Genomic DNA, 57,671 nt, shown 5'->3' on the forward strand with positions numbered 1-57,671 from the left:
AGAACTGTGCGATGCCATCGAGGACCTGTGGTTTCGCGCCGGTGCCTGGCCGATCAAGGGCATTGAACCGAATCGCCAGTCGTTCGATATCAACGGTTCGACATTCCATTGCCACGGCCACATCCCGTCCCTGGATGCCTGGGTGGTGCTGGGGTTCGATCCTCGGGAAAACCCGCAGGTTACGCGACCGAACGCCAAGCTGACGGTGCGCGCAGAGTGGGCAGTAAAGCGCACCCTGTTTCAAGCTTTCTGTCGTAAGCCTTTGATATGGCTAGATAGTTACGAATCATCCAGACGTGTTCTGGCCTCGCTTGCCGGCGATGCCAGCGCCGGGCCGGGCTTCGATTACAAGGTCAAGGGCGAGCTCGCTTCCGCGCCGCTGCTCGATTGCTTTGTCGCCGCCGCCGGGTTCATCGAAAACCTCGGGCTGGATGTGCCGAGCGCGGTAGGCCAGATGAGTTTCGCCAAGGACGATCCCGACCGGTTCTTCTTCGAAGCCTTGAGCCTTTATTGGCGGGCGCTGGAAGATCACTTGCTGGATCAGAAGCCGCCGATCATGACCTACAACCGGATGTTCGCCCTGTTCAGCGAGCATTCGCCGGAGAACCTCAAGCTGCTCGGCGATGAGCTGCTGCGGCCGCTGTCGCACCTGATGATCGATGAATTCCAGGATGTCTCGCCGCAGATCGTCTCCTGGATCAGGGCCAGCCTGGCAGAGATCCGCAGTCGCGGGCCGGCCATGCACGTCGGGCGCGGCGCCCAGCGCTCCTCGCTGCTGTGTGTGGGCGATGACTGGCAGTCCATCTACGGGTGGCGCGGCAGTTCGCCGAGCTACTTCATGGAGTTCAACAAGGAGTTTCCGTCGCCGAGCACCACCAAGGTCATGCTCAGCGACAACTACCGCAGCCACCAACACATCATCGATGCCGCCGAGCACATCGTGCGTGCAGCACCGGCGATTGCCGGGAAGAAAGCCAAGGCCAGCGGCGAACCCAAGGCGTTGCTGCCGGTGAACGTCCACGATCGTGATGACCAAGGCATGGCCCAACGCCTGATGGAGCATTACCGAAAGGGCGATTCGATCTTGATGCTTTATCGAAAAAGCAGCGATAAGTTATTGATAGAAGAGCATATTCAGTCTGTAGTTAATGTTGATTCTAGCTTGCCGTATGAGGCTCGCAGGCTCAAGCAACTGACCTATCACAGTGCCAAGGGCCTCCAGGCCGATGCGGTGTTTTTGCTGGGCGATTGCCAGCACCTGACCAGCTCGCCTTACAAGAATCAGGTTTACCGCATGGCGGGCCTGGGCAAGGCAGGTGACAGCGAACCCTACGACAACGCCCAGAAGGACGAGATCCTGCGGCTGGCCTATGTAGGGATTACCCGCGCCGTCAGCCATTGCTACTGGTACGTTGACGCACAAGACACCCAGGCCGCGAACATGCCCAAGGCTTCCGACCGGATCGGCAAGGGCAAGGCGTTCTTTGTCGACCATCGGCAGGGCAAAGCTTCTACTTGAGCGATTGTTCACCCACAAAAAAGCCCACCTGACGTGGGCTTTTTTGTGGGTGTTCAGCCTTCAGGCATAACTTCTGAGGGCTTGTGGTGGTACGAAAGCTTCAAGTTCATCCTCCACCGCTTCGATTATTCGCTCTACATCCGCGGCATTCATGACGGTGGCGCACGGAATGCCGGCAATGGCGATCATGGTCTCGCCAGTGGCACGATCAAACAGACGGGCAATCATGCTGCCCGGCGCGTCCATGCTCGCCTCGAAACCCATGGGATGAAAATGCCAGCGCATCAGCTGGCAGGCGTTTGGAAACGTGACTTTGCTGAACCCTTTATTCATGTGTTGCCCACCTTCATTATCGAGCGCTTCCTTTAGCTCATGGTAGGAGGGAAGAACCTTCATTGGTTCAACCAGTGACAGGTTTTAAAAGTAGCATCCGGTTGTGAAAATATTGTGGATTTTTCAGGTCGTTTGGCGATTGCCAACGTTTTTTTTGATCCAGCTCACGCTTGTCGGCCATTTGCGGGCGCCTGCCATCATCGGTTAGTCGTTGAACACAAAGCGCAAGTTGGGCAAGCTCGGTGTTTTTTCGTCGAGATGTTCAATGCACGCCGATGATGATGGCCCGCTGCAAACCCAGGCCACGGGCGAGACGGTCATGCGCTATCACTTGCGCTGGAAGCACCGGGATCTGGACGGCGTCATGGCGCTTTATCACCCTGAGGTCCAGTACAACGATTTCTTCCAGAACAAGCTCATGGGCCTGGCTGAATTGCGCGAGTACGTACGCAGCAGCATGCCCCGGGACCCGGATGAGGCGCTGGAGCATTCCGACCGCATTCGACTGGACGGCAATACCGCGTTCATTCAGTACCGCATCACCCTGCGCGGCGGTGAAGGGTTGGTGTCGTTCCGCGCCAGCGAAGCGATCACCGTCAAGGACGGGCTGATCTGGCGGGTCAATGAATATGCTTCATTGGTGCATGAACAACCCGGCAGTAAAACGTCCGGCAACCATCGCCCGGCGGTCAGCCGGCTCGGCCTGTCGCCGCGCCAGTTGAGCTTCATGGCCGATGACCTGCAGCAGTATTTCCAGGGTCAACAGCCATATCTGGACCCGGATCTCGATCTGCAACGGGTGGCGAAGGAGTGTGGCTACAGCCGCAACCAGATTTCCTACCTGTTGAACCAGGTGCTGGGCCAGAGCTTCTACCGCTACGTCAACCAGGCACGCCTGCAACATTTGCTTGCGGCGCTGGATGCCGCCACACCGCCAGTGCGCATCGATGAACTGGCCTTCGCTGCCGGATTCAATTCGCTGTCGGCGTTCTACAGCTGTTTCCGCCAGCATACCGGCCAGTCACCCAAGGCTTACGTCAAACAAATTTCTTTGCGTGCACGCGCGCAAGACAGCGCCTGAGCCCACGCACTAGGATCGACGCCATCGAAGTTTGAGTGGCGGAGTCTTGCATGCCGGCGTGGCGCACTATCAGTTTGTGGATGGACCAGCTCGACGAGCCGCTGTTGGCGCGTCCGGCGCTGGAGCGGGACCTGGATGTCGACGTCGCGATCATCGGCGCGGGCTACACCGGGCTCTGGACCGCGTACTACCTCAAGCAGCACAAACCAGACCTGAACATCGCCATTGTCGAAGCGCAAACCGCCGGTTTCGGCGCGTCGGGGCGCAATGGTGGCTGGCTGATGGGTAATTTGCTGGGGGAGGATCGCCTGCTGGCCAATCTCTCAGCCGAAGAACGACGTGCCTCCTACGATTTGCTGCACAGCATTCCGGATGAAGTGGAAATTGTCCTCGAACGAGAGGGGATCGACTGCGATTACCGTAAAGGCGGGGTGCTGTATTGCGCCGCACGCTATCCGGAGCAGGAGGCCAGCCTGCGTCATTACCTGGACGATCTCCACCGCCAGGGCCTCAACGACAGCCACTATCGCTGGTTGAGCCCGGAGCAACTGGCGCAACAGATCCGCGTCGCGAAACCTTACGGCGGCATCTACGCGCCGCACGTGGCGACCATCCACCCGGCCAGGCTGGTACGGGGGCTGGCCCGGGCGGTGGAGCGGCTGGGCGTCAGAATCTACGAAAACAGCCCGGTCACCCATTGGCAGTCCGGCAGCCTGCGCACGGCGAAAGCTTCGGTGCGCAGTCGCTGGGTGGTGCCGGCGGTGGAAGGCTACTCCGTGACGCTGCCGCCATTGGGGCGTTACCAGATGCCGGTGCAGAGCCTGATTGTCGCGACCGAGCCATTGCCCGCGGCCACCTGGGACGAAATCGGCCTGAGTCGCGGCCAGGCGTTCAGCGAGGCCAGTCGCCAGGTCACCTACGGTCAACGCACCGCTGACAACCGACTGATTTTTGGCGCCCGTGGCGGCTACCAGTTCGCCGGCAAGCTGCGCCACGACTTCGACCTGACCGCTGACGAAATACAGCTGCGGCGCTACCTGTTCGGCGAACTGTTCCCGCAGTTGAAGAACGTGCAGATCACCCATTCCTGGGGCGGCAACCTGGGCATGTCCCGGCATTTCCAGCCGCACATGCTTTGCGACCGGGCCAACGGCATTGCCCTGTCTGGCGGTTATGGCGGGGAGGGCGTTGGCGCCAGCAACCTGGGGGGCCGCACGCTGGCTGACCTGATCCTGGGGCGCGACACCGAACTGGTGCGCCAGCCGTGGGTCATCCCCCAGCGCGGCCTCGACGCACTGCGGGCCTGGGAGCCGGAGCCAATCCGCTGGCTCGGCTACAACGCGATCATCCGCAGCTTTGTCCATGAAGACCAGACCCTGGCCAACCCGGCCACTGCGCCCTGGCGGCGCAAGCTGGCCAGCGGGGTCGCCGGTTTCATGGAAGGTTTCATGCACTAAACGCGCTTCTACATCGACAGGTATTCCCATGAGCATCACGCAGTTCAAGAACACCGCAACCCTGAAACTGGACGAATCCAATCCGGTCGCCGTGCCCCTGGGCACCACCGTGGCCGTGGCGTCGACCACCAGCGTCGAACGCGACGACGGCGTCGAGACCGGCGTCTGGGAGTGCACCCCGGGGCGCTGGCGGCGGCAGATCGTCGCCCAGGAATTCTGTCACTTCATCCAGGGCCGCTGCACCTTCACCCCGGACGGCGGCGAGCCCCTGCACATAGAAGCCGGCGACGCACTGATGTTGCCGGCCAACAGCCTGGGCATCTGGGACATCCAGCAAACCGTGCGCAAGACCTACGTGCTGATTTTTTGAGTTTTCAATTCTTTGAAATTTGAAAGCTGATCCTTTGATTGCCTGCCAACAAAAAAAACTACAGGAATCGACCCATGATCCGAAAGACACTGACCCTGGCCCCGCTGATGCTCGTGGCATCGATCAGCCAGGCCGCCGAAACCGTCAAGATCTACAACTGGTCGGATTACATCGCGCCAGACACCACGAAAAACTTCCAGAAAGAAACCGGCATCGACGTCACCTATGACGTCTATGACAGCAACGAAACCCTCGATGGCAAGTTGATGACCGGCAAATCCGGCTACGACGTGGTGTTCCCGTCCAACCACTTCATGGCCCGGCAGATTGAAGGCGGCGCGCTGAAGAAACTCGACAAGAGTCAGCTGCCGAACTGGAAGAACCTCAACCCTGTGTTGCTCAAGGCGTTGCAGACCAACGATCCGGGCAACGAGCATGGCTTCCCGTACCTGTGGGGCAGCACCGGCATCGGTTACAACATCGCCAAGGTCAAGGCCGTGCTGGGGGACAACGCCCCGGTGGACTCCTGGGACCTGATTTTCAAGCCCGAGAACATGCAGAAGTTGCAGAAGTGCGGGGTGGCCATCCTCGACAACGGTCCGGAGCTGCTACCGGCGGCGTTGAACTACCTCGGGCTGCCCCATCACAGCAAGAACCCGGAAGACTACAAGAAGGCCGAAGCCCTGCTGATGAAGGTGCGGCCGTATGTCAGCTACTTCCACTCGTCCAAGTACACCAGCGACCTGGCCAATGGCGATATCTGCGTCGCGGTCGGCTTCTCCGGTGACATCCTGCAGGCGGAGAACCGCGCCAGGGAAGCCAGGAATGGTATCGACATCGGCTATTCGATTCCCAAGGAGGGCGCCGCGATCTGGTTCGACATGGTTGCCATGCCGGTCGATGCCCCGGATGAAAAGGCCGGTTACGCCTTCATGAACTACCTGCTGCGCCCGGACGTCATGGCCGGCATCAGTAACCATGTGCATTACGCCAATGGCAATGAACAGGCCGACAGCCTCATCGACCCGGCCATCAAGAACGACACCAAGGTGTACCCAAGTCCGGAAATGATGGGCAAGCTGTTTGCCCTGGAAGCCATGCCGTTAAATATCGACCGGATTCGCACACGAGTGTGGAACAAGATTCGCACCGGCAGCTGAAACCTGGTCAGGCATTCGGGACAGGACGTCCCGTTGCCACCCTTATCAGCTGACCGGCTCGGCTGCGCAACTCATCTGGCCTGAGCCGGGTATCTGGAAAAACACGTCATCGCCGAGTTGCCAGAAGCTGTAGCTGCCTTTGTAGTCCTTGCCCGTGTACTGGGTTCCGGAATTGTTCGGCACCTGGTTCAAGGTCACCGAGGTGTTGGCCCATTTAAGGAGCACCACGCCCGGTTCGACCGTAAAGAAGGTCGCGGCAACCAATGCGTTAAACCCCGCGCAACGATAAGCCAACGGCCCTTCGGTGAGCCTGCTGGGGTCCTTGGTTCGCGCAATGGCCGAACCCTGGCGCAGTTGGAACGCACGCTCGGCATAACTTCGGATGACGCACGCCTTGTCTTGCGGCCCGCCACCACACTGGTTGCGTGACTCAATCCAGAATCGCTGATCAATCTCGACTTTATTCGGGCGCGGCACTGAATGGTCGTCAGAGAGTGCCAGGAGATAAAGGCGATTGAGTTCCAGATCCATGCTCGCCAGTTGGGCGTCATGACAGATAAGCCTTTCGGCGGAGGCCTGGGGATTGGCGCAATCGAAACTGGTTTTGTACGTTGGCAAGGGCCTTGGCTTTGGTTTTGCCTTTGTGGCGGCATCACACAGGCTCGCCGTCACGCACGTGCTGACGGCGAGCACAGAGGCCAGAAGTGGCATGACCATTTTCATTTCGGCGTCACCTGAGTCTTTGCGTGAAGCCCGTATTGCAACGCCTGTGTCGAAGCGCTGCACAGTCATTCGGTCGCACGGGGTCTATCGAGTGTAAAGCAGTGCTCGAAACCTGCCACATCGTGCCAGGAGAAACGTCAGTCTTCCTCACGAATCGTCGCCACTTCATCGGCCCTGACTTTCACCATCGCTCCGGAAATGTCCTCAAACTCAAAGAACCCGTCCTTGGTTTTGGTCTTCGGCATGTCCTTGGTCAGGTATTGAGTGCCGTTCTGCAGCGTCACCACCGTTGGCGTCGAGCAACCGGCCAGCGCCAGCAGGGCCGCTGCAGCCAGGGGCAAGCCCAATGTCTTGATGTCCATGATCACCTCCCGTTCGTTTAAAGCAGCGCCATCAGCCCGAGGCTGTCACTGCATCTGTATGGCGGTTGGTGCCGCCAGGGGGCAGAAAGTTCTACTGCCCGGGGAAAATTCCGTACAGCGCCGCCATTTATCCTTTTCCGATTGCGCCACGCGGCGTGGAACTGGTATCTGTATGCATAACCAGTACCCCTCGACATGGCCCATTTTCCAGTGACCGCAAATCCCCTCGACGACCCGTTCTACTACTTGAACAACTTCATGCAAGTGCTTGATTGGCTTGAGCAGCGCTTTGCCGATGTGCTGAGCGTCGACGAACTGCGTTTCATTAATCAGTTTAAGCGGTTGCCCCGTGAATCGCAGGCACTGCTGGTCAGAATGGTCATGCGCAAGGGCGTTCATTTCAGGGTGAGCAAACTGCATTACGAGGAAATCGGCGATACCGGCAGCGCCGTCGGGCCGCTGTTAGCGCTCGGTTGGGTCGATGAGCGAATGCCGTTGACGGTCGAAGCACTGTTCGAGGTGCTGCTCAAGGGTGAAATCCTCCAGGCCTTTGGCCCGGCAATCGATCAACCCAAAGGCAAGAAAGCCGATTGGTTGCCAGCGCTGTGCGAGCAGTTTCCCCAGGTAAAAAGCTTCAACGACTGGTGCCCGACCCTGGACGAGCGCCTGTTCAGCCTGACCATCATGCAATTGTGCGATCGCCTGCGCCTGATGTTTTTCGGCAACCTGTATCAGGACTGGTCGGAGTTCGTGCTGGCGGACCTCGGTATCTACACCTACGAAAAAGTCGAATTCTGCGCCGAGTCCCGTGGCTTGCGCAGCCGCGAAGACGTGGATGCCTGCGTCCTCCTGCACGCGTACCAGCAACAATTCGAAGCCGGTGAAGCGCTGGAAGAGGTGGCCGAGCGAATCAAGGGCCTGGCGCTGGATAATCCGTGGTTGCAACGCCGGCGCGGCAAGCTGTTGTTCCAGATGGCCCAGTACTGCGAACGCATCGCGGATTTCTCCATGGCCCTGAGCCTGTACCGCGAATGCGCTTATCCGGGTGCGCGGGCGCGGATCATTCGCGTGCTGGAACGCAGCGGTCAGTTTGAGCAGGCCATGGACCTGGCCGAGCAGGCCGAACAGGCACCGGAAAGCGCAGCCGAACTCCAGCAGCTGCTGCGTGTGCTGCCACGCCTGCGGCGCAAGCTCGGCGGGCCGCCCATCAAGCGGGCAGCGCCTCGGGCAATGCAGCGTCTGGACCTGCAATTGCCCAGGACAGACCCGGCGTTATCGGTGGAGTTCTACGTTCAGGCGCATCTGGGGCAAGAGTCGGCACCGGTGCACTATGTGGAAAACAGCCTGGTCAATTCACTGTTTGGCCTGCTGTGTTGGCCAGCGATCTTCGCGCCGTTGCCGGGGGCGTTTTTTCACCCATTCCAGCGCGGGCCGGTGGATCTGCTCAGCGAAGACTTCCAGGTCCGCCGGGCCGAACTGTTTCAGGCGTGCCTGGCCGAACTTGACGACGGGCGCTACCGGCAGACCATTCGCGAACGTTATGCCGCCAAGTGGGGCGTGCAGTCGCCGTTCGTGTTCTGGAGCGTGCTCAGCGAAGAGTTGCTGGAACAAGCCCTCGATTGCCTCCCGGCCGAGCACCTCAAGCACTGGTTCAACCGCCTCTTGCTGGACATCAAGGCCAATCGCGCCGGCATGCCGGACCTGATCCAGTTCTGGCCGCAGCAAAAGACCTACCGCATGATCGAAGTCAAAGGCCCGGGCGATCGCCTGCAGGACAACCAGTTGCGCTGGCTGGAATTCTGTCACGAACACCAGATGCCCATTGCCGTGTGCCATGTGCAATGGACGGAGCAGGGCGATTGAGCTACAGCATTGCGGTGCGGGCGCTGTGCGAGTTCACCGCCAAGGTCGGCGACCTCGACCTGCGCTTCACTCCGTCACCGACCGCACAGGAAGGTATCGTCGGTCACCGTACGGTGGCCTCCCGGCGCAGCGAGGGCTACCAAAGCGAAGTCGCCCTTGAGGGCCAGTATCAGACCTTGACGGTCAAGGGCAGGGCGGATGGCTATGACCCCGGGCAAAATTGCCTGGAAGAGGTCAAGACCTACCGCGGCGACTTGAGCAAGCAACCGGCCAACCACCGTCAATTGCATTGGGCCCAGGTGAAAATCTATGGCTGGTTGATGTGCCGGAAACTGGATCTGGCTCGGATCAATCTGGCTCTGGTGTACTTCGACATCGTCAGCGAAAAGGAAACCTGCCTGGTCGAGCCTTTCGACGCCATCGAGCTGCAACAATTCTTCGAGCGGCATTGCGCGCTGTTCCTGCAATGGGCCGAACAGGAAGTCGCCCATCGTGAAGGGCGCAATCTGGCCGCCCAGGGCCTGGCCTTTCCCCATGCCGGTTTTCGACCAGGGCAGCGCCATCTGGCCGAATCGGTGTTCAAGGCCGTCAGCACCGGGCGCTGCCTGATGGCCCAGGCGCCTACGGGCATCGGCAAGACCCTGGGCACCTTGTTCCCCATGCTCAAGGCCCTGGCGCCGCAGCAACTGGACAAGGTGTTCTTCCTCACGGCGAAAACCCCGGGACGGAAACTGGCCCTGGACGCCGCGCAAGTGATTCTTTCCAGCGCCAATGCGCCCCCATTGCGGGTGCTGGAGATCATCGCCCGGGACAAGGCTTGCGAGCACCCGGACAAAGCCTGCCACGGCGAGTCCTGCCCACTGGCCCGGGGTTTCTACGATCGCCTGCCCGCCGCACGGCAGGTGGCCAGTCAACTGAGCCTGTTGAACCAGAGCGCCTTGCGCGAGGTTGCCCTGGCGCACGATGTCTGCCCGTATTACCTGAGCCAGGAAATGGCGCGTTGGGCCGACGTGGTGGTTGCCGACTACAACTATTACTTCGATTTCAGCGCGTTGCTGTTCGGCCTGGCCCAGGCCAACAACTGGAAGGTCGCTGTGCTGGTCGACGAAGCCCATAACCTGGTGGAGCGGGGCCGGCAGATGTACAGCGCCAGCCTCGATCAGGCGACCTTCAACGGCGTGCGCAAAACCGCGCCCGACGTGCTGAAAAAACCGCTGCAGCGGGTCAACCGCGAGTGGAATGCCCTGCATAACGCACAAACCGGCGCCTATCAGGCCTATGACAAGGGGCCGGAAAAGCTCCTTCAGGCACTGTCATCGTGCAGCGCCAGCATCGGTGACTACCTCAACGATCACCCTCAGGGCCTGGACAGCGCACTGCAGGGGTTTTACTTCGACATGCTGCATTTTTGCCGGGTCGGCGAACTGTTCGATGAGCAGTTCCTGTTCGACATCAGCAAGCGCGACCTCGAGCGCCAGCGCAGCCTCTCGCAACTGTGCCTGCGCAATGTGGTCCCCGCCGGGTTCATCCGCCCGCGCCTGACCGCCGCGCGCAGCACGGTGCTGTTTTCCGCGACCCTCAGCCCCCGGCACTATTACGCCGATCTGCTGGGAACACCGGCGGACACCGTGTGCATCGATGTCGAGTCGCCGTTTCACGCCGATCAACTGCAGGTGCACATCGTCGACCAGATCTCCACGCGGTTCGTACATCGCCAGGCGTCTCTGGAACCAATCGTGGACTTGATCGCCAGGCAGTTCTGCGAGCGCCCCGGCAACTACCTGGCGTTTTTCAGCAGTTTCGATTATTTGCAGCAGGTGGCGCAGTTGCTGGCCGAGAAACATCCGCACATCAGTCTGTGGTCGCAGTCCCGAGGCATGGGCGAAGCGCAGCGCCAGCAGTTTCTCGAGCAGTTCCACGCCGACGGCCAGGGCGTCGGCTTTGCGGTACTGGGTGGGGCCTTCGGTGAAGGCATCGATTTGCCCGGCGGCCGGTTGATCGGCGCGTTTATCGCCACGCTGGGGCTGGCGCAGCTCAATCCGGTGAACGAGCAACTGAAACGACGCATGGCCGCGATTTTCGGTGCCGGTCATGACTACACCTATCTTTATCCTGGTGTGCAGAAGGTGGTGCAGGCTGCTGGGCGGGTGATCCGTACGCAACAGGATCAAGGGGTGGTGATGTTGATCGACGACCGTTTTGGCGAGAGCAAGGTCAGGCAGTTGCTGCCGCGTTGGTGGGCTTTCCAAAATCCCGGTATGACCCATACTCCAGTGAAACCATGAGGCGGAGGGATCAATGAGCGAAGATCGGACCAGGGTCAGTGCCATCGAAGACGGTCGTTTTCGGCTATTGATCGATGCGGTGATCGACTATGCGATCTACATGCTTGATCCGGACGGCATCGTTACCAGCTGGAACGCCGGCGCCAGGCGTTTCAAGGGCTATGAGGAGGCGGAAATCCTCGGCCAGCATTTCTCGCGTTTCTACACCGATGACGATCGCCGTGCGGGCTTGCCCCAGCGGGCACTGGACACGGCGATTCGTGAAGGGCGTTTCGAGGGGGAAGGCTGGCGGGTGCGCAAGGACGGCACGCACTTCTGGTCCCATGTGGTCATCGATCCGATCCTCGACCCGTCGGGCACATTGCTGGGTTTCGCCAAGATCACCCGGGACCTGACCGATCGCAAAATGGCCGAGGAAGTCCTCAAGCAAAGCGAGCAGCAGTTCCGCCTGCTGGTGCAGAGCGTTACCGACTACGCGATCTACATGCTTTCCCCGGACGGACGGGTGAGCAACTGGAACCCGGGCGCCCAGCGCATCAAGGGCTATTTGCCGGAAGAGGTCATTGGCCAGCATTTTTCGATGTTCTACACCCCGGAGGATCGCGATGCCTGCGAGCCACAACGGACACTGGACATCGCCGTTCGTGAAGGACGCTTTGAAAACAAGGGCTGGAGGGTGCGCAAGGACGGTACGCGGTTCCTCGCCCATGTGATTGTCGAACCGATCCGGGGTGACACCGGTACCTTGCTCGGTTTTGCCAAGATCACCCGGGACATCACTGAAGTCACCCAGGCGCAGCAGGCGCTCGAGCAAACCCGGGAGGCCCTGTTCCAGGCGCAGAAAATGCAGGCCATCGGTCAGCTCAGCGGCGGGATCGCCCACGACTTCAACAACCTGCTGACGGTGATCCTCGGCAATCTGGAAATCGTGCGCAAACGGGGGACGGACGATCCCAAAATAACCCGCCTGATCGACAACGCCACCCAAGGCGCCTTGCGCGGGGTTTCCCTGACCCAGCGCATGCTGGCGTTTGCCCGACGTCAGGAGCTCAAGTCGGAACCGGTGCGGATACCAGCCTTGGTGGACGGCATTTCCGGGCTCTTGCGTAGCTCCCTGGGGCCTTCGGTGAACATCGAAACATGTTTTCCCGAGGATCTTGAACCGGTGATGGCGGACGTCAATCAACTGGAACTGGCCGTGCTGAACCTGGCGACCAATGCCCGTGACGCCATGCCCCACGGCGGGACCATTACCTTCAGTGCCAGGACCGAGGAAGTACTCGACAACGGCACCTCATTCCTGGCCGCGGGGCGCTATGTCTGCGTGAACATTACCGATACCGGCGAGGGCATGGATGAAGCCACGCTGGCCTCGGCTATGGACCCGTTCTTTACCACCAAGGGCGTCGGCAAAGGCACGGGCCTGGGGTTGTCGATGGTTCACGGTTTCATTGAACAACTGGGCGGACGGTTCATCCTCAAGAGCCGCAAAGACCATGGTACGACCGCCGAACTCTGGTTGCCGGTCGCCACCCGTGGTGCGGCGGTGCAACCGGTCGCCGAAGCGGTGGCCGTGTCGGTGCCTGGCCTGTGTGTACTGGTCGTGGACGATGACAGCCTGGTGTTGACCAGCACCAGCCTGCTGCTAGAGGACCTTGGGCACCGGGTCATCAGTGCGGCTTGCGGTGCCAGGGCGCTGGAACTGTTCAGCAGTGAACCGGAGATTGACCTGGTCATAACCGACATGGCCATGCCACAGATGAGTGGTGCTCAACTGGCCAAGGCCATCAGTATCTTGCGACCGAGCGTGCCGATCATCCTCGCCACCGGTTATGCCGATCGGCTGGAAGGCTTTGCCGCGCGCCTGCCACGTTTGTCGAAACCCTATACCCAACTCCACCTGGTGGAAATCATTGCCCTGGCGATGAAGTGACACGGCGGTTGTGCCGCTCATAGCGGGCCAGCATCGGCTGGGTGCTGATGCCGTGGACCAGTATGCTCAGTGCCACCACCGACAGCGTCAGGTCGGCACACAAGGTTGCCACCGAAGGCAACAGATCGTGGTTCAAGGCGTAGAAAAGGTAGTAGAAACTCCCGATGCCGCGAATCCCGAACCAGCCGATCAACCAGCGCTGGGGGCCATTGAGCAACGAACCCCAAGGCATCAGCCAGACACTCAACGGGCGAATCACGGCGAACAGCACCAACGCGACCAGCAGCGCCCGCCAGTCCCAGTGCGCGATCAGCACAATACCGAGCAAGGTCACCAGAAACACTTCCATGGCCCGTTCCACCAGGCTGCCGAACGACAGCATGTCGCCCATCATGATCCCGGCGGCGACTTGCGTGTCTTGCAGGTGCTCCACATTGCCGAGCACGGCCGCCTCGGGTTCGACATGTTGATGACCGACCACCGCTTGAACCAGATGTTCGGCCGGTGTATGGGCACCGCCGCTGGTCTTGACCTCGGCCTGACGCAAGCCCAGGCCGGCGGCAAACACCGAGAGAAACCCGTAACCGTCGATGGTTTCGGCTGCGACATACGCCAGTGCGATCAAGGCCAGGGCCAGGTAGTCATTGGGGGAGAACGTGCTGTCGTCATTCTTGATGCGCATGACCAATGTCAGGTGACCAATGCCGCGTCCCATCCAGAAGCCGGTCAGCAGGCCGGCGGGTACGGCCCAAAGCAGCCGCTTGAGCGCCCAGTCATCGAGCCAGGCACCCGTGTTGTCGTTTTGTTGCAGAAATAGCAAGCCGAGGATGACAAAGGGGAATGCAATTCCGTCGTTGAGACCGGCTTCACCCGTCAGTCCGAACCTGACCGGATCATAATCCCTGGCATCGTTGACCTGTATCAGGGAGGCCAGGACCGGGTCGGTCGGCGCCAGAATCGATGCAATCAGCAGCGACACTCCCCAAGGCAAGCCAAATCCGAAACTCAGCAGCACGCTCACACCGGCAATGCTCAGAACCATCACCGGTCCCGCCAGGGTAAATGCCACCCGCCATCGGCGATCGCGCAGGGACAGCCGCAACTTCAGTCCGCAGACAAACAGTGAAAAAAGCACCGCCACCTCGCTCAGATGCTCCATCCAGAAGGCTGCGTCCTTGATGTCCAGCCTGAGCAATCCAAGCCCTGCCGGCCCGATGGCCACACCCAGCGCCAGACACACCGCCGAGGTGGTCACGGGCAACCAGCGCAGGTATGACGATGTGAGCGCCAGTGTCAACAACACGGCCCCCAGCACCGCGACCCAGGCAGTGAAATTCATCAACCGACAGGCGCGCGCAGGTACTCGGGGGTGAGCACGTTGGACCACATCAGGACCATCGTTACCAGAATAGTCACCAGCACCAATAAACCGACAGCCCAGACGCAAGCGGCGTTGAGCAAGCCCTGTTCCTTACGCTCATGCATGAAGGTCGGCAACCCGATGAACAACAGGAACGTCGAATAAACCGAAGCCGCCGCCAGTACGATGATCGCCAGCCAACGACTGGGGTACAGGCCCGCGATTGCGGCGATGAAAAAAGGCGTTGCGGTGTAAGCCGTGAAACCAATGCACTGGTTGATTGTTGGCCTGGCCTCGAAAGAGCGGGACATCCAACGGATAAACAAACCCATCACCGCGATACCGACAATGATGGTCAGGTACAGCAACACACTCAGTTGCAGTGCGCTGTGGGGGGTGAGCAGTACCGTTTCGTTTTCCGCCAGGCTCCAGCCGACATAGGTCGTACCGACGAACAGACACACGGCGGGAATCAGGGCCAGTAACAGTAAGTGCGCGAGGTAATGCCGCGGATGGGCTTCCTCTTCCTTGCGGATATCCGTCCAGGCGAAGTTCGGTTGAGTGAACAGTTTGACGATAGGTGCGGACATGACGACCTCCAGGTATCAGGACCTATACGGTGTGGAGCGCTGGAAGTCGTCGCGGGTTCAACTTTTCGGCGGCGTCACAGTATCGGTTTACCGCCGGTAGCGCCGTAACGCTGGCCCGTGATGTAACTGGCTTCATCCGAGGCCAGCAGCACGTAGATCGGCGCGACTTCCACGGGTTGGCCTGGGCGGCCGAGTGAGGTGTTGGCGCCGAAGTTTTCTATCGTTTCATCGGTCATCGTCGAGACGATCAGTGGCGTCCAGATCGGTCCCGGTGCGACGCAGTTGACCCGGATATTCCTCGCAGCCAGCAACTGGCCGAGACCGGCGCTGAAGTTGGCGATTGCGCCCTTGGTGGTGGCATAGGCCAGCAGGGTCGGATTGGGCAAGTCGGAATTGACGGAGCTTGTGTTGATGATCGAACCGCCAGGTCCCATGTGTTTCAGGGCCGCCTGGCAAATCCTGAAGATCGCGGTAATGTTGACGTCGAAGGTCATCACCCATTCGTCGTCCGGAATGTCTTCGAGGCTGTCGTGGGTCATCTGGTATGCGGCGTTATTGACCAGCACGTCAATGCGACCGAAGCGCTCGGCGGTTTTTTCCACCAGGGCCCGGCAGTGGGCCTTTTGCGCCAAGTCCCCCGGCAGCAGCAGGCACTGGCGACCCGCTTGCTCGATCCAGTTTGCGGTTTGCCTGGCGTCCTCATGTTCATTGAGGTAAGCGAGCGCCACATCGGCGCCTTCGCGGGCAAAGGCAATGGCGACCGCACGGCCGATGCCACTGTCGCCACCGGTGATCAGGGCGGCTTTGCCAACCAGGCGATCGGACCCCTTATAGGAATGCTCGCCACAATCGGGAACGGGATCCATTTTGTGCTGAGCGCCAGGGACCGCTTGATGCTGCTTGGGGAAGGGTGGCTTGGGATAGTCGTTCATCATCGATCTCCGTTCTCGAGGCTAAGGCGTCAGAGGGTTGACCCTGAGGTTTTGGCTTGAGTTCGGTTGGATTTTTGATGTCCCGGCCACTGTAGGAGCGAGCCTGCTCCCACAGGGATCCTGGTTGTTGTCTAAAGGCGGGTCAGGCCTTGAGATGGCGCAAGCTGCGCTCCATCCGCGATATGCCTTCTTCCAGCAACGACCGTGGGCAGCCGAAGTTCAGGCGTACGAACTGCTTGCAGTCGTCGCCGAAGTCCAGGCCGGCGCTCAAACCGACCTTGGCCTGTTCGAGGAAGAACTGCTGCGGGTCGTCCAGCCCCAGTGCCGTGCAGTCGAGCCATGCCAGGTAGGTGCTTTGCGGCAGGTTCATGGTGATGCCCGGCAGGCGGGTGCGCACGGCCTCGGCGAGAAAATCGCGGTTGCCTTGCAGGTAGACCTTCAGCTCGGCCAGCCATGGCGCGGCTTCGCTGTAGGCGACGCGGGTGGCTTCCATGCCCAGCGGATTGACGCTGTCGACCATGCCGCAACGGGCGTGGTTGACCTTCTCGCGCAGGTGGCGGTCCTGGATGATCATGAACGAGGTCTTCAGGCCGGCGATGTTGTAGGCCTTGCTCGCCGACATCAGCGTGATGGTGCGCTGGGCGACTTGCGGGCTCAGGGTCGCCATCGGAATGTGCTGGCGGCCGTCGAAGCACAACTCGGCGTGGATCTCATCGGAAATGATCCAGGCACCGTGCTCAAGGCAAATGTCGGCAATGGCTTGCAGTTCTGCGCGGGGGAAGGCCTTGCCCAGCGGGTTGTGCGGGTTGCTCAGCAGCAGCGCGCCACCGCCTTGCAGCGACTGGCTCAGGGTGTCCAGCGGCGTGGTGTAGGTGCCGTCGGCTTGCGCATCGAAATTCAGTTCGACCTTGTTCAGGCCCCAATGCCCGGGCGCATGGCGCAGCGGAGGGTAGTTCGGCACCTGCACCACGACATTCTGTGGCGCCTGCACCAGTGCCTTGAGCGCCATGTTGAAACCGGACTCGACGCCCGGCAGGAAAATCAGCTCCTGGGGCTCGACGCGCCAGGCGTATTTGTTCCAGAGGTCGGCGACGATCGCCTCGCGCAGGTCATCCTGGGCCACGCTGTAGCCGACCATCGGGTGCTCCAGTCGCTTTTGCAGGGCCTGGATGATCACCGGCGGTGCGGCGAAGTCCATGTCGGCGACCCACATCGGCAACACGTCGGCCGGGTAGCGGCTCCACTTGGTACTGCCGGTGTGGTGGCGGTCGAACACCTGATCAAAATCGAAAGTCATGCGTAGTCTCATGAAAGCTGGGTTGGAATGCTGACCATGATAAACGCCAAGCCCTGTGGGAGCGAGCTTGCTCCCACAGGTTGTGTGCCTTGGCTCGCATCGGGGAATCGCCCGACGGTCGGCTGTCATGGTGATTTCGACAGCATTGACTAAAGTTCAAGTGTCGGCAGCCAGGCTGCCGCGACCGTGGTTGTTCAAAAAGGCCCGGCCATGTACCGGGTTCCACCTGATCAGGAGTGCACGATGGATCTCAGCCGTCGTCAGTTCTTCAAGGTCGCCGGTATCGGCCTTGCAGGCTCTAGCCTGGGCGCGTTGGGCATGGCCCCGACGGTTGCCTTTGCCGAACAGGTGCGTCACTTCAAGCTCGCCCACACCCATGAAACCCGCAACACCTGTCCGTATTGCTCGGTCGGTTGCGGCTTGATCATGTACAGCCAGGGCGATGCGGCGAAGAATGTCGCGCAAAACATCATCCACATCGAAGGTGACGCCGACCACCCGGTCAACCGCGGCACCCTGTGCCCCAAAGGCGCGGGCCTGCTGGACTTCATTCACAGCCCCGGTCGCCTGCAATACCCGCAGGTGCGCAAACCCGGCAGCACCGAATGGACCCGCATCTCCTGGGATGAAGCCCTCGATCGCATCGCCGACCTGATGAAGGCCGACCGCGACGCCAACTTCATCGAGAAGAACGCCCAGGGCCAAACGGTGAACCGCTGGCTGACCACCGGTTTCCTCGCGGCATCGGCGGCGTCCAACGAAGCCGGCTACATCACCCACAAAGTGGTGCGCAGTCTCGGCATGCTGGGGTTCGATAACCAGGCGCGTGTCTGACACGGCCCGACGGTGGCAAGTCTTGCCCCGACGTACGGCCGTGGTGCCATGACCAATACCTGGACCGATATCGCCAATGCGAACCTGGTCCTGGTGATGGGCGGCAACGCAGCAGAAGCGCATCCGTGCGGCTTCAAATGGGTGACCGAAGCCAAGGCGCACAACAAGGCGCGGCTGATCGTGGTCGACCCGCGTTTTACCCGGACCGCCTCGGTGGCCGACTATTACGCGCCGATCCGCACCGGCACCGACATTGCCTTCATGGGCGGGCTGATCAATTACCTGCTGACCGAGGACAAGATCCAGCACGAGTACGTGCGCAACTACACCGACGTGTCGTTCATCGTCAAAGCCGGCTATGGCTTCGAGGACGGGATTTTCAGCGGCTACGACGCGGCCAAGCGTCTCTACACCGACAAGTCCGGCTGGGGCTATGAACTTGGTGAAGACGGTTTTGCCAAGGTCGACCCGACCCTGCAGGACCCACGTTGCGTCTATCAATTGATGAAGCAGCATTACAGCCGCTACACCAGGGAGCTGGCGAGCCAGATCTGCGGCATGCCGGTCGACGCCATGCAGAAAATCTGGGAGGAGATCGCCACCTGCTCGACGCCGGGCAAGACCATGACCATCCTCTATGCCCTGGGCTGGACCCAGCACTCGACTGGCGCGCAGATGATTCGCAGCGCGGCGATGGTGCAACTGCTGCTGGGCAACGTCGGTATGCCGGGCGGCGGCGTGAATGCCTTGCGCGGGCATTCCAACATCCAGGGGCTGACGGACTTGGGCTTGTTGTCCAACTCATTGCCGGGCTACCTCACGCTGCCCGGCGATGCCGATCAGGATTACAACGCCTACATCGTCAAACGCACGCAAAAACCGTTGCGCCCGGGGCAACTGTCCTACTGGCAGAACTACGGCAAATTCCACGTCAGCCTGATGAAAGCCTGGTACGGCGCCAACGCCACGGCCGAGAACAACTGGGCCTACGACTACCTGCCGAAACTGGATATTCCCCAGTACGACATCCTCAAGGTGTTCGACCTGATGGGCCAGGGCAAGGTCAACGGCTACATGTGCCAGGGCTTCAATCCCATTGCCGCATTACCCGACAAGAACCGGGTGATGGTGGCATTGGCGAAGTTGAAGTGGCTGGTGGTGATGGATCCGCTGGCCACCGAGACCTCGGAGTTCTGGCATAAGGTCGGGCCGTACAATGACGTGAACAGCGCCGACATCCAGACCGAAGTCATTCGCCTGCCCACCACCTGTTTTGCCGAAGAGGACGGTTCGCTGGTCAACAGCAGCCGCTGGTTGCAATGGCACTGGAAGGGCGCGGATGGCCCCGGCGAAGCGCGCACCGACATCCGCATCATGAGCGAGCTGTTCCTGCGCCTGCGCCAGCGCTACCAGGCCAATGGCGGCAAATACCCCGATCCGATGCTCAAGTTGTCGTGGCCGTACAAGATCCCCGAGGAACCTTCGCCGGAAGAGCTGGCCAAGGAAATCAACGGCTCCGCCACTGCTGACTTCACCGACGCCACGGGCGCGGCGATCAAGGCCAATGCGCAACTGGCCGGGTTTGGCCAGCTCAAGGATGACGGCAGCACGGCGTCCGGCTGCTGGATTTTCTGTGGCAGCTGGACCGAACTGGGCAACCAGATGGCCCGCCGCGACAACAACGACCCATACGGCATGCACCAGCATCAAGGTTGGGCCTGGGCCTGGCCGGCCAACCGGCGGATTCTCTACAACCGCGCCTCGGCGGACCTGCAAGGCAAACCGTGGGATCCGAAAAAACGCCTGGTGTGGTGGAACGGCAAAACCTGGGGCGGCACCGATGTGCCGGACTACAAGGCCGACGTGCCGCCGGAAGCGGGGATGAATCCGTTCATCATGAACCCCGAGGGCGTGGCGCGATTCTTCGCCGTCGACAAGATGAACGAAGGCCCGTTCCCCGAACACTACGAGCCATTCGAGACGCCGATCGGCATCAACCCGCTGCACCCGCAAAACAAGAAAGCCACCAGCAACCCGGCGGCACGGATCTTCGATTCGGTGTGGGATTCCCTCGGCGTGGCCAAGGATTACCCGTACGCCGCCACCAGTTACCGGCTGACCGAGCATTTCCACTTCTGGAGCAAGCATTGCAAGCTCAACGCGATTACCCAACCGGAGCAATTCGTCGAGATCGGTGAAGTGCTGGCCAAGGAAAAAGGCATCGTCGCCGGCGACCGGGTGCGGGTCAGCAGCAAGCGCGGTTTCATCGAAGCGGTGGCGGTGGTGACCAAGCGGATTCGTCCGCTGCAGGTCAACAACCAGGTGGTGCACCAGATCGGCATTCCGTTGCACTGGGGCTTCACCGGCCTCACGCGCCACGGCTACCTGACCAACACCCTGGTGCCGTTCCTCGGCGATGGCAACACCCAGACCCCGGAATCCAAATCATTCCTGGTCAACGTGGAGAAAGTCTAAATGGCCAGCCAAGACATCATCGCCCGTTCGGCCACCACCACAGTCCCGCCTTCGGTGCGCAACCAGGAGGAAGTCGCCAAGCTGATCGACACCACCAAATGCATCGGCTGCAAGGCCTGCCAGGTCGCCTGTTCGGAATGGAACGAACTGCGTGACGAAGTCGGTCACAACCATGGCACCTACGACAACCCGCAGGACCTCACCGCCGAAACCTGGACGTTGATGCGCTTCACCGAGCACGAGACCGACGCCGGTAACCTGGAATGGTTGATCCGCAAGGATGGCTGCATGCACTGCGCCGAACCCGGTTGCCTGGCGGCATGCCCCAGCCCGGGGGCGATCATCAAGCACGCCAATGGCATCGTCGATTTCGATCAGGATCATTGCATCGGTTGCGGCTATTGCATCACCGGGTGTCCGTTCAACATTCCACGGATCTCGCAAAAGGATCACAAGGCCTACAAATGCACCTTGTGCTCGGACCGGGTCGCGGTAGGGCTGGAACCGGCCTGCGTGAAAACCTGCCCGACCGGCGCCATCGTGTTCGGTACCAAGGACGACATGAAGGAACATGCGGCCGAGCGTATCGTCGACCTCAAGAGCCGGGGCTTTGAAAACGCCGGCCTGTACGACCCCGAAGGCGTCGGCGGTACCCACGTGATGTACGTGTTGCACCACGCCGATACGCCAAGGCTGTACGCCGGCTTGCCCGATCACCCGGCGATCAGTCCGTTGGTGGGGCTGTGGAAAGGCATCAGCAAACCCCTGGCGCTGCTGGCCATGGGCGCAGCGGTGGTGGCCGGGTTCTTCCACTACGTGCGTGTCGGCCCGCAGATCGTCGAAGAGGATGAACATCCGCAGCCGCCGGACACCGCCGTGCATGAAGTCGACCCGTCGGTGCACACCTTCGATCCCCGTGGGGAGGGCAGGCCATGAGCAACAAGACGATCCTGCGCTACACCAGCAACCAGCGCACCAATCACTGGCTGGTGGCGATTCTGTTCCTCATGGCCGGGCTGTCCGGGCTGGCGCTGTTCCACCCGGCGCTGTTCTGGCTGAGCAACCTGTTCGGCGGCGGGCCATGGACACGTATCCTGCACCCGTTCATGGGCATACTGATGTTCGTGCTGTTCCTCGCACTGGTGTTGCGCTTCTGGCGCGCCAACTACTTCATCGCCAATGATCGCCTATGGCTAAGGCGCATCGACCGGGTGATGAAAAATGAGGAGGAGGGCGTCCCGCCCATCGGCAAATACAACCCCGGGCAGAAGCTGCTGTTCTGGACTTTACTGCTGTGCATGCTGGTGCTGTTGTTCAGCGGGCTGGTGATCTGGCGTGCGTACTTCAGCGAGTATTTCGGCATCACCGCGATACGCTGGGCGATGTTGCTGCATGCGCTGGCCGGTTTTGTGCTGATCCTGAGCATCATCGTGCACATCTATGCTGGCATCTGGATCAAGGGCTCGGTCAGCGCCATGTTGCACGGCAGGGTCAGCCGCGACTGGGCCAGGAAACACCACGAACTCTGGTATCGCCAAGTGACTCAAGATGAGACCCGCGACGAAGCGCCCGAGCGACCGATCACTAAAAAGGGCTGACCTTTGCCAACCATCCTGGAACCTGGAGAAATCGAAGCGGCGGCCAGTTCGCCGCCGTTTCTGTACATGCCACCGCCCAACCTGTTCAACCTGCGTGCCCAGCGCCTGGAAATGCTGGCCAAAGGGCACCCGCTGGCCGACTACCTGCGCCTGATCGCCGGGTTGTGCCGGGTGCAGCAACAGGTACTGGACGACCCGCCCTCAAGCGAACCCCTCGACCGACAACGCATCGAGTTGTGCCAGCAACATGGCTTGCCGCCGTTCGCGGCCGATAGCCTGGCGCGCGAAGACGATTGGCAGCTTTACCTCGATGCCTTGTTGCAGCGCTATAACGCACCGCCACAATCCGCGGTGGCCGATGCCGTGGACAGCTTGCGCCTGGCCGGTGCCGGGCAGCGTCGTGCCTGGGCGGTGGCACTGGTCAGCGGCCAGTATTCGCTGGTGCCGGCCGCGCTGGTGCCGTTTCTCGGTGCGGCGCTGCAAACGGCCTGGAGCCACTGGCTGTTGAGTACGCCAAACCTCTCGCTGACCGCCGGCGACAGCCTCAGCCAGTGCCCGGCCTGTGGCTCGCCGGCCATGGCCGGGGTCATCCGCCATCGCGGCAAGCACAACGGTTTGCGTTACCTGGTCTGTTCGCTGTGCGCCTGCGAGTGGCATGTGGTGCGGGTCAAGTGCGTGTATTGCGAGCAGAGCAAGGGCCTGGAATACCTCAGCCTTGAAGATGATCGCCATGCCGCCAACCAGGCGCCGTTGCGCGCCGAAGTCTGCCCTGGTTGCAACAGCTATCTGAAGTTGCTTTATCTGGAGAACGATGCGCACGCCGAAGCGTTGTCGGCCGACCTGTCCAGCCTGATGCTCGACATGCGCCTGGCCCAGGACGGTTATCAGCGTCTGGCACCCAATCTGTTGCTGGCGCCGGGAGACGAGTAACCGCAGCGTCTACACTCTGGCGCGAGGGTCATTCGTTATCAGGAGCGCCAGATGTCTGCACGCAGTGCCAGCCAACCCCTGCGTCTACCTTCCATCGACAGTCTGTTGCGCCACCCGGCGTGCCAGCCGTTGGCCGAGCGCTATGGGCGCGAGGCCTTGCTGACCACCTTGCGGTTATTGCTGGATGAATTGCGCGAAGGGGTACGACAGGGTTTGCTCGAAGCTGTTGAAGTCAGCCCTGATGTACTGGCGGGCAGGGTCGGCGAGCGACTGGCAACCCAGCATCGCAGCCATGTGCGCCGGGTGTTCAACCTCACCGGTACGGTCTTGCACACCAACCTCGGCCGGGCGCTGTTGCCAGAGGAGGCGATTGAAGCGGTGCAAATGGCCGCGCGCTATCCGCTCAACCTCGAGTTCGACCTGCATAGCGGCAAGCGCGGAGACCGCGACGACCTGATCGAAAATTTGATTCGCGAGCTGACCGGCGCCGAAGCAGTGACCGTGGTCAACAACAATGCCGCGGCGGTGCTCCTGACCCTCAACAGCCTGGGCGCGCGCAAGGAAGGGATTATCTCCCGGGGCGAACTGATTGAAATCGGCGGCGCCTTCCGCATCCCCGATATCATGGCCCGCGCCGGAGTGAAGCTGATTGAGGTCGGCACCACCAATCGCACCCATGCCCGCGACTACGAGGCTGCCATCGGCCCGCGCAGCGGCTTGATCATGCGCGTGCATGCGAGCAACTACAGCATTCAAGGGTTCACCACCAGCGTGCCGACTGCCGAACTGGCGCAACTGGCCCATCTGCACGGTTTGCCTCTGCTTGAAGACCTCGGCAGCGGCAGTCTGCTGGACTTGTCCCGCTGGGGCTTGCCGCCGGAGCCGACAGTGCGCCAGGCCCTGCTCGATGGCGCGGACATCGTCACCTTCAGTGGCGACAAACTGCTCGGCGGGCCACAGGCCGGGGTGATTGTCGGCCGCAAGGAACTGATCGCCAGGATCAAGAAAAATCCCCTCAAGCGGGCGCTGCGCGTCGACAAGATGACCCTGGCCGCCCTGGAAGCGGTGCTGGGTTTGTACCGCAATCCGGACCGGTTGGCCGAGCGTTTGCCGAGCCTGCGCCTGCTGACTCGGCCACAGGCCGATATCCTCGCCCAGGCCGAGCGTTTGCGACCGTGGCTGGCCCAGGTGCTGGGTGACGGCTGGAGCGTCAGTGCCATGCCGGCGCTGGGTATGATCGGCAGCGGCAGCCAACCGGTGGCGCGGCTGGCCAGCGCCGCGCTGTGTCTGCGCCCGCTGACCTCCAAGCGCTTGCGCGGGCGTTCGCTGTTGACGCTGGAAGAGGCCTTTCGCGCCTTGCCGATTGCGGTCCTGGGGCGCATCGACGATGACGCCCTGTGGCTGGACCTGCGGCAACTGGACGACGAACCGGCATGGCTGGCGCAGCTCGATCAATTACAGGTGGAGGGCCGGGCAGGGTGATTGTCGGCACCGCAGGGCACATCGACCATGGCAAGACGGCGCTGCTCCAGGCGTTGACCGGTCAGGCGGGTGACCGTCGCCGCGAAGAGCGCGAGCGCGGCATGACCATCGACCTCGGCTACCTGTATGCCGCGCTGGAGACGGATGCGCCGCTGACCGGTTTCATCGACGTTCCGGGCCATGAGCGCTTCACCCACAACATGCTGGCCGGGGCGCAGGGCATCGATCTGGTGTTGCTGGTGGTGGCCGCCGATGACGGGGTGATGCCGCAGACCCGCGAGCACCTGGCGATTGTCCAGCTATTGGGTATCCCTCGGGCACTGGTGGCGATCAGCAAGTGCGACCGGGTCGACAGCGCCCGGGTACAGGAGGTGCGCGATCAGGTCCGCACCTTGTTGGCGCCCGGGCCGTATGCCGATGCACCGCTGATTGCGCTGTCGAGCCTGACGGGCGAGGGCATCGAAACCCTGCGCCAACAATTGCTGCAAGCCCAGCGCGGAGTGCAGCAGCGCAGCACCGAAGGTGGTTTTCGCCTGGCGATCGACCGGGCCTTCAGCGTGGCCGGGGCCGGTATCGTGGTCACCGGCACGGCGCTGTCCGGTCAGGTCGCGGTGGGCGATACCCTGCTGTTGGGGCCACAAGGCAAACCGGTGCGCGTTCGCGGCCTGCACGCGCAAAACCAGGCCGCCGGCCACGCCTTGGCCGGCCAGCGCGTGGCGTTGAACCTGAGTGCCGAACGGCTGGCCCTGGAGCATATCCATCGCGGCCATTGGTTACTCGCCGAAGCCCTGTATGCGCCCACCCAGCGCCTGGACATCGACATGCAGTTGCTAGCCACCGAACCCCGCGCCTTCGAGCACTTTCAACCGGTGCACGTACACCTCGGCACCCTGGACGTCACCGGTCGAGTCGCCTTGCTCGAAGGCGCCAGCCTGGCACCGGGTGAGCGGATGCTGGCGCAACTGCTGCTCAATACACCGGTGCATGCGGTGAAAGGCGATCCGCTGATCCTGCGCGACCAGAGTGCCCAACGCACCCTTGGCGGCGGCCGGGTGCTCGACCCGTTTGCTCCCACTCGGCAACGCCGCAGCCCCGAACGATTGGCGCAGCTGCATGCATTGGTGAACAGCGCAACGCTGGAGGATGTTTTGCCGGCATTGCTGGCCAATAGCGACACAGGGCTCGATCCACAGCGCCTGGCGCGACAGTTCAACCGACCGCGCAGCAGTTGGGTGTTGCCCGCTGACGTGCGCCTGATCGATACCCGCCAAGGCCCATTGCTGTTCAGTGCCAGCCGTTGGGAAGCCTTGAAATCGCCTTTAGTGGAGCAACTCGCGCGTTTCCATGAACTCGAACCGGACCAGATGGGCCCGGATCGGGACCGCCTGCGCCGATTCACCGGCAGTACTTTGGAACGCCCAACGTTTATCAGCCTGCTCGACGAGTTGTTGGCCAGCGGCGACATCGCCAGCAGCGGACCGTGGTTGCACCTGCCCGGGCATCAGGTGCGCTTGAGCGAAGAGGACGAAGCCCTGTGGCTAGAATTGCAGCCGCTTTTCGAACAGGCCGGATTCGACCCGCCCTGGGTGCGTAACCTGGGGCATGACGAAGCGACCGTCCGCGCATTGCTACGCAAGATGGCGCGTCTGGGCTTGATGCACCAGGTGGTGCGCGATCTGTTTTACCCCGACAACATGATTCGCCGATTGACGGCTATGCTGTTGCAGCTGGCGGACGCCAACCCGGTGATCCAGGTGGCGGCATTTCGGGATGCGGTGGGTCTGGGGCGCAAGCGCAGCATTCAGATACTGGAGTACTTTGACCGTATCGGTCTGACACGACGCTTGGGTGATCGCCGGCAGATTCGCCTGGACAGTGCGTTGGCCCAGCACATAGAGCACTGATTCAAAGACATGATTTCAAGGAAGGCAATCGCGCCCGGTGGCGCGGCCGGGCTTCAAACCCGGTTGGGGACGGCATCCGTTCCCGGGCAGGTTCGACTCCGGCTGCCTTCCGCCACTTCCCGGTCAGAACGGCCCGAAGTCCAACGGGTACTGGATGACCACTATGCATTGAAAGGAATTTAAGGGCTGTGGATGGCAACTCTGCGTATAGAGTTGATCGCCGTTCTGGATTCCAGTCTTATTTATCTTCGTGATGGTTGTTACAGTTGCGCGGGTGTCAGGAGGAATGATGACTGCAAGTAGTTTTCAAAACGAAGTGCCCAAGGCTCGAGTTAATATCAAGCTCGATTTGCACACGGGTGGCGCACAGAAAAAAGTCGAATTGCCGCTTAAGTTGATGGTGATGGGCGACTACAGCAACGGTAAGGAACAGCGCCCGCTGTCCGCAAGAAACAAAATGAACATTGACAAGAATAATTTCGACAGTGTTTTGTCCGAGTATTCACCAAGCCTGAAGCTGGCGGTGGAAAACACACTGGTCAATGACCACTGCGACACCTCTGTGGAATTGAGTTTCCGGGCCATGAAAGACTTTGAACCGGAACAGGTGGCGCGGCAGATTCCGCAGTTGCGCGCACTGTTGGCCATGCGCAACCTGCTGCGCGATCTCAAGTCGAACCTGCTGGACAACGCGACCTTTCGGCACGAACTGGAGCGCATCCTCAAGGATGATGCGCTGAGTGACGAACTGCGTGCCGAACTGGCTGCCCTGGCTCCAAAAGAAGTTCGTTAATTTCCCTTCGGTTCGCTTCACAGGAAAACTCTAAATGTCCGTTGAACATTCTTCCGCGCAATCGCGTGGCGATACAGTGTTGTCTGAAGAAAGCCAGGGTATATATAGCGCTTTGTTCAGTAAGATCAATCTGAATCCAGTAGAGGAGTTGGCCGGTTTCGACTCCTTTCAGGACAATGAAGCATTGTCCGAGGCCTCTGCCGATGAGCGCGTGACCGCTGCCGTCAGCGTTTTCCTGAACTTGCTCAAGCAGTCTTCACATAAAGTCGAGCGTCTGGACAAGGCGCTGCTCGATGAGCACATTGCATCGTTGGACGAGCAGATCAGTCGCCAGCTCGATGCCGTCATGCACCATCCCGACTTCCAGCGCGTCGAGTCGACCTGGCGCGGCGTGAAATCGCTGATCGACCAAACCGATTTCCGCCGCAACGTTCGCATCGAGTTGCTGGATATCAGCAAGGACCATTTGGTCCAGGACTTCGAAGACGCACCGGAAATCGCCCAGAGCGGGTTGTATTTCCATAGCTACATCCAGGAATACGACACGCCGGGTGGCGAACCTATCGCTGCAGCCATTTCCAATTACGAATTCGACCGCAGCCCTCAGGATGTTGCCTTGTTGCGCAATGTTTCCAAGGTGGCGGCCGCAGCACACATGCCGTTCATAGGTTCTGTGGGACCTGCTTTTTTCGGCAAGGAATCGATGGAAGAAGTCGCTGCGATCAAGGACATCGGCAACTACTTTGACCGCGCCGAATACATCAAGTGGAAAGCCTTTCGCGACAGTGACGATGCCCGCTACATCGGCCTGACCATGCCGCGGGTGCTCGGTCGCTTGCCCTACGGTCCTGACACCATTGCGGTGCGCAGCTTCAACTACATCGAAAGCGTCAAGGGGCCGGACCACGACAAGTACCTGTGGACCAATGCCTCGTTCGCGTTTGCCGCGAACATGGTCAAGAGCTTCATCAGCAACGGCTGGTGTGTGCAGATCCGCGGCCCACAGTCGGGTGGCGCGGTCACCGGCCTGCCGATTCATCTGTACGACCTGGGCACCGGCAATCAGGTGAAAATCCCCTCGGAGGTGATGATTCCCGAGACGCGTGAATTTGAATTCGCCAACCTCGGTTTCATTCCTTTGTCGTACTACAAGAATCGCGACTACGCGTGTTTCTTCTCAGCCAACTCCAGCCAGAAACCCGCCCTGTACGACACCGCCGACGCGACTGCCAACAGCCGTATCAACTCGCGCTTGCCGTACATTTTCCTCCTGTCGCGCATCGCTCACTACTTGAAAATGATCCAGCGCGAGAACATCGGAACCACCAAGGATCGTCGCTTGCTGGAGCTTGAGCTCAACAAGTGGATCGGTGGGCTGGTCACCGAAATGACCGACCCCGGCGACGATTTGCAGGCTTCGCACCCGCTGCGTGAGGCGAAGGTGACGGTGGAAGACATCGAGGACAACCCCGGCTTCTTCCGCGTCAAGTTGTACGCCGTGCCGCACTTTCAGGTGGAAGGCATGGACGTCAACCTGTCACTGGTTTCGCAGATGCCCAAGGCCAAAAACTGAGCCTGTTCAAACCCGGGCCATTTCGTAGGAAACGACTGTCATGAAGATCGACCGCCCCCTGTGGGCCGCGGGGGCGTTGCTGTCTCCGCAGCAATTCCAGCAGCAGGCGCGCTGGGAAGCCTGGACCAATGAGTGCCTTGCGCACCTGTCGTTGGTACATCCCTGGGGTGTACAAGCAATGGACGTTGATCTGCAGGCACTGCGCCTGGGCAAGTTAAAACTGACCCGGCTGCACTTGCGCATGGCCGACGGTACCCTGGTCGATACCGATCATGTCGATCGCCTGCCTCCTGCACTGGAGTTGGCTCGGCAGCTGCCTGATGACAGTCAGAGCGTCACGCTGTTGCTGGCCTTGCCGCTGGAACAGGGCAATGGCAACAACTGTCTGTTCGACGGGGGCAGGGCCGATCGACCAATGCGCTATCGTCAGGCTTGGCGCAAGGTTCAAGACGTGTTTGGCGATGAGGTGCAATCGATCGGGGTGCTGGAGCATGCCTTGAGCTTGCGCCTGGTCAACGATGACAACGCCGATTACCTGACTTGCCCGATTGCCCGTCTGATTCGCGACGGGCAGGGGGCCTGGATGCTCGACCCGGGCTACGTACCGCCGCTTCTCAGCTTTGCTGCTCACCCGGGTTTGCTTACCCAACTGGACAATCTGTTGACCCAGTTGGCCGCCAAGCGTCAACGGCTCATGGGCATGCGGCGCGAGAGTAATCAGCGCATGGCGGACTTTGCGGTGGCCGATGTGTCGTTGTTCTGGCTGCTAAATGCCTTGAACAGCTATCAACCCGTGTTGGCTGACCTCAAGGCGCATCCGGGGCGCCATCCCGAACAGGTCTATCTGGAACTGGCCAGGCTGGCTGGAAGCCTGCTGACCTTTTCGCTGGAACATGACATCGAGCTGATTCCTGCCTATCGGCACGAACACCTGGAAACCGTCTTCCCGCCGTTGATGAGCATGATTTCCACCTTGCTGGAAGCCAGCCTTCCGTCCCGGGTCATCGCCCTGGAGTTGCAGGAAACGGGCGCCAACCGCTGGCAAGTCAGTCTCAACGACGCTCGTTTGTGTGAGCCTGGCGGCGCGGACTTCTATCTGTCCGTGCGTTGTCGCCTGCCGGCCGCGCAGTTGCAGAGCCAGTTTCCTCGACTGTGCAAGATCGGTACGCCGGATGAGGTGGATCAATTGATCAATGCTGCACTGGACGGCGTGCCCATGCAGGCGCTCAGCCATGTGCCGGCCGCGATTCCGTTGCGCCTGGAAAATCAATACTTCGCCCTTGATCTCAATCATGCCAAGGGGCTGGCGATGCTGGCCGCGGGGGTCTGCGCATTGTATGTGCCGAGCACATTGGTCGAGGTCAGGCTTGAACTGTTTGCGGTGTTGCGCACATGAACGGAAAAACCGAAAAGCAAACCCGCTCGCCCGTGAACATCGACGTCCTGTTGCAGGACAGCTACCTGCTGGTGGTTGAACTGCGCCAGGCTGGATCAGCAAAAAACAGCCAGGGGCTGTGGTCACGTTGTGCCGACCAGATCGAATACGTTCGCCAGTCGCTTGAACAGGCCGGTTTGAGTCGGCGCAGCATCGACTACATCAGCTACGCCCAATGCGCGTTGCTCGATGAAACCGTGCTCGGCTATGCCGAGGGCAAAGATCATGCTTCCTGGGCCAGCGAACCCTTGCAGGCGAAGTTCTTCAGCCGCCACCAGGCCGGTGAGTTTCTGTATGAAGACATGCGCGAAGTGTTGCGCGAGCCCGCACCGGACCGGCAGGTGCTGACAGCATTCCAGCGGGTATTGATGCTGGGCTTTCGCGGCCGCTATCGCGAGCTGAATGACCCTGATCGCCTGCAACTGCTGGCAGCCTTGAATGCGCAGGTTCCGCCACTGCAACTCAACCATGGGTTAGCGACACAAGCGGGCATCGGCTACCGATCCGGCAGCTGGCGTTGGCAGCGTTCCCCGCTGGCCCAGGTTGTGCTGGCAGGGTTGTTGCTCACGGGGATCTGGCTGGGGCTCGATCACCTGTTGGGCGGTGTCATCGCCAACCTCCAGCCTGGCCAGGCGTGAGCCACCGATGACGTACAAACTCAATCGACTCCTCTGGCTTTGGGCCGGCGCGCTTGTCCTGGCATTGCTGGCGATCATCCCGCTGGCGGCCTGGACACGTGCAACGGCGGTTTTGTTCGTGGCGTGCGTTGCCATAGCGGTCTGGATCAGGATCGGGCGACGGGCGAAGCGTCAAGCCGGGTCACGGGTGCTGGCCGCTAACCTGACGCTGCCACCGGCGGATTATTGTCAGCCGGTGGTATTGGTCTGTGGTGATGGCCTGGACGGTCTGTTCGGCGCGGTTGCCGGTGATTCGCCAGCGTTGCGCAAGACCGGGCAAGGTTGCTACTTGCGGGTGCCAGACCTGATGCAACTGCCGGAGCTGATAGCCAGCGTATTGGCCCGTCGGCCGGCATGGGGCGGGCAGCTTGCTGTCATGTTCGTTTCCAACCCGGGCGAGCATGACGACCGCGCCGTACTGGCGGGGCAGGTGCGGGCTTTTTGTCATCAGGTTGCCCTGGTTCGCAAACGCGGGATTGCATTGCCGATGTTGCTGGTCAGTTACCTGCAAGCTTCTCAGGGCGAGGGGGCCTGGTTCAGTTGGGAGGCGGGTCAGACCAGCCCCGAGGTCCGTGAGGCCGGGATGCATGCCGGCCTGGTCGATTGGCAGCAGTTGGCAGTGGACGATGTCACGCGTATGGCGCGCATGCATACCGGCGTTCAAGTGAGCAGCGTTGCGGCCTGGCTGGAGGAGGCGGTACTGCCGGACCTGGCCGCGCGTGACCGCCGCCATTCGATAGGTCCCGCAGTGGCCATCGCCATCACGCTGGTGCCGGTGTTGCCCCGGACCGTGTCGGGGAACCTCTGGCAACAATGGCTGAGCGACAAGCTGTCGCTGTCAGTCGACTGGCAGGCACAGACCGCAGGCGCGGCGCCACTGCCATTCCCTGACCCGTTGCTGCAGTTGCTGCCCATCCGTATCCAGCGAACGCCGATACGCCGGGCGGGGGTGATTGCGCTGTGGCTGTTTGTGGTCGCGACTGCGGTGGCCTTGGCCAGTTCGGCCTGGCAGAACATGTTGCTGGCGCGTCAGGTCACCGATGACCTGCGTCGCTACACCTCCATGGCGCCACCGGCCCCTTTCGACCAGACCGGGATTGTCCAGCGCGAAGCGGCATTGACGACGCTTCGCCAGCACGCCGAGCGTCTGGACAACCATTACCGTCATGGTGCTCCGCTGAAGTTGGGTTTGGGCCTGTATCGCGGCGACCGACTGCGTGCGCCGGTGCTGGCGGCGATTGCCAGTCACCGCACTCTGCCGTCAGCGCCACTCGCGGTAAAAGTCGCCAAAGCGGTACGCCTGGACAACCTGTCGCTGTTCAAAAGCGGCAGCGCCGTGCTCAAGCCTGATTCGACCAAAGTGCTGATCAATGCCCTGGCGGACATCAAGGCCCAGCCGGGATGGCTGATCGTCATCGCCGGGCATACCGATGCGTCGGGCAATGACGCGCAAAACCTTCTGCTGTCCCGGGCCCGCGCGGCGTCGGTGCGGGACTGGATGCAACGCATGGGCGATCTGCCCGACAGTTGTTTTGCTGTCCAGGGCTTCGGCGCCAGGCAGCCGATCGCCAGCAATGACACCGAGGCGGGGCGCACTGCCAACCGTCGAGTCGAAATTCGCCTGATACCGGAAACGGGGGCTTGCTCGCATTCCCCAACGATACCGGGCTGACAACCCCAGTCGCGTCACGCGGCATTCATGTTCTTAGAAAAGGAGTTTCACATGGCAATTCCCATTTACCTCTGGCTGCAAGACGACGGCGGCGCGGACATCAAAGGTTCGGTGAACGTGCAAAAACGCGAGGGCAGCATTGAGGTGCTGGCCCAGGATCACAGCCTGTACATCCCCACCGACAACAACACCGGCAAGTTGACCGGTGCCCGGGTCCATGCCCCGTTTCTGTTCACCAAGGAAATCGATGCCTCCAGCCCGTACCTGTACAAGGCGGTGACCACTGGCCAGACCCTCAAGAGTGCCGAGTTCAAGTGGTATCGCATCGACGACGCAGGCCAAGAAGTCGAGTACTTCGTGACTCAACTCGAAAACGTCAAGGTGGTGAAGGTCGCGCCAAAAATGCACGACATCAAAGACCCTTCGAAGGAGAAGCACAACCACCTGGAATTGATTGAACTGCGTTACGACAAAATCACCTGGACCTACAAGGACGGCAACATCATTCACAGCGATTCCTGGAACGAACGCCAGAGCGTCTGACGCGAAAACACCAGCAGGCAGAACGCTGCCTGCTGGTTTGAGTGTGTCGGCTTGAGCGCCTGTTGGCGGACGCTCAACCCGGCACATCGAGCTTCAAGCCCACCACCGGCAATACGCCAGGAACTCAGCACAAGGACGCCCAGCATGGCCCATCACGCCACCCGTTTGCTTCGCCGCCTCAATCCTTACTGCGCCCAGGCCTTGAGCGCGGCGGCATCGTTGTGCCAAAGCCGCGCCCACGGGCAGATCAGCATCGAGCACTGGCTCCTCAAACTGCTGGAGCAGGGCGAGGGTGACCTGACGCTTATTGCGCGCCGTTACGAATGGGATATAGACGCCCTCTGGCACGGCTTGCTCGAGCATCTCGACAGCTTGCCGCGCAGCGTGCAGGGCAAGCCGCAGCTGTGCGGCAAGTTACAGCAATTGATCAAGAACGCCTGGCTACGTGCATCGCTGGACGACGACAATGACAGCCTGCGCTCGGCCCACCTGCTCGGTGCGCTGCTGGAGACCCCGACACTGCTGGCCTGTGAAGCGGCCTGGCCGATGCTCAGTCTCGGTCCGGTGCAATTGCAGCACTTGCTCCCGCTGCTGGACCAGCACTCCGAAGAACGACCGCACCTGCAACAGGAGCAGACGCTGGATCGCAAGGCGGTGATCCTCGACAACTCATCGAGTGCTCAACGGTGCGATGCATTGAGGGCGGTGCTGGACAAGTACACCCAGGACCTGACCGCCAAGGCCCGGGAGGGAGGCATCGACCCGGTGTTCGGGCGTGACGATGAAATCCGTCAGGTCATCGACATCCTCAGTCGTCGGCGCAAGAACAACCCGCTGCTGGTGGGGGAACCGGGGGTCGGCAAGACCGCGCTGGTCGAGGGCCTGGCCTTGCGCATTGCCGAGGGCAATGTGCCCGACAGCCTCAAGCCGGTCAGCGTGCGCACCCTCGATCTGGGCCTGTTGCAAGCCGGAGCCGGGGTCAAGGGCGAGTTCGAACAACGCCTGAAAAACGTCATCGAGGCCGTTCAGCAATCAGAAACTCCGGTCCTGCTGTTCATCGACGAAGCCCACACCCTGATCGGTGCCGGCAACCAGGCCGGTGGCGCCGATGCGGCAAATCTGCTCAAGCCCGCCCTGGCTCGCGGAGAATTGCGCACCATCCGGATACCAATCTTGTAGGTCTGCGGCTCCACCAGTGATTGCCAGCGCACGAAGATGCGGTCTGGTAGATCGACGTTGTTCACTGGCATCGTCGACCCCGCCCCTTGGTGCCAGCCTTCCGCTTTGCCTGTGTAACTGACTACTCCTCCCGACACATGGAAAAACGCCAACCCGCGCTGGTCGAGCACATCCACGCTCTCGACCCAGACTTCCATGAAGCGTGGCGCGGCCAGGCCGACGTACCAGCTCTGGTAGGGCAACTTGGGCGGTGTGGGACCACCGGCGCAGGCACACAGGCTGAACAGCAGGCCAACCAGCAAGATCAGACGCTTCATTGCGGATAGCCCTTACCAAGTGCCATAGGGGATTCCGTGTTGATCGATATAGGCCTGCGCCTCAGGCTTCGGTGCGCGGTAATAGTTACCCTTACCGTTTTGATTAGGCCCTAGCGGCTCGATCTCGGCCTGAAAACGCCCGACTTCCTTGAAGCCAAGACATCCTGCACCCACCCAAACCTTGACGATGCCACCGGGCGCCATGCCCAACGTTATTCTGTTGCGATACAGCGTTACATTCTCCTGATCCGCTTCACAGAAAACCCGCTCAGGCCTGACCATCTCATCGCGCACCCACTGGGGGATCCGGATACCAATCTTGTAGGTCTGCGGCTCCACCAGCGATTGCCAGCGCACGAAGATGCGGTCCGGCAAGTCGACATTGTTCACCGGCATCATCGATCCGCCCCCTTTGTGCCACCCTTCAGGTTTGCGGGTGTAACCGGCCACTCCGGCATGCACGCGAAAGAACGCCAGCCCTCGCTGATCGAGCACATCCACGCTCTCGACCCAGACCTCCATGAAACGTGGCGCGGCCAGGCCGACGTACCAGCTGTGGTAGGGCAACTTGGGCGGCGTGGGACCACCGGCGCAGGCGCAAAGGCTGAACAACAGGCCGACCAGCAGGCTCAAACGCTTCATTGCGGATAGCCCTTTTGCGGACGATGGGGATGGACCTTGCGTGCGCTGTCGGGCGCGGGCTTGTTGATCATCAAACCGTTACTGGGTGTCCAGTGGGCGGACTGGTGGATATAGTGAGCGCGCAGCAAACGTTCCTGCTCGGGGTTGAGGCTGACCTCGGTGCCCGACAGGGCGTGCTCAAGGATTTGTGCAGCGATCGGTTGCAGCTCCTCAGGCAGTTTGAAACGTCGGTCGTCGTCATTGATGACATCAAATGGCACACCATGACGCACACCCAGTTCGCGCATCAGGCGCAGGGCAATCAATGCCAATTCACCTCGGACCGGACGATCCAGAACAATCGCCAGCAGATAGTGGTCCTGGTCGGACTCCTGCTTGCCCCGGGCGGCCGGGGTGAACGGCCAGGCCTTGGCCTCGATGCTGCCGTCGCCGGCCAGGCCACTGGCGCGCAGGGCCTGCACTTGAGCCAGGGCCTTGGCCCACTCGGGAGTGGACTGCACCGGTTGGTTGCGTCGCAGGGTGAGGCGACCGGGCCGGGTCAACCACAGCCGCTCCCGGGCACGCGACAGATAGCCGCCACCGATGTCAGAGTGCACCCCGGGCAGACTGATTTGCCGATGGTCGTGCAGCACCTCGTTCAGGGCAAAGTTGTGGCGACACTCGTCGCGCGCCTGTAGCTGAATAACCTGACGCGCACAACCGGGTGGCAGGTACAGGTTCACGCCCGGGTTGTGGTCATCGGCCACGTTCAGGTCAATGCCGCCGATGGCTGCAACGGTGTCGAACAGGCCGATCAGGTTGAGGCTGATATCGACCGCCGGGTCGAAGCTGTCGAGCAGGCCGAAGCGGCCTCCCTGCAGCAGATCACCGAATACACCTCGACCCGGTTTGAGCAGTTCGTTGGCACAGTGGCGTGCGGCGGCGGCACCGCGGCTAAAGCCAAAAATGTCGAACTCAACCCGACGGATTTTAGTACCTGGGTTGGCAACCGAAAAATCACGTAGTTGCTCCGCAATTGCTGCCGGCGCTTGTTCAACCCGCGCCACCACCCCGGTTTCACCCCGCCCCATACCTTGCCCGAAAAGCGAGTCGTCACCACCGCTGCGGGTACCGATACCCTCCAGATAGACCTTTACATAACCCATCTCACCGCCCGGTGGAAGGCCATCTGTAGCGTGATCGGGATACAGCGCAAACAAATGCACCACATTACTCGGCGCATTCCCATAACTGTTATCCGGCGTACGACCAAAACCACTGCCATCAAACTCGTCAAACCCATACTGGTTGCACAACTGAATGATGGACGCCAGATCGCTTTCATCGAACAGTTGCAGATCCTCGCGCCGGCATTGTTCGGTGAGGGCGGCGTTGGCCTGGTTGTTACCGGTGCCATCAAAAAACAGCCCGATGCGCAGGGTGATGCCTTCGAGTTCTTCCTCTTCCTCCTCTTCGTCCATGTCGTAGATCAGCGAGAGTTCTTCAGGAACAGCGGTGTACACCCGTTCGGTGAAACCCTGGCTGTCGGTAGTGCCTTTCCACACGTTGCCGCTGGCGCTGGAGATCTTGTACGGGACGCCGGCCAGGACTTGCTCGCCATCGTTGGCAAAAATCTGGTACTGCTGATCGAACGCCAGCGGCGGATCAATCACCGCCGGCAGCGGCGGCAGGCGCGCCGCCTGCGTGACCTTGGTCGGGACGTACTCCAGAAACGCCGCCTTGATGTTGTGGTCACCCGCCGTGCCGGATTCGATGCCACACGTCTCCAGGGTGATGTAGCTGCCCCCGCCGTTGAGGACGATTTTCTTCTTCGCCGTGATGTGGATTTCATCTTCGGTGCTGGTGATCTCCAGCCCATGCCGCGCCAGCAGTTCAAGTTTGTCGTTCTGCGCCTGCACCCTCACCGGGCCCTGATTGGCGATCAGCTTGATCCCCAGCTTGCGTACGAACAGGCTCAGGCCCTGGCCGACGCCGATGAACAGGCGCTTGACCACGCTGAGGTCGGCCTCGCCGCCGGCGTTGAGCATCAGGTTGTCTTTTGCCGCCAGTTGCAGGTGCTGGCCGCTGGTCAGGGCGATGCCCTGGGGTGCGCTGAGCAGCAGGACCGCGGCTTTCAGTTCATCGAGTTGACCCGCGAGCTGGGGCGCCTGGACTACCGCGCCGAGCACGGCACGCCCTGGTACCTGCGCTTCGGCCTCAACCAGAACGACCCATTGCTGGCGACGCTGTGGCCGCGCTACGTCGACGCCAACCAGCGGTTGCTGCGCGACCCGGCCGTGGCCAGGCTGCAGCAGCAACTCAAGGCGCTGATCCAGTTGCCGCCGGACAGCCCCGAACGCGCCAGGCGTGCCCCGCAAGCCTACGCGCAGCTCAAGGCCTACCTGATGATGGCGCGCCCGGAAAAAGCCGACGCGGCTTTCCTCGCCAAGGTGCTGGTCGAGACCCAGGCGCAGCGCGCCGACATGACGCCGGGGCTCTGGCAGGGCCTGTCACCCGGCCTCTGGCAGTTTTATGCCGAGCAACTGGCCGCCCATCCGGCCTGGCGTATCGAGGCTGACCCGACGCTGGTGGCCCAGGCCCGTCAGGTACTGCTCGGCCAGCTTGGCCAGCGCAATGCCGAAGCCAGCCTGTACCGCCAGGTGCTCGATGCGGCGGCCAATCACTACCCGGCCCTGAGCTTGCCGCAGATGGTCGGCGACACCGACGCCCGCGCGCTGTTCACCACCACGGCCAGCGTGCCCGGGGTGCTCACCCGCCAGGCCTGGGAGGGCCAGGTCCGCCAAGCCATCGACGAGGTGGCCGAGGCGCGCCGCGAGGAGATTGACTGGGTGCTCAGCGACAATCCCGCCAGCCTCGCCGCCGACTTGAGCCCGGAGCAACTCAAGGAACGCCTGACCGAGCGCTACTTTCAGGACTACGCCAGCGCCTGGCTGGACTTCCTCAATCGCCTGGACTGGCAACCGGCAGGCAGCCTGGATCAGGTGATCGACCAGTTGACCCTGATGAGCGACGTGCGCCAGTCGCCGCTGATCGCGCTGATGAATACCCTGGCGTATCAGGGCCAGGCCGGCACTCGCGGCCCGGCCCTGGGTGCGTCGTTGATCCACTCCGCGCAGAAGCTGATGACCCAGGACAAGGTGCCGCTGATCGACCAACAAGTCCGCGGCGCGAGCGGTCCGCTGGACGCCACCTTCGGTCCGCTGCTGGCGCTGTTGGGCAAGGAGGCCGAAGGCAAGAACGACAACGACCGGCTGAGCCTGCAGGCCTTCCTCACCCAAGTCACCCGGGTACGCCTGAAGCTGCAACAGGTAAGCAGCGCCGCCGATCCGCAGGAGATGACCCAGGCCCTGGCGCAAACCGTGTTCCAGGGCAAAAGCGTCGACCTCACCGACACCCGCGCCTACGGCAGCCTGATCGCCGCCAGCCTGGGGGCGGAGTGGGGCGGGGTCGGCCAGACCCTGTTCGTGCAGCCGCTGGAACAGGCCTGGCAAAGGGTGCTGCAGCCGTCGGCGGCAAGCCTCAATCGCCAGTGGCAACGGGCGATCGTCAGCGACTGGCACGGCGCGTTTGCCGGGCGTTACCCGTTCGTGGCGACCACCAGCGATGCGTCATTGCCGATGCTGGGGCAAATGATCCGTGCCGACTCCGGACGCATCGAGCAGTTCCTGCAACAGCAACTGGGCGGTGTGTTGCGCAAGGAAGGCCAGCGCTGGGTGGCCGACTCGCGGCACAGCCAGGGCTTGCGCATCAACCCGCGGTTTCTCGCGGCGCTCAATCAGCTCAGCCACCTGGCCGATGTGCTGTTCACCGACGGCGGTCTCGGCCTGGGGTTCGAGCTACGGGCCAAGCCGGTGCGCGACGTGGTGCAGACCACCTTCATCCTCAACGGCGAAAAACACCACTACTTCAACCAGAAGGAAAGCTGGCAACGCTTCAGCTGGCCAGGCTACAGCGACCGTCCGGGGGTGAGCCTGACCTGGACCAGCGTGCAGGCCGGCGAGCGTCTGTTTGGTGATTACCAAGGCACTTGGGGCTTGATCCGCCTTCTGGAACAGGCTCGGGTCACCACGCTGGACGACGGCGACAGCCACTACCGCGTGCAGCTCAAGGCCCCGGACGGCCTGGGCCTGACCTGGCACCTGCGCACCGAACTGGGCGCGGGACCGCTGGCGCTGCTCAAGCTGCGCGGCTTCAAGCTGCCGACGCAGATTTTTCTCGGGGTGGGCAACAACGCCGAGCCTTATGCGCAGAACGGGGAAGTGCCATGAGCTTGCAAGGATTGATCAGCAGTTGCCTGGGCGAACGCGATGCGCTGGCACTGGCCCGGGAAACTTCAGGGCGCTGGCAAGCCTGGTTGCAACCGATCAGCGCAGATACTCCGGTGGGTGGAGTCTGCGCGCCTGGACATTCTGGCCTGGCTATGTGGTCAACTGCAGGCCTTGATGCGGAGTGTGGACATCAGTTCGCGGAACTTGCCGGCGCTTGTCCAGTTGGGCACCGAGCTTGACCGATTGCGCGCGCGCCTGGAATGCACGGGGCTGATTGCTCCGCAAACGCTGCTGGCGATGGGTCAACAAGTCGGCAGTCTGCTGCAGCGGACGCAGGCAAGGCGCTTGTCGAGCGCACCGGGGCTGCCTTCGATCGGGGGCTACGTGCCGGAATATGTCATGCCGGTGATGATCATTCCCAGTCCACCGCTGCCCGATTTATCGGGTTCAAAACAGCGAAAAAAAATACGGAGAATCAGTCTGTGGGTGTCTGCTGTGACCACCACCGTGATTCTGGTTGGTGGATTGTGGTGGCAGGGCTGGGTGACCATTTCGTCTACTGAGGGCAGGGCCCGCCATCTGGCCTTTATCCAGCACAAGCAGGACATCGGCGAACCCGTGCATCTGCGCAGCCTGTCACTGTTCGAGGCAGGCAGTGCCACGCTCAAGCCCGGCTCGACCAAAGTACTGATCAATGCCTTGGTCGACATCAAGGCTCAGCCAGACCTGTTGATTGTCATTACCGGGCACAGTGACGCCACGGGCAATCCTGAAGAGAACATCAGACTGTCCCAGGCCCGCGCCGCCAGCGTGCACGACTGGATGCAACGCATGGGTGATATCCCGGCCAGTTGCTTTGCCGTTCGGGGGGCTGCCGCCAGTCAACCGATTGCCAGCAATGACACCGAGGCGGGGCGGGAAGCCAACCGTCGTGTCGATATTCGTCTGGTACCGGAAAAGGGCGCCTGTCAGTCGTCGACCTGAGGTTTGCTTCGGGAGCGGATGCCGGGGAGGGAGGAGCCGATATTCCCTGTGGGAGCGAGCTTGCTCGCGATGAGGCCGACACAGCCAGCACTGATAGAGGCTGACACTCCGCCATCGCGAGCAAGCTCGATCCTACAGAGGGTTTTGTGTGACCCAAACGAAATGAGCGCCACTTGGGCGCTCATTTGTTCACGGCATCACGGATTACGAAGCGGCCAACGCCAGTGCGGTCAGCGTTTTGCTGGCTGCGTTCATCGTCGAAGTCCTTTTCACTTGGTTTTCACCACCGCCGGCGGGGTCCAGTCGCCATCGAGGGCATCGGCTTGCGGCCAGTAGGCGCGGATGTACAGCGAGAACCCGGCGCCTTTGGGCGAGGGCAGCCAGTTGCTTTCCTTGTCCTGGCCCGGTGATTCGCTTTGCACGTAGAGAGTCAGCGAGCCGTCTGGGTTGGTTTGCAGGGACTTGTTCTTGGTGCCGATGGAGTAGCGCTTGAGCTCGTTCGGCGAGAAGAAGTGCTGTTCGTTGTATAGCGTCAGCGACCAGAACCCCTTGACCGGCGGCAGCTTGCCCTTGGCGAACGTGACGCTGTAGCCGTACTGGCCGTTGAGACGCAGGCCGTTCTCATCCAGGTCCTGGTAGAAGTATTTGGTCTCTTTCTGCTGGTTCACGAAAATGTTCGAGCGCGCGACGGCGGTACGGGTGAAATAATCGGTGCCGAACGCTGCGCCGTTGCTTACCGTGCTCCAGTGATTGGGCAATTGCAGGCCGTAGTTGCGGAACTGCAACAGCGGGTCGATCACTTCTTTGTCGGCCTTTTTCGCCTCGTCGATCATCGCGGCGCGCAGTTGCGGGTCGGCCTTGGCGATGGCCGCGAGGGCGGTCATTTGTGCGTAGCGGGCTTCTTCGCCCGGTAATGGCTTGGCGTCCTTGAGCAAGGCCGGCAGTTCGTCGAAGAACTTTTCCGGCACAACCCATTTGGTTTCGGCGCTGCCTTCAGAAGCCTGGGCCGGGAATTTCGGCAACCGGGCCCAGTTGCGCTTCTTCATCTTGCCGTCGTACTGCGACAGCGGGTACATGTCGATGCCCGACAATGCCGGCTGCACGGCCAGGCGGTCAGCGGCGGTGTCGTCCTGGAATACCCGAGGAATCACGAACCCGGTGTTTGTACGCGCCCGGTACACCCGCTTGATGCCCGGCGGCACCTTGCCGTTCCAGTCCGGCCCGACCAGCAGGTAGAAACCCGGTTGGGTGTTATACATTTTACCCATCTCGGCGAAGCTGTCGGAGCGCAGGTCGACCACCTGATATACCCAGAAGCGGCCGTCGAAGTCCGGCACTTGCAGCACCACCGGCTCAAGGTCCAGGGCGATGCTGCCGGCGCCGTACACCACGTCCTGGTTCGGGCAGGCCACCAGCCGCTCGGCCGGGTCGATGTAGTCGCTGAGCATCGACAACCGATTGATCGGGGCCACCGGTACGATGCCGCCCATCAAGCCGGGCTCGGGCAAGTCCTTGAATGCCTGGCGACGATTGAAGATGTTGGCCATCGGCCAGGCCCAGAAATACGCCTCGCGCGCCATCATGCGTACGTACGGTTCAGTTACTTTGGTACCCGCGACAGGGCCTGAGACAGGCCTGGCGGCCGGAGCGGCGACTGTGGCTTGCGCTGCGTAACCCTGCGTACTCAATAGCGCTGTGAGCGTACTGGCCAGAGACAAGGCGAAGAGGGCATGGCGCCGGGGCAAACGATTCATGAAGCGTCCTTACTGGCTGGCAGTCAATGGATGCAGGTGATTCGCTCTCAAGATAGCTCATCTTTACCCCGGTGCTGTTCAACGCAGGCGCGAGATCGTCAGATCGACCTCAAAGATGATCGGCATCAATCACTGCCTTGCCGAACGCCTGGGGATCTTCCTGCGGCAAGTTGTGGCCGATGCCGCCGTTGATCAGCCGGAACTGATATTTGCCGGTGAAGCGCTTGGCATAGTCTTCAGGTGCCGGGTGCGGAGCGCCGTTGGCATCGCCTTCAAGGGTAATGGTCGGCACGCTGATGGACGGTGCCGTGGCCAGCTTCTGCTCCAGCGCTTCGTATCGGCTCTCGCCCTGGACCAGGCCCAGGCGCCAGCGGTAGTTGAACACGGTGATATCGACATGATCGGGGTTGTCCAGCGCCTTGGCACTGCGGTCGAAGGTGGCGTCATCGAACGCCCATTTCGGCGAAGCCAGTTGCCAGATCAATTTGGCGAAGTCGTGGGTGTTCTTCTCGTAACCGGCGCGACCACGGTCAGTGGCGAAGTAGAACTGATACCACCACTGCAATTCCGCCTTGGGTGGCAACGGGTTCTTGCCGGCCGCCTGGTTGCCGATCAGATAACCGCTGACCGAGACCAGCGCCTTGACCCGCTCCGGCCACAGCGCCGAGACAATGTCGGCCGAACGCGCACCCCAGTCATAGCCACCGAGCACCGCTTGCTTGATCTTCAGGGCATCCATGAAGTCGATGACATCACTGGCCAGTGCAGCCGGTTGGCCATTGCGCAGGGTTTTGTCGGAGAGAAAATGCGTATCGCCATAACCGCGGGCATAGGGCATCAGCACCCGATAACCCTTGGCGGCCAGCAATGGCGCGACCTCGTCATAGCTGTGGATGTCATACGGCCAGCCGTGCAGCAGGATCACCACCGGCCCGTTGGCCGGACCGGTTTCAGCGTACGCCACATCCAGCAGTCCGGCGTTGACATGCTTGAGCGGGCCGAACGGCGAGGGCGCTGCCTGGGTGGTGCCGGCAGGGGCCAACGCCGGCTGCGCGGTGGCTGCCGTTTGTGCGTGGGCCGCGCCAAGTACGCCGAACAGTGTCAGCGCGAGGATCGAAGGGCCGACCAGGTGGCGACGAGTCTTGCCGGGGTTGCTGTTGCGCAGTGCCATCTTCATGGGATCTCTCCTTTACCAGCCATGGGTCAGGGGATCCGTCCGAGCCCCTTCAAACCTTGCGAGCATTGGAGCGCGGCAACGTATCTGGCCTGTGTCCAATCGTCGGCCGGATGAAAGTCTGTGTATCGAGGTGTCGCGCCGATACACTGTGATACCAAGTCCCAGGGCCGAGTCGGCAGCCGTCATAAGCTTGGATAGTCGAGCAGTCTGCTGATTGTCGGCGCATCAATCCACTGCATGGGAAAGTCCCCAGAGTGCCAGCAACGGCTTGTCGGTTGACCTCATGGAATGGACAGCCGATGGTGGGTTGAACACTACGCCGCCCGGCCCGGGATTCCACCAGCCAACATCTTCCCGATACCAGTAACCTTCCGATAGAACGACATAAAACTCTGCCGGAGGATGCTTGTGGTACGGATAGCAAAGTTTGGGCTCCATTACCGCCAACCCCACTGTCAAAGTTGAACATTCAAGCAGTGCGCCCTTGCCGAGAATCAGCGCATGTCGGTGCCTTTCTTCAAACGCATCATCGTCCCCTTCTGAAGCCGATCGTTTTATCCAGCGACTACTGGACAGCAGGGTCTCAAGAGCCGATAGCAGAATCTTGAAGTCCCGATCCGTTCGGGGAGCATCCGCCAATGCCCGTGCTACCGTGGGCTCCAGGCAAGCGGGCAGGGAAGTGCCCGAGAACGGAGGCAAGCCGATGTCCAGGCGCGCATTGCTCAAGGCACAAACACAGATTTCTGTATCCACGCCATCATCACTACTCCCTTGAGAATGACGGGCCAGGATTCGCAGGAGTGCCTCGCGCATCACCACTCCCTGTATCAGGAGTTCTTGTTCCGACATCTGTAAATACGACTGCATGACCGTTTACCTCTTGAACGTAACTGGCAGGTGACTTTGAAAACTCAGTGATCCATCCGTCGAGATGCCTCCTGGTTTTCTGGGCGAAGAGTTCGATTCGCAATGGCCAATGCTGAAATCGCGCCGGAAACGATTGGGTTAATTGCGAAGAAATCGTGCTGTTGCACTGACAAAAACGAGGAGGACAATCAGACCGCCCAGAGCGAACGACAAGGTGCTTAGATGGGCGACCGCCCCAATAAACACGGGACCGATCAGAATGCCCGCGTAACCCATCGAGATGACAGCGGGGATCGCTACTGCCTGTGGCATACGTTGCTGGCGGCCCACGGAGGTAAAGAGCACAGGGACAATGTTCGAGCAGCCAGCCCCGACCAAGGCATAGCCGATCAAGGACGCGGGCCAGCCATCGATTCCAAGGGACACAATCATGCCCGCGGCTGCGCAAAGCCCGCCAAGCGCAACGACGCGCACGCCGCCCAGTTTGCTGACGATGGCGTCCCCCGTCAGGCGGCCCACAGTCATCGCAGCGGCGAAGGATGCGTAGCCCAAACCGGAGATGCTCGGCTCTAACCCTCGGTTTGAGACAAGGAAGACTGCGCTCCAGTCAAGCATTGCACCTTCAGTGAGGAAGACGATGAAACAGAGCGTCCCTAAAAGCAGCACGATACCTCTGGGCACCGCGAACAATGGCCCACCCCGTTCGGTGCCATAAGTCAGCAAAGCAGGCGCAGCCTTGTAAAGCGATCCCAAAACGGTGGCAACGATACAGAGCGCCGCAATCAGTGGATCGAGCCCTAAGGTCAATAAAGCGGTCATGGCCCCGGCGCCCACTATGCCTCCGACGCTGTAAAGGCCATGGAAGCCGGACTGAAGTGCCTGCCCGCTGTTTTTCTCGACGATGACGGACTGTATGTTCATGGCGCAATCAAGCATGCCCATACTGGCACCGAAGAGAGTGACAGCGATGACCAAGCCAGGCAGCCAGGCCACGGTGCTCAACAGTGGAAGAACAGCACACAAGACAATCGTCGCCCAGATTACGACCGGTCGGCATCCATAGTGTGCAGTGAGATAGCCAGCGAAGGGCATGGCCACAATAGATCCTCCGCCAAGGCCAAGCAGCAGCAAACCCAGGCCACCATCGTCCAGGCCGGCGCGTGCTTTAACCAATGGAACCAGAGGCGCCCAAGCGGACATGAGTAAGCCTGCGATGAGGAAGGCAATGCGTGTAGACATCCGCTCGCTGTGGTTAGCCGTGGTTATCAACACCGGCGATGGAGCATTCATAATTCTCGGTAATCCTTATCGATGATGTCAGCCATCGTTTACTCGGCTTGGACAGTGCGGGTTTCGTATGTTTTTCGCGTGCACGGGTTTCAAAACTTAGCGCCTGCGCTCATACGTTGCTCTATAACTGCTTGGCGCTACGCCAAAGAAGTCACGAAAGCGCATATGGAAGTTGGCGAAACTACAGAAGCCGGTCGCAATCGCGATATCGGTGATCGGCCGATTGCTCTGCAGAATAAGCTGTCGTGCTCGAGTCAAGCGCAGTTCAAGGTAGTAGCGTGTGGGCGTGGCGCCCACGAAACGACAGAAGCGACGCTCCAATTGTCGTCGGGAAATGTTCACACATTCAGCCAGTTCGTCGATCGATAGCGGCTCTTCGATATTCTTTTGCATCAGTTCTAAAGCGAGCTTCAGGGTTTGTGGCAAGGTGGGGTCAGAGTCAACTATGACGGTCGATATCCCTGACACTTCAGAGGTTTGATCGCAACTGAGTATTTCCTCGACAGCATGGGTCAGCGAAACGCCTTGTTTAGCGGTGATGAGCTCCAGCATCATGCGTAACGAGCTGCTGGCGCCGGCGCACGTGATACGGTTTCGATCGATTACGTGCGTTCGACAAGTGACCAGGACTTTGGGGAAAACATCCTCCATCATCGCTCGCCCATCTGGATGGAAGGCACACTCGACACCGTCCATTAACTGGGCTTCCGCCAGAAAAAACGCACCATTCCACAAACCGCCCATGGTCGCGCCAAGAGATGCGAGGTTACGTAGCTTGCGCCGTAACAGTGGGTCGCTGATCAGCTTCACTCGCAAACCACCAGCGACAATGAGAACGTCGATACGATCCGGTAGTTGGGATAACTCCAGGTCCGCTGAAATGGCGATTCCCAGATCGCTCATCACAAGACGGTTCTTGATGCCGACCGTCAACACCTCAAACGCCGGCGTCTCGCTAATCAGGTTGGCGGTCACCAGCGCATCGATAGCGCCGGTGAACGACATCATCGAGAAATTGTTCAAAAGCACGAAAGCTACACGAGTCACCGCCTGCGGCTTTATTGGTTTCTGCGCCGTATAGGAGTACCCCATGTTCTTGTCTTTAAGCACGCTCTCGAATACGAATGGCATAAGTCCTCTTTGACACCTTTACCAATAGCTACGAAACCGTTTCGCAATCTAGACAGCGGTTTTTGGCGCAGACAGCAACAAATCCAAGAATGACTGGCAGTCATCGCTCTCAGGCAGTGCATCAACACTGTTCTTGATCGCATTGCTGAGCGTGGATCCCAAGCTGTCATCAGCCAGCAAATGATATTTAGCCGTGAGTTCGGCACTCGACATAGGGTTGCCGGGGTCGCCCTTGGCCGTCGCGGTTGGGCTCGTAAGACGCGTGCCGTCTTTCAGGGTAACCGTGACGCGGGAGAGGATTTCCTCAGGGAACCTGGCGGACAGGTCGGGCGCCTCGTGAAGGGTTATCTTCCCGCTGATGTTCAGGATGTCTGGCGCATGAATGGAGTCCCCGGTGACTTCGTCAGGGCCCAGCTTTCCACGAACGATCAAGGCGGCCAGCGGAAATGCGAGCGCGTACTGGGCCTCGTCCGCACTCTTCGGAAAATGCCCCTGCAGGCACACAGACTCGTGGAATGTCTCGACATCGATGGTCTCGATCAACTCTGCAGTGATGACTGGATGTGCTCGCATCAAATCGGTCATGGCCGTGAGTGCCGGTTGCGCCCAGCGACATACCGGCCATGGTTTGAAATATTGCTCGTCGATCTCCCAACGGGTTCCGATGTCCTGCCAGAAAGTGGAAATCTCCAAAGGTTCAACAGTGGCGGCTGGAGCGCCAGTGACACCGAGCTGTGCCATCAGTAATGCGTTCAGTCCGGCATACGCCCCGGCGCCGTGGGCATCGCGCAACATCGTCGGAAAGCTCACCAGGCGCATCATCGGGCACCTCGGGCCGAAGTATTCCGCGATACCCAGCGCATGACGGAATGTCGTTTCATCAAGCTTCAGCAAGCGGGCTCCGGCGCAAACGACCCCGATCCCGGAAAAGGCACCTGAAGCATGATATTCCGGGGCAGTGGCCATCAATGCCTGGCCCGCCCGCAAGGCAGTCTCGTAACCGATGCACAGTGCGCTGAGGAACTCTTCGCCGCTGATGTCTTTGCCCTGACGACGATACGCGTCTACCAATGCAACAACGGCCGGGACTACGGTCGCACCCGCATGTCCCTTGGAGGTGAAGTGACCTTCATGTGCATCCAGGCTATCAACGCAGAAACCGCCGGCATACGCGGCGCCCAATGGGTGTACGGCTCTGCCGTCGAACCAAAGGCGACTGGACAGCTTGTTGGCAGTGTAGTGGGTGTCAGCGTAGGTTTTGAGCATCACGCTGGTTTGATTATTGCGAGCTCCGGCGGCCACGCCAATGATGTCGAGCAGGCAAGTTTTGAGCAACTCGCGTGTATGTAGGGGCGCGTCCTTGTAACTGAAATTCTGGACGAATGAATACAACTGCATTTCAATATTCCCGAGTGATGAACGCCGAAACGGATAAAAAAGTTGCCCGGTGAAGGGCAACCTTTTATGCAGCTTTATAAGAAGGGACTAGTTCTTTGCGGTGGCGGTATTTGCCGCGGCGCGAGCGTCTGCCAGCCAGCTGTCGTATTTCGCGCGATGAGCCGCGATCCATTCTTTGGCGTGCCGGGTAATGTCAGCCGCACTTTTTTCGCCATCGTGCATTTTGAGATTTTGCGCGCTTTCATCGTCGGTAGTGATCTGCATTTCAGACAGGAACTTCACGGCCGCCGGATTTTTCTCGGCGAACTCTTTGTTGATTACCGCTTTGACACTGTCTACCGCGAAACCAAGGTTTTTACCATTGAAGGTAGTGTTGACATCGTTTTTGCCACCTGGAAGATCCGTACGCGGCACGGTCAGCCAGACAACATCTTTACCTTCGACCAGAACACCGGAGATCCACTGAGGTACCCAGGTGTAATAGAGAACTGGCTTGCCTTGTTTGTAACGAGCAATGGTGTCGGCCATCAGGGCAAAATAGGAGCCCTGGTTATTTGTGACGGTTTTTTCCAGGCCATAGGCTTTCATGTGGTGGGCAATGATGAGCTCACATCCCCAACCAGGGTTGCAACCAGTGAGGTCAGCTTTACCGTCACCATTAGCATCGAACAGTTTGGCAATTTCCGGTTTCTGTAAATCTTCGATAGAGGTGATGTGGTGTTCATCAGCCGTTTTCTTGTCAATCATGTAGCCCTGCAACACGCCCGGCATAATGTCGCCGGTTTTCACCATCGTCTCATCGCCACCGGCCTTCTGGTAGAAAGATTTGTGCAGCTCCTCCCACAGATGTACCGAGAAATCAGCGTCACCATTGGAAATCGCTACCATCATGGTGGAGTACTCGGTTTCCTTGGGTGTCTCAACGTCGTAGCCCAATTCCTTGAGACCCGCCATTGCAATCTCTCCACGGAATCGCTCTTCGGCGATTGACGGGAAAATGGGAGTGATCGATACCCCTTTTCCGGGCAACTGCGCCGTGGCGGCCGATGCGAAAACAGGTGAAACCGCTAGTACTAAAAGCGCCACAGAATGAATGAATTTCTGTTTTATTCCGACTGTTGTGAAGTTCATTATTGTTTACCTTGGCTGGATTACTAAGTTGGCATTTCTTTTGGTTCACGACGCGCCACTGAGCGGGTTAACTTTCTTTGGGACTGACTTCTATTGTTGTAATCGCGTTTTTTCTTTTCAGGCGATAAATGACACCCGCCGGGCCGGTCTGGTACCAGTGCTCACCTTTGGTTGCTCTGTTACTGCGCTCGCCCATCGCCTGGGTCAGGCGGTCAAGGAAAATCGCCAGCAATACCAGGCCCAAGCCACCGACGGTTGCCAAGCCCATATCAAGGCGGCCAATCCCGCGAAGCACCATCATCCCCAACCCACCAACCGAAATCATTGATGCGATCACCACCATCGACAGTGACAACATCAATGCCTGATTCAAACCCGCCATGATCGTTGGTGCAGCTAAAGGAAGTTGAACCCGCCTCAGCATCTGGCGTGGGGTACATCCGAAAGCCCGGGCGGCCTCAACCTTGTCTTCCGGTACCTGGCGAATTCCCAGATTGGTGAGCCTGACCAGTGGTGCTACCGAAAAGATGATCGTGACCAGTACCCCCGGTACGTTGCCGATACCAAACAGCATCACCACGGGTACCAGATAAACAAAAGCAGGCAGTGTTTGCATTGCATCGAGCACTGGCCGCAGAAGCATCTCCAGCCGGTCACTCCGGGCACACAGGACACCCAGCGGTATGCCAATTACTGCACAGAAAAACAGTGAAGTGAGCACCAGAGCGAGGGTAATCATGGCGTCATTCCATACGCCGATCACGCCTAATAGCGTAAGAGTAACAAAGCAAAGAATACCTATTTTTTTTCCGCCTACCTGCCAGCCAAAGAGTGTGGCGATAATAATGAATATTGACGGAGGAATGGCCAGTAGTCCGTACTGAATACCATTAAGTACCTGGTCGATAGGCCATCTTATCGAGCGAAATATCTCGCGGAAATTATGGACCATATAATTCAGGGCAACTTCTACCCATTGGCCCAAAGGGACGTTGATGGATTGAAACGGGTCTAGAAAACTGAATTCGTTCATGCTAATCACCTGAATGTCCGAGCCTGGCAAGCCAGCTAATAGAGACTATTAGTGTCGGCTCATTGTCTGAAGCAGTAGGCTCTTGGAGATCGTGCCTTTGAACACACCCTGGCGATCCAGGACGGCAACTGGATTAACTGCATCGGCAACGATGTGAAAGACGTCCTGCAGGAGTACATCGTCGCGCAGCGTAGGCGTGGATTGATCCGCGGCGTACGGATGCTCTGCACAAATCCTGGCAACATCGCCAGCCTTGAGGATCTTCGAGGCATCGAAACCTTTGAAGAAAGCCCTGACGTAATCGTTCACCGGGTTGCAAAGCAGTTCTTGCGGGGTACCGATCTGTACTACCCGACCACCCTCCATGATCGCAATGCGATGGCCGATGCGAATCGCCTCGTCAATGTCATGGGAGATGAAGATGATGGTGCGATGCTGTTCTGCCTGCAGGCGGATCAGTTCGCCCTGCATTTCGTGGCGAATCAACGGGTCGAGTGCCGAGAAGGCTTCGTCCATCAGCAGGATGGCTGGGTCGTTAGCCAGCGCTCGGGCCAGACCTACCCGCTGTTGCATACCGCCGGACAGTTGGTGCGGGTAACTGTAGGCGTGGCCATCGAGCCCCACCTGTTTAAGTGCCTCGAGTGCACGTTTATGCCGTTCGCTTTCCTCGACACCCGAGATTTCCAGGCCGAAAGCTACGTTGTCGATCACACTCATGTGAGGCATCAGGGCAAACGACTGAAACACCATGCTCATGTCTTTGCGACGAACGCTGAGGAGATCAGCATCCGACAGACCGGTGATTTCCTGGCCGTTGAGATGGATTGTTCCGGAGGTTGGCTCGATCAGTCGATTGAACAAGCGGACCATCGTCGACTTCCCGGAACCGGAAAGCCCCATGATGACGAAAATCTCTCCACGTTTTACGGAGAAACTGGCATCAAAAACGCCAACGACTTGACCGGTTTTGCTGAAAATTTCACTTTTATCAGCACCGCGAGCCAGCATCTCCATCGCGAGTTTTGGCTGAGCACCAAAGACTTTGTAAATGTTTTTTACCGAGAGTATCTCGTCACCAAGACTCATAACCCCTCCTGCTGCAATTACGATGTAAGACCAAGAATTCAGGTGTACGTGTCTTGATCAGTTCAGACGGTGCTTGTGGGGGCAGTCAAGCTGGGAGAAAGGTTGGGAAATAGTCATTGTGACCATCCTCTTTATTATTTGATGTTTATTATTCTTGTTTTATCAGCGCTGAATTAAGCAGTACCGTTGAGAACCAAGTTATTACCTAATAGAGTCAGCGTCTAACAACATTTCTTCCAGCCAATCAATAACGTCATGTTATCAATCATTTAATTATGTCAATTTGCGACTGCGGCAGTGCCAGTTGCGCAGACGAGTGCGGCTGGCCCTGTCTTAGGCTCTGTGTTTGAGCTACGCTCCAGCCTAGGCTCTAGGTGGAACCCTCTCGCCGATCTCGTCCCTAACGGCCTCCAAAGGGCCCCGAACCGGATATTCAATACTCTAGGTTATGGTTAAGCACATCGATCCAGACATGACGCTGCTGAAAATGCCGTCTCTGAAAGCAGTGAAGTCATTCGTAGCCGCCGCAAAATATCAGAGCTTTACGCGTGCGGCAGAAGCACTGTGCGTAACTCAAGCGGCAATCAGCCGTCAGATTCGGGAACTTGAGGCGTACCTAGGGGTGGATCTCTTCAAGAGAGTGGGGCGAGCAGTCGAGTTGACGGAAGCCGGAACCATCTTTTTTGATGCGGCACAGATATCTTTCGTCAACATTTCCCAGGCGGCGGAGCGCATTCGCACCAACAATGCAGGCAAGCGCACGTTGACGCTTTGCTGTTCTCCCGCGTTTTCAGCCCTCTGGCTCGCAGCGAAGCTGCCGGGTTTTTTTACCAAAAACGCAGATATCGACCTCAATCTGGTCACCACTCAAAACTTTTTGTCGATGGAGCCGGGTGTAACTCCGGACATCTTCATCACCAAAATGGCCAGGATTCAGGATGGCTACCGCAGTTATCCGTTGTTTCATGACGTCATCTACCCGGTGTGCACTCCTCGTTACAAAGAGGAGCACCCTGAGCTGTCCAGCCTGGAAGCACTGCGCGACGGGGTTTTGCTCAACCTCAGCCCCTATGGCAGATCCCAGGTAGCGGAGCACGTTGACTGGGGTGTTTGGCTGGCTTATCACGATGTTGATATCGAGAAACGCCCCCACGACAGCCCTCACGTTTTCAACGCGAACGACTACAACCTGGTCATCAGCATGGTGTTGACCCATCAGGGTGTAGCCCTCGGATGGAATCACCTGGTTGCAAACCTGATCGAAAACGGCACGCTGATTCGGCCGATCGAAGAGGAAGTGGTTCTCCATGAAAGTCAGCACTATCTGACATTTCGTGAAGACCGGATCAATGACGACGCGTGTTGTCGGCTACGAGACTGGATTCTCGCCCAGTTTTCCTGAGCTGTCAGGAAGGCAGGAGTACTGATTGAGCCGTGACTCGGGATGCGGGGAGGGGAGAAGTTTGGGTATGCCGGTGGTGATCATTCGTGGTTCTCGCCACCGGCAGTTTTACTCTTAGCCGACAGATCTTAACGGGATCGTGTCATTGAGTTGCTCAAGCATCGTTTTGCAGTACCAATCATCAAACTGACACACACCAATTTCGCTGGCCACCGACAACGGACCCGGCTCGTAAGCAGGAGAGCTGACGCCGACCTGTGCGCCTTCAACCAGGGTGCGATCCTGGTCATTGGTTGCAAGCCAAACCTTGGTCAGGCGATCGATGTCGTAGTCGACACCTTCCTGCGCATCCTTCTTGACGATCCATTTTGTAGTGACCATCGTCTCGCCCGGACCGATGGGCAGAACGCGGAAGCTCAGCGCGTGATCGCCCAGAAAGTGGTTCCAGGTCGATGGGTAGTTGAAATACAGCAGCGCACCGATGTTGGCTTCACCGGTCGTGTCCAAACGACCGGCAACCGCGGGCTGGCCATCCATTGTGTAGCTGACGGCACCGGAAAAAAGGGGGATGCGCGTCATGCGGAAGCGACCGTCTTCGTCCATGACCAATCGGCTGGGCAGGCCTGCCGCTTCGCAACGATCCCAATGCTCTTTGAGTTCAAGATCCTCATCGCCGCCGGCGCCACCCACTGATGGGTTGTCAACGAATGAGTGCATCAATTCCGGGTGAGTAAAATCGCAGTGGTAACACTCGCGGTTGTTCTCGAAAACCAGTTTCCAGTTGCCTTTCTCGATGATGTTCGACTCAAACGCGACTTTGCAGTCGTCCAGGTTATGAGGCGCAACGAAGGGCGTCAGAGACTTTCTGAATGACGAAAAGTCAGGCGCCACATCAGCGACGCACACATAGATGTACGTTTCGACGACCTCACAATGCACGGACTTCAACCCATGTTGAGACTTGTCGAAATCCTCCCCCATATTCCCGGCGAACAGCAGTCTGCCGTCCAGCTCGAAGGTCCATTTGTGGTAAGGGCACACCAGCTTGGCTACCTTGCCGCTGGCTTGCGGGCACACCTTTGAACCGCGATGACGGCAGGCGTTGTGGAAGGCCCGAATCTGTTTGTCTGCGCCGCGCACGATAGCGACAGGATAATCGCCGATTTGCAGCGACAGGTACTGACCCGACTTCTCCAGCTCAAATGTGTGCCCGGCGAAGATCCAGCTTTTGTGCCAGATCTGTTCCAGATCCTGCCTGTAAACGTCTGGATCGCTATAAAGGGCACCTGGCAGCGCATGGTCAGGCTTGCGCTGCGCAACAAGATTTGAAACTGCCGATTTAGTGCTCACGGTCAACACACTCCAAAATACCAAAGGGACGACGAAAGACCATTGTTTGCATCAATCTAGATATTGGGTAACGCCATTTCGCCGGTAAAATATCGCTGTTGTAAAGACTACGTCTGCAATCACACCCCAACAAGAAACTTTTACGCTTATCAATGCATAAACAAATGTTATCGATCGATAGCGTAGCTTTAAGATGATATTCGTAACCTATTGAATTTAATGAATAAATAATTTTCGACGCTGTGCGCTATATCGCTTTAAAGATGTCTGCGCGAGGAAGACACGCTATTGACCACTCTATTGCCCCATGCCAGTCTGGATTCAACAGCTAACGGTACTTAGTCAGTAAAACAACCTCTGGCGATCTCGTGTTTGAGTCTTGGGAACTGTCCCGTGAAAACATGGAGGTTTTTATCGCGCCTCAAGGTATCAAAGCTGACGCGTTCATTGACCTTCCACCTAACTCGCATTCGGAGCATTCATCTTGAAATTTGAAGGTATTTATACGCCAGCAGTAACTCCTTATAACTCTGATGGGGAGATTGACTGGGATGTGTACTCCCAAGTTTTGGAGTCGCTGATTGAGGCGAAGGTGCACGGCATTATTATCGGCGGGTCGACCGGCGAGTATTATGCGCAGACGTCGGAAGAACGCACCGAGTTGGCGGCCTACGCCAAAGATGTGATCGGCACTCGGGTGCAACTGATCGTCAGTACCGGGGCGATTCGTACCGAAGATGCGGTTCAGTACGCCAAGGATGCCAAATCGATCAAAGCGGACGCCATTCTCGTCACGTCCCCGCCTTACGCGCTGCCAACCTCACAGGAAAACGCGATTCACGCGCTCACTATCGATCGCGCAGCGGACTTGCCGATCATGCTTTACAACTATCCGGGGCGCATGTGCGTTTCGATGGATGAAGAGTATTTCACGCGTGTCAGCCAATCGAAAAACGTCGTCGCCATCAAGGAAAGCTCCGGCGACATGGGCCAGGTGCATATGCTGGCCCGGCAGTTCCCCAACATCGCCTTGTCCTGCGGATGGGACGACCAGGCCCTCGAGTTTTTTGCCTGGGGCGCCCGCAGTTGGGTGTGCGCAGGTTCCAACTTCCTGCCCAAGGAACACGTCGCGCTTTATGAAGCCTGCGTGATCGAAAAGAACTTCGACAAAGGCCGTCAAATCATGTCGGCAATGATGCCGCTGATGAATGCCCTGGACGGTGGCAAGTTCGTGCAGTCGATCAAGTACGGCTGTGAAGTTGCCGGATTGAAAGTCGGTAACGTGCGCCTGCCATTGCAGCCACTTGAAGCGGACGAAAAGCAGAGTTTCGCGTCGCTCATTACTGAACTCAAACGTAACGTAGCCAACATTTCTTCGGGAGCCAGCCATGGGTGATCTTCTGAGCAAGGCCGAATATGCCGCTCTGGCCAAAGACATTTCGCTGCCATCCAAGGCGTTCATCAATGGCGCGTTCAAGCCCGCGATCTCTGGCAAAACCTTCGCCACGAACAATCCGGCGACAGGTGAGTTTTTGACTGACGTCGCCGCCTGTTCGTCCGAGGATGTCGACTTTGCGGTGAGCAATGCCAAAGAGGCCTTTGAGGATGGACGCTGGAGATCTGTTTCTCCTCGGGAGCGCAAAGCGGTTCTGTTGAAGTTTGCAAACCTGCTTGAAAACCATCAACACGAACTGGCCGTCCTCGAAAGTCTCGATAGCGGCAAACCTGTCAGTGAATGTCAGTTGGTCGACATCCCGGACACCATCCACACGATCCGCTGGCACGCAGAACTGATCGACAAGATTTATGACAACACCGCCCCGGTGGGCAGCGACGCGCTGACCATGGTGGTCCGGGAGCCGATCGGCGTGGTGGGCTGCGTATTGCCCTGGAACTTCCCGCTGCTGATGCTGGCCTGGAAAATCGGGCCGGCGCTCGCTGCGGGCTGTTCGGTCATCGTCAAACCTGCTGAACAAACCTCGCTGACCACGTTGCGTGTCGCTCAGCTGGCGTTTGAAGCCGGTATACCCGCTGGTGTCCTCAACATTGTGACCGGCACGGGCAAAGACGTCGGTGAGCCGATCGGTTTGCATCACGATGTCGACATGGTGAGCTTCACCGGCTCCACTGCGACCGGCCGCCGCTTCCTGCATTACGCCGCCGATTCGAACCTCAAGCGCATCGTCCTTGAGTGCGGCGGGAAAAACCCGGCCGTGGTGATGGACGATGCGCAAGACCTGGATCTCGTTGCTCAGCATGTCGTCAATGGCGCGTTCTGGAACATGGGTGAAAATTGCTCCGCGACCTCACGTCTGATCGTCCATGCGTCTGTTAAGGACGAACTGCTGGAGCGCATGGGCGCCTACATCCGCGAATGGAAAATGGGTGACCCACTCGATCCGGAAAACCGCGTAGGGTCGCTGGTCAGCCCAGAGCATTTCGCCAAAGTGAAGTCGTACCTTGAGCACGCCACCGCCGCAAAGCTTGAAGTTGTGTACGGCGGCGCGACGAAAGACGGTGCCTTCGTAGAGCCGACAGTGATTGACGGTGTCGATCGAGACAGTCGGCTGTTCCAGGAAGAGATCTTCGGCCCGATTCTTTCGGTCACCACCTTTCATTCGATTTCCGAAGCCATTGCCCTGGCCAATGACACGGTCTACGGCCTGGCCGCCTCGGTATACACCGCCAGTCTGCGCCGGGCGATCAAGTTGTCGCGTGAGATTCGCGCCGGCATCGTCACCGTGAACTGCTTTGGTGAGGGCGATGCTTCGACGCCATTCGGCGGCTACAAGGAGTCGGGCTTCGGTGGTCGGGACAAATCCATTTTTGCCCATGACCAGTACACCGAAATCAAAACAATCTGGATCGATGTGTCTGATCGGTCGGATGAAGAGACCGAAAAATGAGCACCCATACCATCAAGCGCCTGCCGGTAGATACTGGGGTTTCGGGTTGGGAGGCGATTTCCGCACGCACTGCGCCTGTCCGCATGCTTGATGGAAACGTGACGGCGGACTGGCTGATTATCGGTGCCGGTTTTGCCGGCTTGTCCGCCGCTCGCAGACTTTCACAGTTACACCCCGGTGACAGCATTGTTGTGGTCGATGCTCATGAAGTCGCCAAGGGGCCGGCAGGCAGGAACTCTGGCTTCATGATCGATGTGCCGCACAGTCTGTCGTCCGGGGAATACTCCGTGGCGAGTGAGTCTGCAACGGCGCTGGAAATCACGCAAAATCGTTTTGCGATTGATTTTGCCGCGCAAGCCGCACGCGAGTACGGCATGTCCACAAACACCTTTGACCCATCAGGGAAGATCAACGCGGCCGCCACTGAGCGGGGATTGAAGCTGAACGTCAATTACGCACAGTCCCTTGAGCGCATCGGCGAAAAGTTCGAGATGTTTGATGCCGCGCAAATGCGCGAAATCACCGGGTCCACCTATTACCACGGTGGGATCTACACACCCGGCGCAGTGTTGATT

The 57,671-nt window shown here is 59.7% G+C and carries 44 protein-coding genes, 1 tRNA gene and 4 pseudogenes (2 of these 49 only partly in view); 29 read left to right on the top strand and 20 right to left on the bottom strand.

The window, feature by feature from the left end; genetic code table 11:
* Positions 1–1,519, top strand: partial view of a UvrD-helicase domain-containing protein gene (locus ACM6G4_RS20095; RefSeq protein ID WP_414914459.1) — the 3' portion only. 956 nt of this gene lie to the left of the window's left edge; 1,519 of the gene's 2,475 nt are visible here — the last part of the coding sequence; its start codon lies beyond the left edge, outside the window; it ends in the stop codon at positions 1,517–1,519.
* A gap of 60 nt (positions 1,520–1,579) precedes the next feature.
* Here the strand turns inward: ACM6G4_RS20095 and ACM6G4_RS20100 are convergent, their stop codons facing one another.
* Positions 1,580–1,852: a DUF1652 domain-containing protein gene (locus ACM6G4_RS20100; protein WP_008050083.1), complete on the bottom strand. Its 273-nt coding sequence runs from the start codon at positions 1,850–1,852 to the stop codon at positions 1,580–1,582.
* Between the two features lie 265 nt (positions 1,853–2,117).
* Between ACM6G4_RS20100 and ACM6G4_RS20105 the strand changes: the two genes are divergently transcribed.
* The 4 genes from ACM6G4_RS20105 to ACM6G4_RS20120 all read left to right on the top strand — a co-directional run bounded on the left by ACM6G4_RS20105 (position 2,118) and on the right by ACM6G4_RS20120 (position 5,920).
* Positions 2,118–2,933, top strand: a complete 816-nt coding sequence (locus ACM6G4_RS20105) for a helix-turn-helix domain-containing protein (protein WP_223541226.1) — start codon at positions 2,118–2,120, stop codon at positions 2,931–2,933.
* A 50-nt stretch (positions 2,934–2,983) separates the two neighbouring features.
* The gene (locus tag ACM6G4_RS20110; protein WP_414914460.1) at positions 2,984–4,390 is read left to right on the top strand and encodes an NAD(P)/FAD-dependent oxidoreductase; all 1,407 of its coding nucleotides are present in this window, start codon (positions 2,984–2,986) and stop codon (positions 4,388–4,390) included.
* 28 nt (positions 4,391–4,418) lie between these two features.
* Positions 4,419–4,760, top strand: a complete 342-nt coding sequence (locus tag ACM6G4_RS20115) for a cupin domain-containing protein (RefSeq protein WP_056724769.1) — start codon at positions 4,419–4,421, stop codon at positions 4,758–4,760.
* 74 nt (positions 4,761–4,834) lie between these two features.
* Complete coding sequence (locus ACM6G4_RS20120) at positions 4,835–5,920, top strand: polyamine ABC transporter substrate-binding protein (RefSeq protein ID WP_056724771.1); 1,086 nt, start codon at positions 4,835–4,837, stop codon at positions 5,918–5,920.
* A 45-nt stretch (positions 5,921–5,965) separates the two neighbouring features.
* On the opposite strand, the gene ACM6G4_RS20125 is transcribed toward ACM6G4_RS20120, so the two are convergent.
* Positions 5,966–6,643 (bottom strand): MliC family protein, encoded by a 678-nt coding sequence (locus ACM6G4_RS20125; protein ID WP_056724773.1) that lies wholly within the window; start codon positions 6,641–6,643, stop codon positions 5,966–5,968.
* Between the two features lie 137 nt (positions 6,644–6,780).
* Positions 6,781–7,005: a YgdI/YgdR family lipoprotein gene (locus tag ACM6G4_RS20130; RefSeq protein ID WP_056724775.1), complete on the bottom strand. Its 225-nt coding sequence runs from the start codon at positions 7,003–7,005 to the stop codon at positions 6,781–6,783.
* 195 nt (positions 7,006–7,200) lie between these two features.
* Here ACM6G4_RS20130 and ACM6G4_RS20135 point away from each other — a divergent pair, with 195 nt between their 5' ends.
* The 3 genes from ACM6G4_RS20135 to ACM6G4_RS20145 are packed head-to-tail and all read left to right on the top strand — an operon-like array spanning position 7,201 to position 13,086.
* The gene (locus ACM6G4_RS20135; RefSeq protein WP_056724777.1) at positions 7,201–8,868 is read left to right on the top strand and encodes a VRR-NUC domain-containing protein; all 1,668 of its coding nucleotides are present in this window, start codon (positions 7,201–7,203) and stop codon (positions 8,866–8,868) included.
* A complete protein-coding gene (locus tag ACM6G4_RS20140; RefSeq protein ID WP_056724779.1) occupies positions 8,865–11,153 on the top strand; it encodes an ATP-dependent DNA helicase in 2,289 nt (762 codons plus the stop codon). Before ACM6G4_RS20135 ends, ACM6G4_RS20140 begins: the two co-directional genes overlap by 4 nt.
* Before the next feature lie 13 nt (positions 11,154–11,166).
* The gene (locus tag ACM6G4_RS20145; protein WP_409079024.1) at positions 11,167–13,086 is read left to right on the top strand and encodes a PAS domain S-box protein; all 1,920 of its coding nucleotides are present in this window, start codon (positions 11,167–11,169) and stop codon (positions 13,084–13,086) included.
* On the opposite strand, the gene ACM6G4_RS20150 is transcribed toward ACM6G4_RS20145, so the two are convergent.
* The 4 genes from ACM6G4_RS20150 to ACM6G4_RS20165 all read right to left on the bottom strand — a co-directional run bounded on the left by ACM6G4_RS20150 (position 13,064) and on the right by ACM6G4_RS20165 (position 17,265).
* Positions 13,064–14,425, bottom strand: coding sequence for a cation:proton antiporter (locus ACM6G4_RS20150; protein ID WP_414914461.1), 1,362 nt, complete (start codon positions 14,423–14,425; stop codon positions 13,064–13,066). The two genes, ACM6G4_RS20145 and ACM6G4_RS20150, sit on opposite strands and share 23 nt — an antisense overlap.
* On the bottom strand, positions 14,425–15,036 hold the full coding sequence (locus ACM6G4_RS20155) for a Yip1 family protein (RefSeq protein ID WP_414914462.1): 612 nt from the start codon (positions 15,034–15,036) through the stop codon (positions 14,425–14,427). Before ACM6G4_RS20155 ends, ACM6G4_RS20150 begins: the two co-directional genes overlap by 1 nt.
* 74 nt (positions 15,037–15,110) lie before the next feature.
* Positions 15,111–15,968: an SDR family oxidoreductase gene (locus ACM6G4_RS20160; RefSeq protein WP_414914463.1), complete on the bottom strand. Its 858-nt coding sequence runs from the start codon at positions 15,966–15,968 to the stop codon at positions 15,111–15,113.
* 142 nt (positions 15,969–16,110) lie between these two features.
* Positions 16,111–17,265 carry a MalY/PatB family protein gene (locus ACM6G4_RS20165; RefSeq protein WP_414914464.1) on the bottom strand — a complete coding sequence of 385 codons (1,155 nt, stop codon included), beginning with the start codon at positions 17,263–17,265 and terminating at the stop codon, positions 16,111–16,113.
* 243 nt (positions 17,266–17,508) lie between these two features.
* Here ACM6G4_RS20165 and fdnG point away from each other — a divergent pair, with 243 nt between their 5' ends.
* The 14 genes and pseudogenes from fdnG to ACM6G4_RS20235 all read left to right on the top strand — a co-directional run.
* Positions 17,509–20,574 carry a formate dehydrogenase-N subunit alpha gene (fdnG, locus tag ACM6G4_RS20170; RefSeq protein WP_223541220.1) on the top strand — a complete coding sequence of 1,022 codons (3,066 nt, stop codon included), beginning with the start codon at positions 17,509–17,511 and terminating at the stop codon, positions 20,572–20,574.
* Positions 20,575–21,510, top strand: a complete 936-nt coding sequence (gene fdxH, locus ACM6G4_RS20175) for a formate dehydrogenase subunit beta (RefSeq protein WP_056724791.1) — start codon at positions 20,575–20,577, stop codon at positions 21,508–21,510.
* Positions 21,507–22,172: a formate dehydrogenase subunit gamma gene (locus tag ACM6G4_RS20180; RefSeq protein ID WP_056724793.1), complete on the top strand. Its 666-nt coding sequence runs from the start codon at positions 21,507–21,509 to the stop codon at positions 22,170–22,172. Before fdxH ends, ACM6G4_RS20180 begins: the two co-directional genes overlap by 4 nt.
* Positions 22,173–22,175: 3 nt before the next feature.
* The gene (gene fdhE, locus ACM6G4_RS20185) at positions 22,176–23,102 is read left to right on the top strand and encodes a formate dehydrogenase accessory protein FdhE (protein WP_056724795.1); all 927 of its coding nucleotides are present in this window, start codon (positions 22,176–22,178) and stop codon (positions 23,100–23,102) included.
* 51 nt (positions 23,103–23,153) lie between these two features.
* On the top strand, positions 23,154–24,584 hold the full coding sequence (selA, locus tag ACM6G4_RS20190; protein ID WP_056724796.1) for an L-seryl-tRNA(Sec) selenium transferase: 1,431 nt from the start codon (positions 23,154–23,156) through the stop codon (positions 24,582–24,584).
* Positions 24,581–26,488, top strand: a complete 1,908-nt coding sequence (selB, locus tag ACM6G4_RS20195; protein WP_223541219.1) for a selenocysteine-specific translation elongation factor — start codon at positions 24,581–24,583, stop codon at positions 26,486–26,488. Before selA ends, selB begins: the two co-directional genes overlap by 4 nt.
* A 19-nt stretch (positions 26,489–26,507) precedes the next feature.
* A tRNA-Sec gene (locus ACM6G4_RS20200) sits at positions 26,508–26,603 on the top strand.
* Positions 26,604–26,777: 174 nt separating this feature from the next.
* Positions 26,778–27,281 carry a type VI secretion system contractile sheath small subunit gene (gene tssB / locus ACM6G4_RS20205; RefSeq protein ID WP_056724801.1) on the top strand — a complete coding sequence of 168 codons (504 nt, stop codon included), beginning with the start codon at positions 26,778–26,780 and terminating at the stop codon, positions 27,279–27,281.
* A 34-nt stretch (positions 27,282–27,315) separates the two neighbouring features.
* Positions 27,316–28,854: a type VI secretion system contractile sheath large subunit gene (gene tssC, locus ACM6G4_RS20210; RefSeq protein ID WP_056724803.1), complete on the top strand. Its 1,539-nt coding sequence runs from the start codon at positions 27,316–27,318 to the stop codon at positions 28,852–28,854.
* Between the two features lie 40 nt (positions 28,855–28,894).
* Complete coding sequence (gene tssK / locus ACM6G4_RS20215; protein WP_056724805.1) at positions 28,895–30,250, top strand: type VI secretion system baseplate subunit TssK; 1,356 nt, start codon at positions 28,895–28,897, stop codon at positions 30,248–30,250.
* The gene (tssL, locus tag ACM6G4_RS20220; protein WP_056724808.1) at positions 30,247–30,927 is read left to right on the top strand and encodes a type VI secretion system protein TssL, short form; all 681 of its coding nucleotides are present in this window, start codon (positions 30,247–30,249) and stop codon (positions 30,925–30,927) included. Before tssK ends, tssL begins: the two co-directional genes overlap by 4 nt.
* A gap of 7 nt (positions 30,928–30,934) precedes the next feature.
* The gene (locus ACM6G4_RS20225) at positions 30,935–32,638 is read left to right on the top strand and encodes an OmpA family protein (RefSeq protein ID WP_056724809.1); all 1,704 of its coding nucleotides are present in this window, start codon (positions 30,935–30,937) and stop codon (positions 32,636–32,638) included.
* A 51-nt stretch (positions 32,639–32,689) separates the two neighbouring features.
* The gene (locus ACM6G4_RS20230; protein ID WP_409079022.1) at positions 32,690–33,181 is read left to right on the top strand and encodes an Hcp family type VI secretion system effector; all 492 of its coding nucleotides are present in this window, start codon (positions 32,690–32,692) and stop codon (positions 33,179–33,181) included.
* A gap of 144 nt (positions 33,182–33,325) precedes the next feature.
* Positions 33,326–34,342, top strand: a pseudogene (locus ACM6G4_RS20235) (AAA family ATPase); the annotation flags it as partial.
* 53 nt (positions 34,343–34,395) lie between these two features.
* Here ACM6G4_RS20235 and ACM6G4_RS20240 read toward each other — a convergent pair.
* The 3 genes and pseudogenes from ACM6G4_RS20240 to ACM6G4_RS20250 all read right to left on the bottom strand — a co-directional run.
* Positions 34,396–34,677: pseudogene (locus ACM6G4_RS20240) on the bottom strand (DUF2931 family protein); the annotation flags it as partial.
* 12 nt (positions 34,678–34,689) lie between these two features.
* On the bottom strand, positions 34,690–35,319 hold the full coding sequence (locus ACM6G4_RS20245) for a DUF2931 family protein (RefSeq protein WP_409079019.1): 630 nt from the start codon (positions 35,317–35,319) through the stop codon (positions 34,690–34,692).
* A complete protein-coding gene (locus ACM6G4_RS20250) occupies positions 35,316–37,487 on the bottom strand; it encodes a DUF2345 domain-containing protein (protein WP_414914465.1) in 2,172 nt (723 codons plus the stop codon). The genes ACM6G4_RS20245 and ACM6G4_RS20250 overlap by 4 nt, the downstream gene beginning before the upstream one ends.
* Between ACM6G4_RS20250 and ACM6G4_RS20255 the strand changes: the two are divergent.
* Both ACM6G4_RS20255 and ACM6G4_RS20260 read left to right on the top strand, forming a co-directional pair.
* Positions 37,443–39,587: pseudogene (locus ACM6G4_RS20255) on the top strand (ImcF-related family protein); the annotation flags it as partial. The gene ACM6G4_RS20250 and the pseudogene ACM6G4_RS20255 overlap by 45 nt on opposite strands.
* A gap of 495 nt (positions 39,588–40,082) precedes the next feature.
* The gene (locus tag ACM6G4_RS20260) at positions 40,083–40,571 is read left to right on the top strand and encodes an OmpA family protein (RefSeq protein WP_414914466.1); all 489 of its coding nucleotides are present in this window, start codon (positions 40,083–40,085) and stop codon (positions 40,569–40,571) included.
* A gap of 269 nt (positions 40,572–40,840) precedes the next feature.
* On the opposite strand, the gene ACM6G4_RS20265 is transcribed toward ACM6G4_RS20260, so the two are convergent.
* From ACM6G4_RS20265 to ACM6G4_RS20305, 9 genes are all read right to left on the bottom strand, one after another.
* Positions 40,841–42,325 (bottom strand): DUF1254 domain-containing protein, encoded by a 1,485-nt coding sequence (locus ACM6G4_RS20265; protein WP_414914467.1) that lies wholly within the window; start codon positions 42,323–42,325, stop codon positions 40,841–40,843.
* 109 nt (positions 42,326–42,434) lie between these two features.
* A complete protein-coding gene (locus ACM6G4_RS20270; protein ID WP_414914468.1) occupies positions 42,435–43,502 on the bottom strand; it encodes an alpha/beta fold hydrolase in 1,068 nt (355 codons plus the stop codon).
* 225 nt (positions 43,503–43,727) lie between these two features.
* Positions 43,728–44,369: a dimethylsulfonioproprionate lyase family protein gene (locus tag ACM6G4_RS20275; protein ID WP_056724818.1), complete on the bottom strand. Its 642-nt coding sequence runs from the start codon at positions 44,367–44,369 to the stop codon at positions 43,728–43,730.
* Positions 44,370–44,507: 138 nt separating this feature from the next.
* Entirely contained in the window at positions 44,508–45,659 is a 1,152-nt protein-coding gene (locus ACM6G4_RS20280; protein WP_056724820.1) for an MFS transporter, read from the bottom strand.
* Between the two features lie 96 nt (positions 45,660–45,755).
* Positions 45,756–46,790 carry a GlxA family transcriptional regulator gene (locus tag ACM6G4_RS20285; RefSeq protein WP_056724822.1) on the bottom strand — a complete coding sequence of 345 codons (1,035 nt, stop codon included), beginning with the start codon at positions 46,788–46,790 and terminating at the stop codon, positions 45,756–45,758.
* Between the two features lie 48 nt (positions 46,791–46,838).
* Entirely contained in the window at positions 46,839–48,188 is a 1,350-nt protein-coding gene (locus ACM6G4_RS20290) for an MmgE/PrpD family protein (protein WP_056724824.1), read from the bottom strand.
* Between the two features lie 87 nt (positions 48,189–48,275).
* On the bottom strand, positions 48,276–49,319 hold the full coding sequence (proX, locus tag ACM6G4_RS20295; RefSeq protein WP_082562962.1) for a glycine betaine/L-proline ABC transporter substrate-binding protein ProX: 1,044 nt from the start codon (positions 49,317–49,319) through the stop codon (positions 48,276–48,278).
* Positions 49,320–49,386: 67 nt separating this feature from the next.
* A complete protein-coding gene (gene proW, locus ACM6G4_RS20300) occupies positions 49,387–50,352 on the bottom strand; it encodes a glycine betaine/L-proline ABC transporter permease ProW (protein WP_056724828.1) in 966 nt (321 codons plus the stop codon).
* Between the two features lie 48 nt (positions 50,353–50,400).
* Positions 50,401–51,438 (bottom strand): quaternary amine ABC transporter ATP-binding protein, encoded by a 1,038-nt coding sequence (locus tag ACM6G4_RS20305; protein WP_056724830.1) that lies wholly within the window; start codon positions 51,436–51,438, stop codon positions 50,401–50,403.
* Between the two features lie 448 nt (positions 51,439–51,886).
* On the opposite strand from ACM6G4_RS20305, the gene ACM6G4_RS20310 reads away from it, so the two are divergent.
* Positions 51,887–52,840 carry a LysR family transcriptional regulator gene (locus ACM6G4_RS20310; protein WP_056724831.1) on the top strand — a complete coding sequence of 318 codons (954 nt, stop codon included), beginning with the start codon at positions 51,887–51,889 and terminating at the stop codon, positions 52,838–52,840.
* Positions 52,841–52,954: 114 nt separating this feature from the next.
* On the opposite strand, the gene ACM6G4_RS20315 is transcribed toward ACM6G4_RS20310, so the two are convergent.
* Positions 52,955–54,190, bottom strand: coding sequence for an aromatic ring-hydroxylating oxygenase subunit alpha (locus ACM6G4_RS20315; RefSeq protein WP_414914469.1), 1,236 nt, complete (start codon positions 54,188–54,190; stop codon positions 52,955–52,957).
* Between the two features lie 362 nt (positions 54,191–54,552).
* On the opposite strand from ACM6G4_RS20315, the pseudogene ACM6G4_RS20320 reads away from it, so the two are divergent.
* The 4 genes and pseudogenes from ACM6G4_RS20320 to ACM6G4_RS20335 all read left to right on the top strand — a co-directional run.
* Positions 54,553–54,678, top strand: a pseudogene (locus ACM6G4_RS20320) (GntR family transcriptional regulator); the annotation flags it as partial.
* Positions 54,675–55,586, top strand: coding sequence for a dihydrodipicolinate synthase family protein (locus ACM6G4_RS20325; protein WP_056724835.1), 912 nt, complete (start codon positions 54,675–54,677; stop codon positions 55,584–55,586). The pseudogene ACM6G4_RS20320 and the gene ACM6G4_RS20325, both read left to right, overlap by 4 nt.
* A complete protein-coding gene (locus ACM6G4_RS20330) occupies positions 55,579–57,096 on the top strand; it encodes an aldehyde dehydrogenase (protein WP_056724837.1) in 1,518 nt (505 codons plus the stop codon). Before ACM6G4_RS20325 ends, ACM6G4_RS20330 begins: the two co-directional genes overlap by 8 nt.
* A protein-coding gene (locus tag ACM6G4_RS20335) for an NAD(P)/FAD-dependent oxidoreductase (protein ID WP_056724839.1) crosses the window boundary here: on the top strand, positions 57,093–57,671 show its 5' portion. 768 nt of this gene lie beyond the right edge of the window; 579 of the gene's 1,347 nt are visible here — the first part of the coding sequence; its start codon is at positions 57,093–57,095; its stop codon lies off the right edge, out of view. The genes ACM6G4_RS20330 and ACM6G4_RS20335 overlap by 4 nt, the downstream gene beginning before the upstream one ends.

It is taken from the genome of Pseudomonas sp. IT-P258, assembly GCF_949767825.1.
Lineage (GTDB): Bacteria > Pseudomonadota > Gammaproteobacteria > Pseudomonadales > Pseudomonadaceae > Aquipseudomonas > Aquipseudomonas monachiensis.

Excerpts from the sequence above, each read along its gene's own strand:
- ACM6G4_RS20100 (WP_008050083.1), bottom strand. The coding sequence starts at position 1,852 with ATGAATAAAGGGTTCAGCAAAGTCACGTTTCCAAACGCCTGCCAGCTG.
- ACM6G4_RS20105 (WP_223541226.1), top strand. The coding sequence starts at position 2,118 with ATGCACGCCGATGATGATGGCCCGCTGCAAACCCAGGCCACGGGCGAG.
- ACM6G4_RS20110 (WP_414914460.1), top strand. The coding sequence starts at position 2,984 with ATGCCGGCGTGGCGCACTATCAGTTTGTGGATGGACCAGCTCGACGAG.
- ACM6G4_RS20115 (WP_056724769.1), top strand. The coding sequence starts at position 4,419 with ATGAGCATCACGCAGTTCAAGAACACCGCAACCCTGAAACTGGACGAA.
- ACM6G4_RS20120 (WP_056724771.1), top strand. The coding sequence starts at position 4,835 with ATGATCCGAAAGACACTGACCCTGGCCCCGCTGATGCTCGTGGCATCG.
- ACM6G4_RS20125 (WP_056724773.1), bottom strand. The coding sequence starts at position 6,643 with ATGAAAATGGTCATGCCACTTCTGGCCTCTGTGCTCGCCGTCAGCACG.
- ACM6G4_RS20130 (WP_056724775.1), bottom strand. The coding sequence starts at position 7,005 with ATGGACATCAAGACATTGGGCTTGCCCCTGGCTGCAGCGGCCCTGCTG.
- ACM6G4_RS20135 (WP_056724777.1), top strand. The coding sequence starts at position 7,201 with ATGGCCCATTTTCCAGTGACCGCAAATCCCCTCGACGACCCGTTCTAC.
- ACM6G4_RS20145 (WP_409079024.1), top strand. The coding sequence starts at position 11,167 with ATGAGCGAAGATCGGACCAGGGTCAGTGCCATCGAAGACGGTCGTTTT.
- ACM6G4_RS20150 (WP_414914461.1), bottom strand. The coding sequence starts at position 14,425 with ATGAATTTCACTGCCTGGGTCGCGGTGCTGGGGGCCGTGTTGTTGACA.
- ACM6G4_RS20155 (WP_414914462.1), bottom strand. The coding sequence starts at position 15,036 with ATGTCCGCACCTATCGTCAAACTGTTCACTCAACCGAACTTCGCCTGG.
- ACM6G4_RS20160 (WP_414914463.1), bottom strand. The coding sequence starts at position 15,968 with ATGAACGACTATCCCAAGCCACCCTTCCCCAAGCAGCATCAAGCGGTC.
- ACM6G4_RS20165 (WP_414914464.1), bottom strand. The coding sequence starts at position 17,265 with ATGACTTTCGATTTTGATCAGGTGTTCGACCGCCACCACACCGGCAGT.
- fdxH (WP_056724791.1), top strand. The coding sequence starts at position 20,575 with ATGGCCAGCCAAGACATCATCGCCCGTTCGGCCACCACCACAGTCCCG.
- ACM6G4_RS20180 (WP_056724793.1), top strand. The coding sequence starts at position 21,507 with ATGAGCAACAAGACGATCCTGCGCTACACCAGCAACCAGCGCACCAAT.
- selA (WP_056724796.1), top strand. The coding sequence starts at position 23,154 with ATGTCTGCACGCAGTGCCAGCCAACCCCTGCGTCTACCTTCCATCGAC.
- tssB (WP_056724801.1), top strand. The coding sequence starts at position 26,778 with ATGACTGCAAGTAGTTTTCAAAACGAAGTGCCCAAGGCTCGAGTTAAT.
- tssC (WP_056724803.1), top strand. The coding sequence starts at position 27,316 with ATGTCCGTTGAACATTCTTCCGCGCAATCGCGTGGCGATACAGTGTTG.
- tssK (WP_056724805.1), top strand. The coding sequence starts at position 28,895 with ATGAAGATCGACCGCCCCCTGTGGGCCGCGGGGGCGTTGCTGTCTCCG.
- tssL (WP_056724808.1), top strand. The coding sequence starts at position 30,247 with ATGAACGGAAAAACCGAAAAGCAAACCCGCTCGCCCGTGAACATCGAC.
- ACM6G4_RS20225 (WP_056724809.1), top strand. The coding sequence starts at position 30,935 with ATGACGTACAAACTCAATCGACTCCTCTGGCTTTGGGCCGGCGCGCTT.
- ACM6G4_RS20230 (WP_409079022.1), top strand. The coding sequence starts at position 32,690 with ATGGCAATTCCCATTTACCTCTGGCTGCAAGACGACGGCGGCGCGGAC.
- ACM6G4_RS20245 (WP_409079019.1), bottom strand. The coding sequence starts at position 35,319 with ATGAAGCGTTTGAGCCTGCTGGTCGGCCTGTTGTTCAGCCTTTGCGCC.
- ACM6G4_RS20265 (WP_414914467.1), bottom strand. The coding sequence starts at position 42,325 with ATGAATCGTTTGCCCCGGCGCCATGCCCTCTTCGCCTTGTCTCTGGCC.
- ACM6G4_RS20270 (WP_414914468.1), bottom strand. The coding sequence starts at position 43,502 with ATGAAGATGGCACTGCGCAACAGCAACCCCGGCAAGACTCGTCGCCAC.
- ACM6G4_RS20275 (WP_056724818.1), bottom strand. The coding sequence starts at position 44,369 with ATGCAGTCGTATTTACAGATGTCGGAACAAGAACTCCTGATACAGGGA.
- ACM6G4_RS20280 (WP_056724820.1), bottom strand. The coding sequence starts at position 45,659 with ATGAATGCTCCATCGCCGGTGTTGATAACCACGGCTAACCACAGCGAG.
- ACM6G4_RS20285 (WP_056724822.1), bottom strand. The coding sequence starts at position 46,790 with ATGCCATTCGTATTCGAGAGCGTGCTTAAAGACAAGAACATGGGGTAC.
- ACM6G4_RS20290 (WP_056724824.1), bottom strand. The coding sequence starts at position 48,188 with ATGCAGTTGTATTCATTCGTCCAGAATTTCAGTTACAAGGACGCGCCC.
- proX (WP_082562962.1), bottom strand. The coding sequence starts at position 49,319 with ATGAACTTCACAACAGTCGGAATAAAACAGAAATTCATTCATTCTGTG.
- proW (WP_056724828.1), bottom strand. The coding sequence starts at position 50,352 with ATGAACGAATTCAGTTTTCTAGACCCGTTTCAATCCATCAACGTCCCT.
- ACM6G4_RS20305 (WP_056724830.1), bottom strand. The coding sequence starts at position 51,438 with ATGAGTCTTGGTGACGAGATACTCTCGGTAAAAAACATTTACAAAGTC.
- ACM6G4_RS20310 (WP_056724831.1), top strand. The coding sequence starts at position 51,887 with ATGGTTAAGCACATCGATCCAGACATGACGCTGCTGAAAATGCCGTCT.
- ACM6G4_RS20330 (WP_056724837.1), top strand. The coding sequence starts at position 55,579 with ATGGGTGATCTTCTGAGCAAGGCCGAATATGCCGCTCTGGCCAAAGAC.